This is a genomic window from Epilithonimonas hispanica, assembly GCF_003385395.1.
Taxonomy (GTDB): domain Bacteria; phylum Bacteroidota; class Bacteroidia; order Flavobacteriales; family Weeksellaceae; genus Epilithonimonas; species Epilithonimonas hispanica.
In genome coordinates, this window is the sequence record NZ_QNUG01000025.1 from 1 (window position 1) to 54,882 (window position 54,882).

38 protein-coding genes and 1 pseudogene are annotated in these 54,882 nt (G+C 34.2%); 22 read left to right on the top strand and 17 right to left on the bottom strand.

Going from position 1 to position 54,882, the window contains the following annotated elements:
- Positions 1-1,273: 1,273 nt before the first annotated feature.
- The 4 genes from DRF58_RS11830 to DRF58_RS11845 are packed head-to-tail and all read left to right on the top strand — an operon-like array spanning position 1,274 to position 11,023.
- Positions 1,274-2,611 carry a tetratricopeptide repeat protein gene (locus tag DRF58_RS11830; protein WP_116035689.1) on the top strand — a complete coding sequence of 446 codons (1,338 nt, stop codon included), beginning with the start codon at positions 1,274-1,276 and terminating at the stop codon, positions 2,609-2,611.
- Positions 2,608-3,771 carry a lamin tail domain-containing protein gene (locus DRF58_RS11835; protein ID WP_116035691.1) on the top strand — a complete coding sequence of 388 codons (1,164 nt, stop codon included), beginning with the start codon at positions 2,608-2,610 and terminating at the stop codon, positions 3,769-3,771. The genes DRF58_RS11830 and DRF58_RS11835 overlap by 4 nt, the downstream gene beginning before the upstream one ends.
- Positions 3,772-3,776: 5 nt before the next feature.
- On the top strand, positions 3,777-10,514 hold the full coding sequence (locus tag DRF58_RS11840) for a polymorphic toxin type 23 domain-containing protein (protein ID WP_162300305.1): 6,738 nt from the start codon (positions 3,777-3,779) through the stop codon (positions 10,512-10,514).
- On the top strand, positions 10,508-11,023 hold the full coding sequence (locus DRF58_RS11845) for a hypothetical protein (protein WP_116035695.1): 516 nt from the start codon (positions 10,508-10,510) through the stop codon (positions 11,021-11,023). Before DRF58_RS11840 ends, DRF58_RS11845 begins: the two co-directional genes overlap by 7 nt.
- Positions 11,024-11,162: 139 nt before the next feature.
- Here DRF58_RS11845 and DRF58_RS11850 read toward each other — a convergent pair whose 3' ends face one another.
- The gene (locus DRF58_RS11850) at positions 11,163-12,371 is read right to left on the bottom strand and encodes a site-specific integrase (RefSeq protein ID WP_116035697.1); all 1,209 of its coding nucleotides are present in this window, start codon (positions 12,369-12,371) and stop codon (positions 11,163-11,165) included.
- A 373-nt stretch (positions 12,372-12,744) separates the two neighbouring features.
- Positions 12,745-13,458, bottom strand: a complete 714-nt coding sequence (locus DRF58_RS11855) for a 3-ketoacyl-ACP reductase (RefSeq protein WP_116035700.1) — start codon at positions 13,456-13,458, stop codon at positions 12,745-12,747.
- A 320-nt stretch (positions 13,459-13,778) separates the two neighbouring features.
- Here DRF58_RS11855 and ligA point away from each other — a divergent pair, with 320 nt between their 5' ends.
- Complete coding sequence (gene ligA / locus DRF58_RS11860; protein ID WP_116035702.1) at positions 13,779-15,782, top strand: NAD-dependent DNA ligase LigA; 2,004 nt, start codon at positions 13,779-13,781, stop codon at positions 15,780-15,782.
- Positions 15,783-16,317: 535 nt separating this feature from the next.
- Here ligA and DRF58_RS11865 read toward each other — a convergent pair.
- Both DRF58_RS11865 and DRF58_RS11870 read right to left on the bottom strand, forming a co-directional pair.
- Complete coding sequence (locus DRF58_RS11865) at positions 16,318-16,878, bottom strand: sugar O-acetyltransferase (protein ID WP_116035703.1); 561 nt, start codon at positions 16,876-16,878, stop codon at positions 16,318-16,320.
- Between the two features lie 127 nt (positions 16,879-17,005).
- Positions 17,006-18,127 (bottom strand): 5-methyltetrahydropteroyltriglutamate--homocysteine S-methyltransferase, encoded by a 1,122-nt coding sequence (locus DRF58_RS11870; RefSeq protein ID WP_116035706.1) that lies wholly within the window; start codon positions 18,125-18,127, stop codon positions 17,006-17,008.
- A gap of 165 nt (positions 18,128-18,292) precedes the next feature.
- Between DRF58_RS11870 and DRF58_RS11875 the strand changes: the two genes are divergently transcribed.
- Positions 18,293-18,748: an Lrp/AsnC family transcriptional regulator gene (locus DRF58_RS11875; RefSeq protein WP_116035708.1), complete on the top strand. Its 456-nt coding sequence runs from the start codon at positions 18,293-18,295 to the stop codon at positions 18,746-18,748.
- 166 nt (positions 18,749-18,914) lie between these two features.
- Here DRF58_RS11875 and DRF58_RS11880 read toward each other — a convergent pair whose 3' ends face one another.
- The 7 genes from DRF58_RS11880 to DRF58_RS11910 all read right to left on the bottom strand — a co-directional run bounded on the left by DRF58_RS11880 (position 18,915) and on the right by DRF58_RS11910 (position 27,044).
- Positions 18,915-19,718, bottom strand: a complete 804-nt coding sequence (locus DRF58_RS11880; protein ID WP_116035710.1) for a family 1 encapsulin nanocompartment shell protein — start codon at positions 19,716-19,718, stop codon at positions 18,915-18,917.
- A gap of 94 nt (positions 19,719-19,812) precedes the next feature.
- Entirely contained in the window at positions 19,813-20,832 is a 1,020-nt protein-coding gene (locus DRF58_RS11885; protein WP_116035712.1) for a Dyp-type peroxidase, read from the bottom strand.
- 148 nt (positions 20,833-20,980) lie between these two features.
- Positions 20,981-22,561 carry a DHA2 family efflux MFS transporter permease subunit gene (locus DRF58_RS11890; protein ID WP_116035715.1) on the bottom strand — a complete coding sequence of 527 codons (1,581 nt, stop codon included), beginning with the start codon at positions 22,559-22,561 and terminating at the stop codon, positions 20,981-20,983.
- A 79-nt stretch (positions 22,562-22,640) separates the two neighbouring features.
- A complete protein-coding gene (locus tag DRF58_RS11895) occupies positions 22,641-23,756 on the bottom strand; it encodes an HlyD family secretion protein (protein ID WP_116035717.1) in 1,116 nt (371 codons plus the stop codon).
- 21 nt (positions 23,757-23,777) lie between these two features.
- Positions 23,778-25,079, bottom strand: a complete 1,302-nt coding sequence (locus tag DRF58_RS11900) for a TolC family protein (RefSeq protein ID WP_245955423.1) — start codon at positions 25,077-25,079, stop codon at positions 23,778-23,780.
- Positions 25,080-25,111: 32 nt separating this feature from the next.
- On the bottom strand, positions 25,112-25,744 hold the full coding sequence (locus DRF58_RS11905) for a TetR/AcrR family transcriptional regulator (protein WP_116035720.1): 633 nt from the start codon (positions 25,742-25,744) through the stop codon (positions 25,112-25,114).
- A 193-nt stretch (positions 25,745-25,937) separates the two neighbouring features.
- Complete coding sequence (locus tag DRF58_RS11910; protein WP_116035721.1) at positions 25,938-27,044, bottom strand: DNA polymerase III subunit; 1,107 nt, start codon at positions 27,042-27,044, stop codon at positions 25,938-25,940.
- 302 nt (positions 27,045-27,346) lie between these two features.
- Here DRF58_RS11910 and DRF58_RS11915 point away from each other — a divergent pair, with 302 nt between their 5' ends.
- Genes DRF58_RS11915 through DRF58_RS11925 form a run of 3 tightly spaced genes read left to right on the top strand, consistent with a single transcriptional unit; the run spans position 27,347 to position 30,299 of the window.
- On the top strand, positions 27,347-28,624 hold the full coding sequence (locus tag DRF58_RS11915; protein ID WP_116035723.1) for a porin family protein: 1,278 nt from the start codon (positions 27,347-27,349) through the stop codon (positions 28,622-28,624).
- Between the two features lie 22 nt (positions 28,625-28,646).
- Complete coding sequence (gene lptC, locus DRF58_RS11920) at positions 28,647-29,240, top strand: LPS export ABC transporter periplasmic protein LptC (RefSeq protein ID WP_116035725.1); 594 nt, start codon at positions 28,647-28,649, stop codon at positions 29,238-29,240.
- Entirely contained in the window at positions 29,241-30,299 is a 1,059-nt protein-coding gene (locus DRF58_RS11925; protein WP_116035727.1) for an anhydro-N-acetylmuramic acid kinase, read from the top strand.
- On the opposite strand, the gene DRF58_RS11930 is transcribed toward DRF58_RS11925, so the two are convergent.
- Positions 30,296-30,682 carry an SRPBCC domain-containing protein gene (locus DRF58_RS11930; RefSeq protein WP_116035729.1) on the bottom strand — a complete coding sequence of 129 codons (387 nt, stop codon included), beginning with the start codon at positions 30,680-30,682 and terminating at the stop codon, positions 30,296-30,298. The two genes, DRF58_RS11925 and DRF58_RS11930, sit on opposite strands and share 4 nt — an antisense overlap.
- A 37-nt stretch (positions 30,683-30,719) precedes the next feature.
- On the opposite strand from DRF58_RS11930, the gene DRF58_RS11935 reads away from it, so the two are divergent.
- The gene (locus tag DRF58_RS11935) at positions 30,720-31,334 is read left to right on the top strand and encodes an NUDIX hydrolase (RefSeq protein ID WP_116035730.1); all 615 of its coding nucleotides are present in this window, start codon (positions 30,720-30,722) and stop codon (positions 31,332-31,334) included.
- A 19-nt stretch (positions 31,335-31,353) separates the two neighbouring features.
- Here the strand turns inward: DRF58_RS11935 and DRF58_RS11940 are convergent, their stop codons facing one another.
- Entirely contained in the window at positions 31,354-32,625 is a 1,272-nt protein-coding gene (locus DRF58_RS11940) for a UDP-N-acetylmuramoyl-tripeptide--D-alanyl-D-alanine ligase (protein WP_116035732.1), read from the bottom strand.
- Positions 32,626-32,709: 84 nt separating this feature from the next.
- Positions 32,710-34,317 carry a gliding motility lipoprotein GldJ gene (gene gldJ, locus DRF58_RS11945; protein WP_116035734.1) on the bottom strand — a complete coding sequence of 536 codons (1,608 nt, stop codon included), beginning with the start codon at positions 34,315-34,317 and terminating at the stop codon, positions 32,710-32,712.
- A 160-nt stretch (positions 34,318-34,477) separates the two neighbouring features.
- On the opposite strand from gldJ, the gene porU reads away from it, so the two are divergent.
- The 3 genes from porU (at position 34,478) to DRF58_RS11960 (ending at position 41,941) form a co-directional block, all read left to right on the top strand.
- On the top strand, positions 34,478-38,440 hold the full coding sequence (porU, locus tag DRF58_RS11950) for a type IX secretion system sortase PorU (protein ID WP_116035735.1): 3,963 nt from the start codon (positions 34,478-34,480) through the stop codon (positions 38,438-38,440).
- A gap of 45 nt (positions 38,441-38,485) precedes the next feature.
- The gene (gene porV, locus DRF58_RS11955) at positions 38,486-39,613 is read left to right on the top strand and encodes a type IX secretion system outer membrane channel protein PorV (protein ID WP_116035737.1); all 1,128 of its coding nucleotides are present in this window, start codon (positions 38,486-38,488) and stop codon (positions 39,611-39,613) included.
- A gap of 72 nt (positions 39,614-39,685) precedes the next feature.
- Positions 39,686-41,941, top strand: coding sequence for an FUSC family protein (locus DRF58_RS11960; protein ID WP_116035739.1), 2,256 nt, complete (start codon positions 39,686-39,688; stop codon positions 41,939-41,941).
- Here DRF58_RS11960 and DRF58_RS11965 read toward each other — a convergent pair.
- Positions 41,917-42,528 (bottom strand): 4'-phosphopantetheinyl transferase family protein, encoded by a 612-nt coding sequence (locus DRF58_RS11965; protein WP_116035741.1) that lies wholly within the window; start codon positions 42,526-42,528, stop codon positions 41,917-41,919. The genes DRF58_RS11960 and DRF58_RS11965 overlap by 25 nt on opposite strands.
- Positions 42,529-42,673: 145 nt before the next feature.
- Here DRF58_RS11965 and DRF58_RS11970 point away from each other — a divergent pair, with 145 nt between their 5' ends.
- The 4 genes and pseudogenes from DRF58_RS11970 to DRF58_RS11985 all read left to right on the top strand — a co-directional run bounded on the left by DRF58_RS11970 (position 42,674) and on the right by DRF58_RS11985 (position 48,988).
- Positions 42,674-43,051, top strand: a complete 378-nt coding sequence (locus tag DRF58_RS11970) for a hypothetical protein (RefSeq protein WP_116035742.1) — start codon at positions 42,674-42,676, stop codon at positions 43,049-43,051.
- Positions 43,052-43,275: 224 nt separating this feature from the next.
- The gene (locus DRF58_RS11975; RefSeq protein WP_116035744.1) at positions 43,276-44,358 is read left to right on the top strand and encodes an efflux RND transporter periplasmic adaptor subunit; all 1,083 of its coding nucleotides are present in this window, start codon (positions 43,276-43,278) and stop codon (positions 44,356-44,358) included.
- Between the two features lie 22 nt (positions 44,359-44,380).
- On the top strand, positions 44,381-47,566 hold the full coding sequence (locus tag DRF58_RS11980) for an efflux RND transporter permease subunit (RefSeq protein WP_116035745.1): 3,186 nt from the start codon (positions 44,381-44,383) through the stop codon (positions 47,564-47,566).
- A pseudogene (locus tag DRF58_RS11985) lies at positions 47,544-48,988 on the top strand (TolC family protein). Before DRF58_RS11980 ends, DRF58_RS11985 begins: the two are co-directional and overlap by 23 nt.
- Before the next feature lie 168 nt (positions 48,989-49,156).
- On the opposite strand, the gene DRF58_RS11990 reads toward DRF58_RS11985, so the two are convergent.
- Entirely contained in the window at positions 49,157-50,437 is a 1,281-nt protein-coding gene (locus tag DRF58_RS11990; protein ID WP_116035747.1) for an alkaline phosphatase family protein, read from the bottom strand.
- 141 nt (positions 50,438-50,578) lie between these two features.
- Positions 50,579-51,781 (bottom strand): hypothetical protein, encoded by a 1,203-nt coding sequence (locus tag DRF58_RS11995; RefSeq protein ID WP_116035749.1) that lies wholly within the window; start codon positions 51,779-51,781, stop codon positions 50,579-50,581.
- A 335-nt stretch (positions 51,782-52,116) separates the two neighbouring features.
- On the opposite strand from DRF58_RS11995, the gene DRF58_RS12000 reads away from it, so the two are divergent.
- From DRF58_RS12000 to DRF58_RS12020, 5 genes are all read left to right on the top strand, one after another.
- Complete coding sequence (locus DRF58_RS12000; protein ID WP_116035750.1) at positions 52,117-52,716, top strand: hypothetical protein; 600 nt, start codon at positions 52,117-52,119, stop codon at positions 52,714-52,716.
- Positions 52,716-53,219 (top strand): hypothetical protein, encoded by a 504-nt coding sequence (locus tag DRF58_RS12005; RefSeq protein WP_116035752.1) that lies wholly within the window; start codon positions 52,716-52,718, stop codon positions 53,217-53,219. The genes DRF58_RS12000 and DRF58_RS12005 overlap by 1 nt, the downstream gene beginning before the upstream one ends.
- On the top strand, positions 53,179-53,934 hold the full coding sequence (locus DRF58_RS12010) for a hypothetical protein (protein ID WP_116035753.1): 756 nt from the start codon (positions 53,179-53,181) through the stop codon (positions 53,932-53,934). The genes DRF58_RS12005 and DRF58_RS12010 overlap by 41 nt, the downstream gene beginning before the upstream one ends.
- A 3-nt stretch (positions 53,935-53,937) precedes the next feature.
- Positions 53,938-54,138: a peptidase gene (locus DRF58_RS12015; RefSeq protein ID WP_116035755.1), complete on the top strand. Its 201-nt coding sequence runs from the start codon at positions 53,938-53,940 to the stop codon at positions 54,136-54,138.
- A 91-nt stretch (positions 54,139-54,229) separates the two neighbouring features.
- Complete coding sequence (locus tag DRF58_RS12020; RefSeq protein WP_116035757.1) at positions 54,230-54,808, top strand: hypothetical protein; 579 nt, start codon at positions 54,230-54,232, stop codon at positions 54,806-54,808.
- Positions 54,809-54,882: the final 74 nt, after the last annotated feature.

Genomic DNA, 54,882 nt, shown 5'->3' on the forward strand with positions numbered 1-54,882 from the left:
GGTTTTAAATGTTGGATCATAGATTTTTCTCTCTCGTTTCATAGGTTAAAAATAAGGTTTTATGCTTAACTTTAACTGGACGCTAAATTACTACATCCACCAATTCGAACGTAAAAATCATATAGTTGAAGTGTTATTCATGCTTACAAATAAATAAACATTCTCCTTTTAATTCATAGTAGGGTTCGGTCTATGATAAAAAATGTAAAATATTAAATTAGTTATATTTATAGACCGAACCTTTAAAAGTTTGTTCCATTCTGTTTTTTATTGCTAAATTATATAGTATCTATTTTATTACTCTTCAAGGGGGATTCGAACTATATAAAGTTGGCTTTGTATCTATGTTTTCATATATTTTTTAATAAAAAAATATATAATTGATTTTTAAAAAAATTCTATAAAAACTATTCTTTTTAGTTATGAAATGCCAGTCCCAATAAAGGTTTTATAAAAATGAACATAAAAAAACACCTCATATAGTTCCCTATGAGATGTTTTTTATGGGACAAGCGGAAGCATTTTCGAACCAAATGATATTTTCAAACGATAAATTTGAAATACTTTTTAGAGTTTTAATGGCTCAAAGTATATACATCAATGCACTCCGAAAAATAAGTGAACACATAAGAAAAGGCGCAACTCGTTTGTAATAGTTTCTAATATTTTGTGCACACAGATTATAAGTAAATTCGTAGTAAGTATCGCAGAGAAATTGACTATTTTATTTCAATTTAAAAGTACATATTATTCAATATTTTCTATTTTTCAAAATAAGTTTTTTAAGAGCTTGTTTAAATTTTATTCAATAAGTTTTTTATAGCTTTTTCTTAATTTTCTAAATTAAAATAAACTTTGTTTGTTCTTAAATTTAACATTAAGAATTTCAGTGAGTTAAGTTGATTCTGATTAAAGAATCAATAAATTGATTTTTATTAAGTTTTTTAAGCTAAATGGTCTTAATTTTCTTACTGTTAAAAATAAATTATAAATTTAAGCAGGCTCTAAGATTATACAATGTATAAAATACTTGAAGGTCTTTTATGAAATGGTGTCATTAAAAAAGGAAAATGATTTATAAGACTAGTGTATTACAGTGTATATTGTCTTCTAATTTAACATAATTTATTTTTTTTAACTTTTTGTTTGGATTTTAAAAAATATTTATATATTTGTGGTGTAAGGGGAAGTTGAATATTTGATTTACAACTTTTACAGTCTAATGATACCGGCCGAATCCGCTCTTCCCCTTTTTTTCTAAAAAACACAAACTATGATTACACGAAAAAGATTTCTTTTGATGGGATCGTTGGGTATTCTATCTGTTTTAACTCCCAGTTTTCTTTTTTCCAATACTATTTCCAACTCAAATCCTGATACTTTTGCTTTGTTAAAAAAAGCCAGAAGATACAGAAAGCAAGGAAAATTAAACTTAGCCAAAAGTACTTATCAAGAAGTTCTTACAATAGATCCTACAGAAATAAGAGCATATAATGGAATACGCAGAATTCTTCTAAATAAAAAGAATAAAGAATTTGAAGTTATACAGTTATATCAACAGGCATTAACACATATCCCAAATAATCTAAGAATAAAACGCAGTCTTTACAATGAATATTCCAAAGCTGCGTTAGGAAACAGAAAAGTTTTACAACAAATCAATATTCCGGGAAGGATGTTGCTTCATGTTAAAAGTAAATATGAAGAAATGATCGCAAATTATCCTGAGAAGAAAAATCTACAAAAGCAGCTGGAAAAAATTGAAAAATATATTCAGCTGAACGTAGACACACAAAATCCGCACGAAAATATCCCTTTAAAAGCATATCGCAAACAGCAAAAGAAAAATCACAAAAAAAGATTTGACGGATTACCAGCACAAAGAACAACTTTAATGCTTGCTGAACTCGAGGCAAAGCCAGTTTCTGATGACAGGGCACAACACATCCGTGAAATGTCAAAAGTAAATATAAAGGCTTTAAGAACGGAGAAAAGATATTCGGAGGCATTAGATGCTTCGGAAGTATTCTTGAATACAAAAAGCGCTACGGATCCCCTCTTTATCAAACAGTTTAGAGATTTAGCCAAACAATTGCATCAGCATGATAGATTATTGTCTTTTGAAACAAAAAATCATGCTACAAAAAATACTTTTTGGTCTGCAGTATCTCTATTTGATGCATATTATAGAAAAGCAGAAAAACAAAATCAGCCTGCTCCTGTAGTAATGGATTCTTTGATACAATTCATGATTGAAAAATCTGAAAATCCATATCAACAATTTGAGGTAGAAACACGAAAAATTAAAATAGAATTATTAAACAATAATTTATTAAAGGCAAAAGATAAAATAATTGATCAATGCATGAAGATGAGAGGAATTTCCAGCCCTCATTCAATCGATAGAATGAATGTAATTATTGCCAATTTTTGTCAAAAAAACGGAGACGATGACACTAAAAATTCAATTATAAATATTGCGATTGAGCCGAAATCATTTTTAGAAAGCAATGATGAAATTAAAAAGTCAATCGCTCTTATGAATATAGGACGTTCTTATGAAAATCCAATCCATATTCAAAATTTACAAAGAAAACTAGCCAGCTTATGAAATTAAAATTTATTTTTTGTATATCTCTATTTTTCTGCGTATTCGGTAATCTGTTTTCTCAAATTGCCATTACAGAGGTCTATTATGACACACCCTACAATGAAAAATTAAGATTTGGCACTCAAGCCAATGGTTATGTGGATGCCATAAAACATCACAGAGGAGAATTTGTAGAAATTTATAACTACAGTGATAAAGATATCAATTTAAAGAATTGGTATTTAGGTGATAAGGTTGGGATGTATTGGTTTCCTGAAAAAATAATTAAATCAGGACAGTTTATGGTATTGGCTTATAGCACATTGCCTTCCAATACAACTGAATTTACCGATTTTTTCTCCACTACTACAGGAAAGCAAGATCAGATTATTCTCCAAAATGCAATTATGCTAAGGAATCAAAGGGAAGAATTGTATTTAGGATATACATTAAATAATTCACATATACTTAATAAAAGCTCTGTTAAATGGAGTTATCAAGGACCACAAGGTCCGATGCCTACAAATTTTATTCATAATATTTGGCAAACGCCTAATTTATTTTACTCTATAAATTCCTTACAACTAAATTCAAGCAATGATTATAGTAATGGAACACCAAATCCGTTAGATGCAACTTATAAACCGCCGATACAAAGTTATGACGCTTTAGTAAAAAATGATTATCAAAACTATTATTCTTTTTTAGATTGGAGTGAAAATGTAAAGAATATAGTAGATAAAATATGTGCGATTAGTATCGAAAAAGTAGAACAAATTCCAAATGGGACATACAATAACGGAGGAAAGTGCTTCACTTATGACACCGCAGGAAATAGAACTATTGCAACGGATTGTTCAGCAACAAATCCTGGTACATCAACCTATGGGTACACTTCAGACGAATTAGAAGCAATTAAAAACAACATTTTTGTTTATCCGAACCCTGCTACATCCAATAGTAGTTATGTTGTAAATATTTCATGGAATGGACCAGCTATTAATAAAATTAATAATTTGCAAGTCTACACTTCAGGTGGAGGATTAGTTTATGGATTTATCCCAACTAATGGGGTTAATTCTACAACCTTTTCTTTGCAAGGTCAACTTCCGGGAGTATTTGTTACAAACTTTACATTAAATACAGGACAGGTGATCTCCAAGAATATCTTAAAATGGTAAAAACTATGAAATTAAAACTTTACTCTTTATATACTTTTTTATTTGCTTTTTCAATAGTAACCGCTCAGGAAGACATTGAAATTCCTTTAGAATATTCTACATCTGGTTATCAGACAAGTTCTGCTTTAAAAACTACGACCGATAATACTCTAGTTCCAACGGTAAATGCTGAGATGAATGTTAATGAAGCAGGAGCTCTGACTTATATTCTACCTGTTGAAATATTGAAAGGATTAAATAACTTTCAACCTAATATTGCACTAGCATATAACAGCCAAAGTGGAAATGGTCAAGCTGGTTGGGGATGGAATATTGTAGGGCTTTCAGTCATAACGAGAGGTGGTAAAAGTAAAGATATAGATGGTCTTACTATTGGGCCTCAGTTTAACGATGGAGATCCTTTTTATTTGGATGGACAACGTTTAATTAAGAACTCAGATAATACCTACTCAACTGAAAAATTTTCTAAAATAAAAATAAGGAAACCTCTAACAGGAGAATTTTCATTTATTATACAATATACAGATGGTAGAATTGCAAAGTTTAAAGAGCTTACCACTGGACAACATTATATTTCAATATTTATTGATTCCTTCAATAATGAAATTCATTATACCTATTTAGTTGAGAATAATACGCCTAGAATTACAAGAGTATCTTACGGGGGAACAAGCTCCTCTAATGATAAATTTTATATTGATTTTGTTTATAAAACAAGAAAAAAAAATATACAGATATACAGAAATGGGATTGCATATATTAATTCAAAAGTACTATCTGAAATAAACACAGGTTCAACTTATGGTTCTTTATATAGAAAATATGCTCTTACTCATGATTTTGTGGAAGATAATAGTATAGAACGAATTAGGACAATCACGGTAAACAATGAGAGTGGGGAAAGTTTAAAACCACTCAACTTTAATTATAACAATTCTCTACAAGGAGCTGTTAAGATTTCTTCGGAAGGAGTAGGAAGTTTAGGATATGCAACAGGACTGGGAAGTGTTACCGTAGGAGACTTTACAAATTCTGTGAGGAAGATCCAGCCTATTTATCAATATAGAAATCCAAACGGTTACTATTTAAGCAGTAACTCAAATTTATCCATTACTACTAATAATGCTGAAACCCAGCTTTTTTCTGGAAAAGTATTGGATTTGAACAATCATATAACAGAGAAAGACCAGTTAATATCAGTAAATGAGAGCTATTTAGGTACAGAAGATCAGGTAAATCCAAATAATCCTGTCAATTTTTCATTAAAAGATGAAATAAACTTTGAAATATCTGATTTGGTTAGAGGTACAAAAAGAAAAGTTACCGTTCTTGTAAAAGGGGGCTTACAAGAAACAAGTAATTATGTATCATCTGATGATCCTTATGTGCCTAATGATGGACATTATGAATATTCTTATACGAGAGATCAAACCAAGAGGGAATTAGTTCAAGGTGATTTCAATAATGATGGTTTAACTGATTTTTTAATACTCGAATATTCAAATCTTAATAGAGGTGAAAAAATTTATTTTTTTGAACTAGGCAAACAGAATTCAAGTTCTAATGTTAATGTAAATCCAATAATTATAAGTGAAAAGTTTATCGGTAAGGAAATTTATCCAATAGAATTTGACGGTGATGGTCTTTCTGAACTAATGGTAGTTAATAAATATTCTGCAAAATATTCAATCTACAAAATTAATTTTGTTACTAATACTTTGGACACAATCCTATTAGATCAACCATTGTCAAATATGGGAACTAACACCCCGATATTTTTTGGTGATTTTAATGGAGATGGACTGACGGATTTTTTAACACCACAAAAAGTGTATGAGATTCCAGAAGATGATAATTCTGGAAGAAAAATGGGAGAAACCTATCGTTTGATGCAGACGGAAAATTTGTTATGGTGGAAGTACACCAGCAATGGTAAAGAGTTTAATAAAAATCAGGAAGATTACACTTCACAAAAAATTGCCTATTTAAAGCCATCACAAAGCAACTATATTAAAAGATCCACTTTTTGGCAAAAATTCTGGAATGGAAAACCTGATGAATATGCCTATACTAGATATTCTACACATAATATAATTGTTACAGATTTTAATAATGATGGACGATCAGACATTATAACACTAAATAAAATTGGAACAGCAAAATATAATGTAAATGGAAATTTAAGTGGTGTGCCTATTGATAATTTAAGCAATACCTTGATGAATCCTTCAGGTTATTTTCCTGTTAATTTTTATTCTTCAATTACGAATAGGGTAAATTTTTACGAGAACAAAAATTTGCAAGGAGGAACGTTTAGTCAGCTTAAAACTTATCCTATAGAAAACATCAAAATATCTCCTTTATCACTTATACTTTCATCCACAGAATTTGATTTTCTAAATGTCTCCAAAGCAGGAGTATATATTTTTGACCCTCTTGTAGGAAGGTGTACAACTATTGCTATTGACAACAGTAATTTTTTGGAAAAGCAAATACAAGAAGTCGATAATGGCTCAACAGTATTACAAAGGGTAGATTATAGAAATATGATTCCAAGTACACAAAGTGATGAAGCCACTTATTTATATAAGCCAGTAAATGAGTTGAAGTATCCGTATTATGTTCATAAAACGAATTCTGCACTGTACTTAGTGAATAAAATACATACCATATTTGATGGTAAGATTCTTTCTAAAGAATACCGATATGAAAACGGAATCCAACATTTGGATGGTAAAGGCTTTTTAGGGTTTCAAAAAACATACAACAGTGATGCCTACGAATCTGAATTAAAAAACGGAAAATATGTAAATAAAAATCCTGTAAAAGCTGTTTTCTGGAACATCCAAACTAGAGATCCTCAAATGGAAAATGCCATAGTAAAATCCACCTATGGAGGAATAAATAGATTTTTCACGGAAAATACAACGATAAATAAAAAATTCGATAAAGGAAACCATCAATATTTAATTTTATCTACAGATGAAATTTCTCAAGATAATCTAAAAAAAATTACTATTAGTAAAAAATATGATTATGACCTTGCTGATGATCTTAAACTAAAAACGGCATATACTGATTACAACGGCGTTGGTTCAGCAATATCAAAATATACTTATCAACCTGAATTTTCAAATGCAGACCATCATTTCTATGGGAAAATTGCAACCATTGAAAATACTGTATACAAAGATGGGTTATCTTTCACTACGAAAGAAGAATCAACTTATTTTCCTAATGGAGCAATTAAGGAGAATAAAAAATATGGGAATAATGCCAATGCACCACCTATTATTACTTCTTATACTTATGATACCATTGGTAATCTAAAAACTCAAACTCTTTCAACAGCTGGGGTTTCTTCCCAAACGACAACTTATGATTATGATACAACAAATAGATATGTTAACAAAACCACAACACCAGACGGATTATCATCCACTTCTGTTGTCAATTTTTTAGGAAGAGTTTCTTCAGAAATATCACCACTAGGACTTTCAACTAACTACACTTATGATGTGTGGGGGAATATTACAGAAATTACTGATTATCTTGGTAAGAAAACTACTATTTCCAAATCTATAGCAGATGCTTCCACAGGAGGTATTTACAATCTTCATAAAAAACGCGAAGGTGGCACGGAAACTATTGTGACTTTTGATAAATTTAATAGAGAAATTATATCTAAAACCCAATCTATTAATAATAAATGGCTTGTTTCCAAAGCAGAATATGATATTTTTGGACGAAAAACTAGATTTTCCGAATCATTCTTTGAAGGGGAAATCCCTAAATGGAATTCCGTAGAATATGATGAGCTAAGCCGTCCGATAAAAAACATTGCTTTTACTGGAAAAACAATTACCACTTGTTATGAAGGCATGAAAGTAACTGTGGACGACGGTTTCAAAAAAACCTCCAAAACATTGGATGCAATGGGACATATCATTAGGCATCAGGATCATGGCGGAGTGATTGCTTATTATTATTTTCCGAATGGAGCATTACGTGAAACCAATTATGAAGGAATAAAAACTACCTTTGAAATTGATGGTTGGGGAAATAAAACAAAAATTACCGATCCTTCTGCAGGTGTTTTCACTTATGAATATGATAACCTAAGTCGAATTACTAAAGAAGAAAATCCAAAAGGAACTACCGTTTATACTTACGATACATTAGGAAGACCTCTTACAGAGACAATAACGGGAAAAACAACGGCCGAAAATACTAACATCAGTAAGACTTATAGTTATAATGCAAACACCAAGCTTCCTGAAACTATTACAGGAACAAGCAATGGGAAAACATATACGTATACCACACAATATGACAATTATTTCCGTATAAAAGGTAAAATAGAGAAAACGCCTGATTTTACCTATTTTTCTTCAACCACATTTGACAGTTTTGGTCGCACAGATGAAGTTTCTATTTCTACCGTGCTCATAAATCCATCCTACACCTCTTCCTCAAAAATTAAAAATATATATGATGCTAATGGTATCCTTGTTCAACAGAATGATGTAGATAGCGGAAAAATGGTTTGGCATATTTCTGATATAAATTCAAAAGGTCAAACCACCGAAATGGAGTACGGCAATGGCTATAAGATAAATAATACCTATAGTACAACCAATTTCAGTTTAAAACAAATTAGCCATAATCATCAGACTTCAGGAGTTAATGTTCTTGATATATCTTATGACTATAATGTTGATAAAGGTGTTCTAAACTCAAGAAACAACGCTACATTTAGCAAAAATGAACAATTTACATATGATAAGCTCAACCGTCTACTTACCGAGACCGTTAATAATGTTCTGGTAAATGAATATACCTTTGACAAAAGAGGAAGAATAACCTCTAACACAGAGCTTGGGAAATATAACTATAACGAATCAGATTATAAGCTACAAAACATAGCATTTAATACCAACGGACAAAATGTAAATGCACAAAGAGGATTTGCCGATGTAAAATACAATGCCTTCAAAAGTCCTTTGCAGATTACTTTAGCAGGCAAAGAAAATCTTTCTTTTGAATACAATATCCTGAAGACAAGATACGCTATGGTATCTTCTGTTACAGGGAAGCAAAAATATTACTCTTCTGATTTCGCAATAGAAATCACCAAAGACAATACAGGAAAAACACAAATTGTAACCTACATTACTGGTGATCCGTATTCTGCCAATTATATTAAAAAAGAAGTGCTTTCTGGAACTACCGTTACAGAAAAAGCCAATTACTTCCTTCATAGGGATAATATCGGTAGTATTGTAGCGATTACGAAAGCAGACAATATAGGTACAGTAGTAGAAAAACGCTTCTTTGATGCATGGGGGAATCTGAAAGCATTAGTAAATTCAGCAGGACAAACCATAACTGATGCTCAACAGTTGATAAATTATAATTATTTTATAGACAGAGGCTACACAGGACACGAGCATCTTTGGAAAGCAGGGCTCATCAATATGAATGCCCGTATTTATGATCCTATTATTAGAAAATTTTTATCACCAGATAATTTAGTTTCCGACATTTTTAATACACAGACTTTTGATAGGTATTCCTATGTCTTAAACAATCCTTTGTTATATATTGATATTGACGGAAATGAACCTATTACTTTTGGTGTGGCTGTATTAATTGCTGTAGGTGTTGCTATTGTTAGCAAAGCTATTGCTAACATGATACAGGGCATTCCTTTTTGGTATGGGCTTGGTAAAGCTGCTACAATGGGAGCGATAAGTGGAGCAATTAGTTTTGGAATTGGCAGTGTTGCATCTTCCTTTACTTCTTTAGCCCCGGTGGCAACAAGTACGCAGGAAGCAATATTAAGTGGGCTAGGTCAAATTATTGGAATGTTTTTACCAAGTTGGGAGGTGCAAATAGGAGACTGGACTTTTAGCTTAAACATTTCTTTGTATTTGGGTAAGAGTGTTGGTGTTGGATTAAGCGGAAGTATATCATATTCTGATGGACATTTTAGTGCCAGTTATGGAGTCTCACTTACTGGTTTTGGTAAACATTATGGGACAGGAAAATCTGGATGGGAAATGAGGAACTCTTTTATGCTACAATACGGTAGTAAGGAATTTAGCCTTTTTGTAGGAACTAATCTTTGGAGCGGGAATACAGTAGATAAAAGCCAACAGACAGGAATAGCTGGAATACAAAGTGGGGATGTAAGAATTGCTTATGAAAATGATGGTTCTCCATTTGGCAAAGGAATTGGTAGGGCACTAGCTGATAATGAAGACCGGTTTAGAACTAATGCAGTAAGGGTTGCTATAGGAAAATACAGTATGGGTATCAACCTCTTTACTGGCGAAAGAAATCAAGATAGTTATGCAGAGAATGGAGGACAGGATGAAGCAACTATGGCGGGCAAAACGTATCCAACAGGAGACGGCTTTTTTTCTAATCTGGCAGCAATGGGAAAACGATTCCTTCAAGCGGTTACAGGTGGTTTTGACCAAAAGGAAGATGGCGGATATGGATCTGCACATCCGTTAGGTGGTGTTTTAGAGAATGGAACGCCTTATAGATTAGGTGCATTTTACATTGGATATGGAAACTACAGAATAGGAATAGATTCTGACCGATATGTAAGACACGTTTTTCAAGATATTTTTGCACATTATATAGTATCTCCGCAACCAGGTTTCAATGTCCTAAGTCCAGGATTGTCTCCATATTTCCAATATCAAACAAATAATCCTTTTACAGCATGGTAAAAAAAGTATTTAGTCTAGTAGTTTTGTTTTTTATATTTGGTTGTGGCCAAAGATATACAAAAACTGGAGATGGTAGGTTAAAAGCACCGAGACCAGATTATAAATTTAAGAATGCAGATAAATTTAATGCTAGTATCTACAAGCAAATTGATACAAATGCTTATTATGAGATGATTGATGTTTTTTGGTCTAACGGTAAATATGAAAAATTAGGAAGCCACACCTATCCTCCAAGCGCATTGCAATTTTATAATAATGGGTATCTAAGACGTGTTGATATTACTAAAATAAATACTGATTATAATTATTCTGGACATAGAGGAGTGATATACTTGGATAAAAATGGAAATCTGAAAATTGATCTATTTCAAGGGATATCGCAAGATGGATCAGTGGGGATCGTAACTTATAGCGTCAAAATAGAAGGGGACAAAATTTATATGCTTAGTCCTAGACATAATTTTTTCAATGGTAATGATAGAGTATGTTATGTGTATGAAAAAAGATAAATTTAGGTATGTATAACTCACGATACCTAATATTCAACCTCCCTTGTTTTCGTTCGAAAATACGAAAGGAGATATAAAAATTTAACCACGCTTTTTGGGCGTGGTTTTTTTGAAGATGTTTATAATACAATTTGGATTCCTAAAAATCAATCACCTTTTCCAAAGCATCATCCACATCCTTGTGAATAAAATTGGATTGATAATTTACAGTTGTTGTAATTGAAGAATGTCGATACAATTTTTGAAGCATTTGGGTGGGTATTTTATCGCCTGATATATTCCCGAAGGTATGTCTTGCGATGTGCATGCTCAAAGGTTTGTTGATTTCTGCTTTTTCGGCAATCCGTTTTAGATAAAAATTCAAAGAAACTCCGGCTGTTTTAACAGCTCGTATCACTTCTTTTATATTTTTCTCATCTACATTTTTCAGTTCTGGAAAAACATAACCGTTGTTTTGGTATCTCTGAGATTCGTAATGTGAGATAATTTGGAGAATTTTTTCGGGGGTTTTCAGAGAAATAATTTTTTTGTTCTTACCCATTCGGTAAGTAAAACGATTATTGTTAAAGTCAGACCATTTTGTTTTCAAAACATCGGCAACACGAATTCCAGCCAAATAAAAACTAAACAACCAAATGTTTCTTGTATGCCATTCTTTAGATCCTTCTTTCAGATTCAAATCCTCAATTGAGCGAACTTCCTCCTGACTTAAACCTTGTTTTATAGATTCAGGAATCTTAATTCTAATACTTTCCCTTCCAAAAGGATAATTTTTGTTATTCACAATTCCTTCTTTAATGGCGATATTGTAGATGGTTCGTATGGTAATAAGATGATTGGCAATGGTTCTATCTGAAACTTTTCTTTCCACTTTTAAATAAGCCTGATATTCATTGAGAAGTCGAACATCAATTTGCTCTATCGGAAAAGTTTTACAATTGAGAAACTCTTTAAAGTGGGCAATTTTTGGTTTTTCAGAATATAAAGCATTATATTTTTCCAAACGTTCTATATTCTTTAGATACTCTTCTGCAACAACAAAGAAATCCGAACCTTTGTTGATGATCTTTTTTCGGATGGCTTTAAGTGAAACATTTTTATCCGATGCATCTGCTTCGATGAGTTTTCCTCCAGCTTCACTTATTCTTTTTGCAATAAGATTGTTGAGACGGGAAGAATTGGGATGAGATTTCCGTACTTTCTTGTTTTTCTCATCCCATTGTTCTATTTCAATATAATATCCGAGAGCAATAAAAGAAGATTTCCTATCTTTTGTGATTCGGATATAAATGGGATACTGACCCTGTTTGTTGGGCTTCTTTCGTAAAATAGCGGTAATGGAAGACATAATTCAAGATTTTAAATTTGAGCCTTTCCTGCAAGAAAAATGGTTTTTTTTGGAAAAAAAGGAATAATATGAAATTCCAAAATGGTATCTTTGGCTTAAAGGAGGTGTTCTTTTCTGGATGAAAAGGCAAGTCTAAGATAAATAGAATATAATGGACACGCAAGTTATTGCCCGAAAAAACAGATATATTCCCCCAAATATGGGTACAACATAGGTACAACAAATGGCGATTTAAGTTGATATATCTTGGTTTTTGATGGAAGTTGAAATACGCTAAAACGCCCTATTATACGCCAAAACACACCAACTTAAACCAATACTGGTAGAATTTGAAACTCTGAAAGGGTTGATATGTAGAATTGCTTTATTCTAACTAAGGATTAGTCGAGAAAATAGAACCGTTCGCAATCAATGCGCGTCTATTCATCTTCAGGATGTCTCTCACCCATTCTGCAAAATCTTCCGGCTGAAGAACTTTGTCCGGATTACCGTCTGTCAAACCGCCATTAATACTCATTTCTGAAGCTATAGTGCTTGGAGTCAATGTAATCACACGGATATTCTGCTTTCTCCATTCTGCCATCATCGATTGCGAAAGTGAAACCACTGCAGCTTTGGAAGCTGCATAAGCAGACATATTAGGTCCACCTTTCAATCCTGCTGTGGAAGCAACGTTTACGATGTCACCCTGTCCCTTTTCTTTCAAAAACGGATAAACGGCTTTGGCTGTGTAATAAACACCAAAAAGATTGGTTTTGATAACTTGTTCCCAAGTCTCAGACGGCATCTCCTCAATAGAACCAAAATCACCAACTCCTGCATTATTAACCAGAATGTCGATTCCACCTAACGTATTTGCAAGCGATTCAATTCCGGCTTTTACTTCCAGTTCGTTATCGACGTTGAAAACGGCGTAAGCGACTTTTACACCAGTTTCTTTCAGTTCGTTGGCTGCTATTTTAAGATAATTTTCGTTTCTTCCTGTGATCCCTATATTAACGCCTTCATTCGCTAATGCCTGAGCAACAGCTCTTCCAAGACCTCTTCCACCACCTGTGATGATAGCGTTTTTACCTTTTAAATTCATAATATAATGTATAAAATTCGAAGATGCAAATCTACCGAACACACGTTTAAAAATAGAATAATGTCTTATGATTTAATAAAATTTTATGATTGAGGAATTCAATTGTCTTTACAACATATTATTTTGGAAGAAAAGCACACGAATTTCTTTTTTATTAACAAACTGCATCAAAGCTTCACAAGGCGTAAAACTTAGCAAAGCACAAAGAATTTCAAATCAATGAGACTATCTGGTTTTATTTTTATGAAGAACCAAATTACTCATTTTATTTTTAGTCGTTCTACTTGTTTTGGTTATTTTTGCGTTAAATATTTCCCACAATGTCCGAAAACATTCAGCAAAAGATAGAATCTCTGAGAGAAGAACTTCATCAGCATAATTACAATTATTATGTTCTTGATAATAATACAATTTCTGATTTTGAATTTGATGAGAAATTGAAAGAACTTCAGGATTTGGAGGCAGCGCATCCGGAATTTTTTGATGCCAATTCTCCGACTTTGCGTGTTGGAGGTGGAATCACGAAGAATTTTCCAACCGTTCAACATCAATACAGGATGTATTCTTTGGACAATTCTTATGATTTTGATGACCTTGAAGATTGGGAAAAACGAATCATCAAAACCATTGATGAACCTGTGGAATTTGTTGCTGAATTAAAATATGACGGTGCTTCGATTTCCATTCTGTATGAAAATGGAAAATTATCTCAGGCTGTAACACGTGGCGATGGTTTTCAGGGCGATGAAATCACTAATAATGTGAGAACAATTTCCGATATCCCTTTGACTTTGAAAGGCGATTTTCCTAATCGATTTTTTATCCGAGGCGAAATTTATCTAACAAGAAAAAACTTCGATAAAATCAATAAAATTCGTGAGGAAGAAGGTTTGGATTTGTTTATGAATCCTAGAAATACAGCCAGCGGAAGTTTGAAAATGCAAGATTCGGGAGAAGTTAGAAAACGCGGACTTTCGGCAGTTTTGTATCAATATATTTCGGATGAATTTCCTGCAGAAACGCATTGGGAAATCTTAGCAAAAGCCAAAAATTGGGGTTTCCGAGTTTCAGAAGACCAAGCGAAGTTATGTAAAACGTTGGATGAAGTAAAAGAATTCATCACTTTTTGGGACACGGAAAGACATAAATTACCTTTTGAAATTGACGGAATTGTTTTGAAAGTTAATTCATTGAAACAACAAAGACAATTAGGTTACACAGCGAAATCGCCACGTTGGGCAATGGCTTACAAATTCAAGGCAGAAAAAGTGGAGACGGAGCTTTTAAGTGTTTCTTATCAAGTCGGAAGAACTGGAGCGATAACGCCTGTTGCCAATCTGAAACCAGTTTTGTTGGCCGGCACAATCGTAAAAAGAGCTTCTCTTCACAACGAAGATATTATCAAAAAACTGGATTTGCACGACCACGATTTTGTTTATGTAGAAAAAGGTGGCGAGATTATTCCGAAGATTGTTGGCGTGAACACAGAGAAACGAACGCTTCTCCAAAAGCCAATCGAATACATCAAAAATTGTCCTGAATGTGGAACCGAATTGGTAAAAATTGAAGACCAAGCGATTCATTTTTGTCCAAATGAATTGCATTGTCCGCCACAAGTTGTGGGAAGGATGATTCATTATGTTTCCAGAAAAGCCTTGAATATCGAGAATCTTGGTGGAGAAACTATCGAACAACTTTACAGGGAAAAATTGATTGAAAACCCTGCTGATTTTTACACCCTGACAAAAGAACAGCTTCTTCCACTCGAGAGAATGGCGGAAAAATCTGCTCAGAATATTCTGGACGGCATTGAAAAATCCAAAAATATTCCGTTTGAAAAAGTGCTTTACGGAATCGGAATCAAACACGTTGGAGAAACGGTTGCAAAGAAATTAGTCAAGAATTTCAATACAATTGATGAATTGAAAAATGCAACCTTGGAAGAACTTTGTCAGGTTGAAGATATCGGAATGAAAATCGCGGTCAGCATCACAGACTTTTTTCAGAATCCCGAAAATATTCTGATGATTGAACGTTTGAAATCTTACGGCGTTCAATTGGAAAAAGGAGAAAACACTAATGAAGTTTTGTCCAATGTTTTGGAAGGTAAAACTTTCCTTTTCACTGGAAAATTGTCGCTTTTCACAAGAGAACAAGCGGAAGAAATGGTGGAAAAACACAACGGAAAAAACATTTCTGCCGTTTCGAAAAATCTCAACTATTTGGTTGTTGGCGAAAAAGCCGGAAGCAAGCTGAAAAAAGCGCAAGATATCGGAACTATTACGATTCTGGATGAACAGCAGTTTTTGGATTTGATTGGATGAGTTGAGTTGGAGAGTTTTAGAATTTGAAAGTTTGAGTACTTAAAATCTATACACAAAAGACACCAAAGGAAACAATTAAGAACTTGTTTAAATTTGTTTCGAAAACCACAAAAGTCACAAAAGTTTTAATTTTCCTTAAGTCTATCAAAAGTTCAAATAAGGATAATGGTTTCATAAGTTAGCTTTTTTGCTCTTTGAAAGATTTTCTTTTTTTAATTTTTCTTTTGTGACTTTGTGGATTAATATTTTTTATAACTTGTTGTGCATTTAGAGTTTTCGATTTAAAAGTGGTTTTTAAATAATTAACATAACACTTCGACAAGCTCAGTGTGACAAATCAATTGCTACAATCCTAATTAAGTGCGGTGTCAGTCTGAGCTGGTCGAAGACTTTTTTTTGTAACGATTTGATTTTAAAATCATTAAAAAATTACTTCAAAATATAAAACAGGTTTTTTATATTTTTTTAAACAGACTCTTAAAATCTTCGATTTTATTTTGATGTAAAAACTTTTGTGACTTTTTCGGTTGATTCTCTATATTTCTTTAATAACCTTACAAGGATTTCCGATTGCTAAAACATTGGCGGGAATGTCTTTTGTAACAACACTTCCGGCTCCAATGACTGCATTATCACCAATCGTAACGCCCGGAAGAATTGTGCAATTTCCGCCAATCCAAACGTTATTTCCGATTGTGATTGGTTTGGCATCTTCCAAACCTTTGTTTCTGGTTTCGGCGTCCAAAGGATGTCCGGCTGTATAAAATCCGCAATTGGGCGCAATGAAAACATTATCTCCAAAAGTCACTTTTGCACAATCCAAAATCACAACATTGTGATTGGTATAAAAGTTTTCGCCAATCTCGATATTGTAACCGTAATCGCAATAAAAAGGTTGCTCTATATGAAACATTTTTTCTGTCTTTCCGAAAAGCCTTTTGATGAGAGCTTTTCTTTCTTTAAGCTTTGAAGGTGGAATATGATTGTATTCGAAACAGAGGTCTTTGCATTTTTGTCTTTCCTTTACCAAAGTCGCATCGCCTGCATCATACATCTCGCCGGAAAGCATTTTTTGTTTTTCGTTCAGATTATTCATTGTATTTTTACATTAATAACTAAGCAAAAGTAAAGGCTTTGTTGTGTTTACACAATATCTTTCCCGATTTTAGTTTCCAATAAAAAAAGCATCCAAAATTGGATGCTTTGATGATGATTAGAATATTTTACTTCCAGACTTCGTCTGCGATTTCTTTTACCAATTTTATCTTGTTCCATTGGTCTTCTTCGGTTAAGATATTACCTTCTTCGGTGGATGCAAAGCCACATTGCGGACTGAGACTTAATCTGTCAAGACTTACAAATTGGCTGGCTTCTTTGATTCTTGCAATGATAATTTCTTTCTGTTCCAAAGTTGGATTTTTACTCGTAATCAAACCTAAAACTACATTTTTATTTTCCGGAACAAATCTTAATGGTGCAAAGCCTCCAGAACGGTCGTCATCAAATTCTAAATAAAAATTGCCTACATTTTCTTTGGCAAAAAGCGTGTCTGCAACCGGCTCGTAACCTCCCGAAGTTGCCCAAGTAGAATGATAATTTCCTCTGCAAACGTGAGTCGAAATCCTTAAATCTGCTGGCAAATCCTGCAAAGCATCGTTATTGAGTTTCAAGTAGGTTTCTTTTAGCAAATCCGGATTGTAGTTTTCACCTGCCATTGTTTTCCAAAAATTGGCATCGCATAACATTCCCCAAGTGCAGTCATCAATTTTCAAATCTCTGCAACCTAACTCGTAAAAAGCTAAAATGGCGTTGCGGTAAGCTTTGGACAAGTCACTTAGAAATTCTTCTCTGTCTGGATAAAATTCTGCTACTTTATCCGCATTAGATTCTCTTAGCAATTCTGCATAAAGCTGTGCTGGTGCAGGAATACTTTGTCTTGCAATATGATTTTCGCCCGCCAAACTTTTTAGAAATGCAAAATATCCTAAGAATGGATGATTCTTTGCAAATCTGATTTTGCCAGTCAATCTTGCAGAATCGTTACGAGTTTCTTCTCCTTGAAATTGATAACCGCGCGGCATAAAATTGTGTTCAACACCTTCGAATCCCCAGAAAAAATCGAGATGCCAGTAGCTTTGGCGGAACTCGCCATCGGTAATCACTTCTAATCCTAACTCTTTTTGCTTCTCAACTAATTTGATGATTTCCTGGTTTTCGATTTCGGTGAGTTGTTCTTTTGATATTTCTCCGTTAGAAAATTGTTCTCTTGCTTTTTTTAGAACTTCTGGTCTTAAGAAGCTTCCAACGGTGTCTAATTTTGGTGTTCTTACTTTTGTTTCACACATATCTTATTATTTAGATTAATATTTTGTGTAAAATTATATTTAAAGTTTTTTATTTTTTATTAAACGAAATTTTTAAGCAAATAAAACTCACAAACAATAATTAAAAAGATAAATATTCTATAATTTTACAATTCATTAAATCGAAACCAAAATATATTCTGAATTATGCTCGACGATACTGACATCAAACTCTTAAAAATCCTTCAAAAAAATTCTAAATTCACGGTAAAAGAGTTAGCACAGCAAGTGAATCTCTCCGCATCGCCTGTTTTTGAGCGTGTAAAAAAGCTGGAACAAGATGGCTTTATTAAGAATTACATTGCCGTTCTGGATTCAGAAAAGTTGAATAAAGGTTTTATTGTCTTTTGTAATGTCAAACTGAAACAGCACGATAAAAATATCGGAAATCAGTTCGTCACCGATATCCTTTCCATCGATGAAGTTGTGGAATGTTATAATATCTCCGGTGATTTTGATTTTCTCTTGAAAGTTCAGGTTCAGGATATGAAGCATTATCAGGATTTTGTTTTTAACAAATTGGGTTCTTTGGAAAGTATTGGAAGTACACACAGTTCTTTTGTGATGTCGGAAATTAAAAATAGTTATGGGATAACGATTTGAGTTTATATGGGTTTTTAATTGTTGCGCGGCTTCGAGAGCCTCAGCCTGACAGACTAAACGTTCTAGCGCAAAAAGATATAGCGGAAAGCAGGTTTCCGGCTCCTAAAAATAAAAAACCCAGAACTGCTACAATCCTGAGTTTTCTATCAATTGATTTATTAAAAAGTTACTCTGCAGGATCCAGCACAACGACAGCCTCCGAAGTATAAAACTGGAAGGTAAAACTCTCCTGAAGATAGAGCTTCACCGAAGTATCAGTATGGCTTAGATAACCGATGGAAATGTCCTGGCCAAGAGTGAGCTTAAAATCACCACCACGGGTAGAGATTACAAAACCACCTTTGATTGCCGGTGCCCAGATAATTTCGCCATCAATCAGTTCCTGCAGGTGGTGCAGCATTGGATAACCTTCATCGCTCCCGCCACTGGCCGCCGGATAAGCATCAGCTCCCAGAACCAAGACATAAGGGCCGTTGACTCCGGCAAAACGCAGTTCACTTAATGCACAGGCAATTGTATCGGGATAATTTTTGATGCTTGCCGGCAGTTTGAGTGTACGATTGCTGCTGCCTTCACGAATCCCCTGAATGCCTGCCGCGGCATAACCTTCAAAAATGGCGCGGTCCTCTGCAAAAGCTATTTTCTCTGCAGCGTCTTTTAACGGCTGCCAGTCTGAGTCTTCGGAACCGCGTTCGACATCATCAATCGCCTCTCGTGTCAGTTCAAAAGGAACCCGGAACTCAACCACTGGGTTTACTTTGCGCACAGCCGCCTGCACCCCTTCGCCCGGTGACTCAACTGGCTGAATATGCCCGGTGCCTACGGCAGAAAGATCAAAACCATTAGGGCCGTCAACATCTACCACTTTTCTTGCGGCAAGATATCTTTTGAGTGTGCGTACCGCTTCTTCTTCGATTTGCGCCCACGCTCCTTCGGAAATGGGAGCCAACTTACGGTGTAAATTATTCATATCGTTTAGTTTTTTATATAATGTGTAAAATTTGATCAATATAAAGGCATCGTTACTCTGATGTTTCTATCGTTTTAACTTTGCCAAAGCTTACTTATTTTAAAGAGCCAATTCCCAAAGAGCCGTCATTTTTTGGCAGTACGGTATCCACGGCTTTCGGATGATTTTCAGTTGATGTCGTTTCTTCAACTCCAGAGGAAAAGTCATCCAGCATATCCATCGTTGGAACAAAAAACAGACTGCCGGTTTTTGCGGTGCTAAAATCCAGCAAACGGTCATAATTGCCTGGAGGATTGCCAATAAACATATTGTTAAGCATCAGTTTCACCGTATTGAAAGTACTTGCATAAGCAATAAAGTATGTTCCCATCTCGTTGGTTGACATATTACCAAACGGAAGATTATCGCGGATAATTTTAAAATCATCACCCACATTGGCCAACGCTGAATGTGAATTTTGAGGTTTGATGTCATCCGTCATTTCTACATCGCTGTCTTTGTAGCGGCCAAAAACTTTTTCCTGTTCTTCAACTGTAAGTGCTTTAAATGCCGCCAAATCGTGAATATACTTCTGGACAAAAAGATAACTGCCTCCTTTGTAAACCTCATCCTCGTCACCTATTAAACCAAAATATTCGCGCAAATTGCTTTCAGGATTTTCGGTTCCGTCTACAAAACCGAGAATGGAACGGCCATCCCAATACCTAAACCCATGCACCTCTTCCACGCAATCGGCCACCGGAGAAAGTACTTTGGCAATATCTGCCGCCATATCATAACAGATGCTTGAATTGGATCCTTTCAGGTGAAAATGCAAATCGCCTTTGGTAGAAACGGCAGTATAACGGCTTCCAACAATGGGTTCAAATTCCTCCAGCTCTTTCGGTAATGGTTTGGGCAAATCCAGCAAATGCCATGCATTGTAACCAATTCCCATGACACAACTGGCGTTATCATCCGGAAAACGGACATAAGCAGAATGGTTAAGGTTGATTACCAAAGCACAAATGCGCTGAAAAGCTTCTTTGATTGGTACACCTTCCTTAAAATTCCAAACCGTAAAAATGGTGTTTGTTCCGTGATTGCCGAGTACATCCTGTGGTCCCTGTCTCATGTGTATGTTTTGATTCGGTTATTAACAGTGGCTAATTTAATGATATAAAGGGAAAAAATCAAAGAATATTGCCTGTTTATAATTTTAAAATAAAAAACTCAGGGCCACTGACGATCCTGAGTTTTTTAACAAACAACTTTAAAATATATTAATGCGCCGAACTAAGGTCTATTTTTTCACCTTTGTTTTTTCGTTCTCTTACAAATAATACAAACGGGATGCATATTAAAAACATAAGCCCCAAATAAAGGAAAACGTCCATATAAGAAAGCACCGTAGCCTGCTTGGTTACAGAATAATCCAGCATTTGGTAAGCCGCTTGCAAGGCTTTATCCGGTGACATGCCTTTGGCTATAAAGCTCCCTTTGAGCGCGGCCACTCTCTGCTGAACATCAAAATCATTAACGTCAAGATGCGAAACAAGATTGCTCCTGTAAAGTTCACTTTTGTTAGCAATAAAAGTGGTAATTGCAGCAATACCAAATGACCCACCCAACTGACGCATCATACCCGTAAAAGCAGCACCCTGACCAATTTCCGGCCCTTTCAGTGTACTGAGCGATAACGATGTGATCGGAATAAACAATAATCCTAATCCCATACCTCTCACAATAAGCATCCAGAAGAATGCATCTTTTCCTGTATCCGGTGTCAGGATCTTATAACCCCAGAAACTGTAAACAAAGAATATAAACAGGCCTAAGGCAACCAACACCTGCTGCTTAGCGCCTTTGGTAAGTAATTTCCCAATAATCGGCATCATAAATGCAGTCGTCAGCGCAGCCGGGATCATCAGTGCTCCTGACTGTAAAGCGGTCCAACCTAAAATACTCTGTGTATAAAGAGGAACGATAAATGTTGAACCATACAAACCAAAGCCTAAAATAAAGGACATTACCGTACCAATTCTCAGGTTACCGTTTTTGAGAACTCGGAGTTCTACAATCGGATATTTGAAGGTAAGTTCTCGCCAGATGAATAAGATGAATCCTACAACTGCAGTAATCGTCAATACAACAATGGCTTTGCTTTCAAACCAATCGTCCTCGTGTCCTCTTTCCAAAATATATTGTAAAGAACCTACAAACGCTGCCAACAATCCAATCCCAATCCAATCGACATCCGAAGCTGAACGTTTTTCTGAATATCTTGGGCTTTTTACGAATTGTAATGTCAATAACGTTGCGATAATTCCCAACGGAATATTGATATAAAAGATATAAGGCCAACTGTAATTGTCAACAATATAACCTCCCAGAGGCGGACCAAGTGTTGGTCCGATAATAACTCCCAATCCATAGATTGCCTGAGCCATACTTCTTTTCTCGATAGGGTAAGATTCGGTGATGATGGTTTGGGAAGTTACCAAAAGTGCTCCTCCACCAATACCTTGCATCAAACGGAAAAATACCAGCTCCCAAATATTGGTCGCATTACCACAGAGAAAAGAGAAAATCGTGAATATGATAATGGATACCGCAAAGTAATTTCTACGCCCAAACTGTTGAGACAACCAGCTAGTCATCGGAACGATAATCACGTTACCGATAGCATAAGCGGTAATTACCCAGCCTACTTCGGAAAGTGTTGCCCCAAGATTACCTTTCATCTCGTTAAGTGCTACGTTCACGATTGTGGAATCCACAATCTCAAGAAGCGCACACATAATCGCTGTAATGGTAATAATTACTCTGCGAAATCCGTATTCTACTAATGAATCGTCTTGCATAATTTTTGTGTTGGAAGACAGAAGATGGAAGATCGTTGCTTTAAAACTTCGCGCTTCCCTCTTCCAGCTTCTTTATTTTTTATTTTAATGAAACCACAGTTTGAACGTTCATTCCAACACGTAGTTTTTTCATAATATCTTCGTTAAGGTTGTCGAAAGTGATTTTAACAGGAAGTCTCTGAACCACTTTTACGAAGTTTCCACTTGCGTTATCCGGAGGAAGCAATGCAAATGCAGAACCTGTTGCCGGAGAAAATGAACTGATAGTTCCTTCGAATTTCTGACCTGGATAAGCATCGATTTCGATTTCCACTTTCTGCCCTTCCACCATTTTTTCAACCTGAGTTTCTTTGTAGTTTGCCACAACCCATTTTTGATTACTCAAAACAACGCTGAACAATTGTGAACCTGCCTGAATAAACTGTCCAACCTGAACAGGAATTTTAGAAACATACCCACTTTCTTTAGCTGTGATTACGGTATAAGAAAGATTCAGTTTTGCATTTTCCACATCTACTTGTCTTTGTTTCAATTGAGAATTCGCAATTCCGATATTCTGATAAGTAGCGTTAGATTGTGAAGTGACAACACCTGTCTGAACACTTGCTTGATTTTTTTGGTCAATCAAAACCTGAAGTTGTTTCTGAGCGGTTTGATAAGCTGCAGAAGCCTGTTCATATTGCTGTTGCGTAATTGTGTGGTCTTTTACCAATTCAGAATATCTTTTCATATCCTGTTCTGTTCTCCAAACATTCACTTTAGCAGCTTCTATTTGTGCATTAGCAGTTTGTACGGCAGCTCTAGAATTACCAATTCCGGATTTTGCAGCTTCTGAACCTGCGTGAGCAGAAGTTACATTACTCTGAGCTGTTCCAAGCGCCGCCTCAGCCTGAGCCAAAGTCATTTTCTGGTCTCTGTTATCAAGTACGATTAATGTATCTCCTTTTTTAACGAATTGGTTATCTTTTACTTTAACCTCAGTAATGTAACCAGAGATTTTTGAAATCACAGGACTGATATCTGCTGCGATTTGCGCATCATCAGTTTCCTCGTGAACCTGACTGTACTGATATTCTCTAACTCCGAAAAATATTGCTGCCAAAACTGCAACGCTTATCAGGATGTAGAAAACCGGGCTTTTTTTCTTTTTTACAGGAACTTCTCCCTGCTCGAATTTTATATTATCTTGTGCCATTTTATTTATAGTTTATTGTAATTAGTTATTGATAGTTCCTGTAGTTTGTAATAATTTTTTATGTGCCAAAGCTGCATCTGCTTTCGAAGTGATGACATTCACGTTGGCAGTGATTTTCGCCGTATCAGCATCCAAAAGATTGGTGATGGTTTCTAAACCGTTGTTATATTTATTAAGTGTAATTCTGTAATTTTCCTCTGCCTGCTCAAGCGTTTTTTGATAAACATCGATTTTCTTGTGAGCATACAAATCATTCTGATAATCACGTTTCACTTCCAGCGTTACATTATCATTTAACAATTCGTTGTTAGCTAATAATTCCTGTTCCCTAGCTTTTGACTGCATCAGACTTGAATTCTTTTTCCAAATGTTAGAAAGATTATACTGAATCCCAACTCCTACATTCACAGCGTTTGTCAAGGTAAAAAATTTCGGAATGTCAGCTGCAACATAACCACCGGTGAAAGCTATTGAAGGAAGATTTTCCGCTTTAGCAGCTTTAGTTCCAAGCGCTGCTGCTTTTCTTTGATAATCCAAAGCCTGAATGTCTTTTCTATTTTCTCTTGCAAGATTCAAGTAATAATCATCAGGTTTTCCAAGGTCATCTGCTCCGATATAATTAGAATCAACCTCGATTTCTGTATTATCAGGAAGACCAAGAAGCAAATCCATATTGATGTTGGCAATATTATAGTTGTTCTCTGCTTCCATCAATTGCAATTCGATATTTGAAGTTTGAAGCTGAGCTTTCAATCTATCATTTTTCGCAATCACACCATTGTTTTCAAGCTTAATAAAAGACTGGTCTCTTTTTTGAGAAGAAGCCAAATTTTCTTTCAACAATTTCACAACTTCCGATGATTTGAAAAGATTGTTATAAGCCTGAGAAATATTGTACGCCACTGCGTTTTTATCATTTTCTGTACTTAGTTTCGAAGCTTCTACAAGATATTCTGCTGATTTGATTCCGTATTTGATTCTTCCTCCAGAATAGATTGGCATTGATAAGTTTGCAGTTCCATACATTGCCTGATGAACATCTGGACCTCCTGAACCTGAAACTCCACCAATTTTCATATCAATATTTGGTTTGATTGGGAGATACAGGTAACTTCCTGAGACTTTAAGTTCCGGCAATTGTCTGTTTTTCGCCTCCAGAAGATTCGCAGTGGATTCTTCTATTTTAGCTTGATCTATTTTTAGATTTTTGCTGTTTTCTATTCCTAATTTCACAGCTTCTTCAAGACTCAATAATCGTTTTTCCTGAGCGGAAACCGAGTAGAAAGTCCCAACAATTAGAGCTGTTGTTAAAAATTTATTCACTGTTATTATTTATTGTTAAGGTTTGAGTAATGTTATTGTCCTTTGTAGCCGACCATTGCTCTCACAATGGACTTTACGTGATCTCTGACTTCTTGGAAATATTGATTTTCGTAATGTTTTTCATCAAAATCACGATTGTGTTTTTTTAGATATTCTTTGTACATCTTCATTCCGTGCATCGCATTGAATATCGTTCCAGAAATTGTGCATTGTAAAAGATGATAAGAAGGTCTGATTGTAAAAATCCCTTTTTCCAATCCTTGTTCTACAATCTTTTGATTGATTTCTATATAATTGACTTTATAATCTTTCAAGAAATTCTGAATACTTTTATTTTGAGCAATCACTTGTTGTGTATGAACCAATAAAAAAAAGTCTCTCAGTCTTTGGACTCTGTTTACAAAATTATCAATGAAACCTTCTATTTTTTCGATCTCACTCAATTCATTATTTTCCAAAGTGTTTTTTGCAAAGTTGAGCCCTTCTTCCATTCTCCATTTGAAAAGTTCTTCCAAAAGGTTTTCTTTGGACCCGAAATAATAAGAAATCATAGAAACATTCACTTTCGCTTTGGTTGCAATGTCTCTTACAGAAGTCCCATTATAACCATTAGCCGCGAAGAGTTTCTCTGCAACCATCATAATATGTTCTTCTTTAGTTGGCATATTTTTTTTTTTTAGCGCAGCAAAGTTAAATCAAAAATCACATTCAATCAAACATTTGTTTGATTAATTTTTTATTAAGAATTTATCTAATTTATCTATAATTCTAAAACATTGATTAATAGAAGATTTTTAAATTTTTATCAAGTAAATAAAACTCCTTTTCAATAAAAAATAAATTGAAATAATTAAAAAATCAAGAAGCAGATTTATGAATATAACGTGTTAACTTAATCCCCATATCTGTAAGCACAATCTTGGAATTAGCATTTCTCGAAATATGATAAGATGCGTCCGTAATTTCCTCAACAATTGACACAATATTAGCTCCGTGAATGAATTTGGAAAACGATTGCCAATTGAAATTACCTTCAGAAAGTTTTTTGTAAACTAAATTATCATTTCCATAATTCTGAAGCATCGCCAATCGGAAAATCTCAATGCAATAATTAAGGAATTTCATTTGTTTTTCACGATTCCATTCGGAGATTTGGCGCGCCCATTTTACGATTTCGCGAAGAACTTCGGGTTTTTTCTTAGCCTGAAAAGCGTTTCGAACCCATTGTATAAATAATGTTTCAAACTCCGAAGTTGTAACATTGCTCTCAGACAATGACTTGGCAAGATTCCAATCACCTTGAGCTTGATAAGCAATTTCTTTTGCAGAATTATGATTTTGAAGTCTATCTAAAATATCTTCATCATTAATTCTTGGGATATTGACGATCTGACATCTTGAAAGAATCGTTGGTAAAATATCATTGGTACTAGGTGCACAAAGAATAATGAATGTATTTTTCGGTGGTTCTTCTAGGAACTTTAGGATTTTGTTGGCAGCAGCATCATTCATTTTATCAGCTCTCCAAACAATCAAAATTTTGCTTCCACCTTCAAAACTTTTCAGATTAAATCTTTGTCCAATGTCTTCTGCTTCGTCTGCAGAAATGAAGAACTGTTTATTCTCTGATTCTAAAAAACTTGTCCAATCATCAAAAGACGAATAGGGATTTTCCAAAACCATCTCTCTGAAATTATCAAAAAAACGTTTACTCAATGAAACATTTTTTTCAGAAAAAACCGGAAAACTGAAATGCAAATCAAGATGATTAAGATTCTCAACTTTATGAACAGAAGCTGGATTTTCTTTTTCAAAAATCTCCTGAGCCATCGCCAAAGCTAAAGGCAAAACACCAAAACCTTCTTCTCCTACAAAAAGCTGAGCGTGTCCAACTCTGGAATCGTGGATACTATCTCGTAAAAGATTCTTGACTGATTGTTGACCGATAATCTGTTCCCATTTCATACGTAATTATCATTTTTTTTTAAAAGGTCATATGCAATCGCCCAAATAAAATGAGTCAACTTTAACAAAATTGTAATTCGGCGATTTCATACGAGCAAAGATAAATATTAGTTTTTACTTGTCGGTTATTAGTTGGCAATTTTCGGATTACGTAATAGCACGACATTGTCAACAATCTAATAATATATGTCATCAATCGACAAAGATGCCTTAACTGTCGCAATTACTTAACAAACTTTAACCCAAATATATTTTTGCAATTCATTATTAATTAAGATATTTGCGAATTGAAATTTTAAAGGATGAAGAGAATTTTTGTTTTATCATCATTGGTGGCAGGATATTTCCTAAACGCTCAAAGTATTGGTAATTCGCCGTACGGAGCTTATGGAATTGGAGATGTAAAATATGATAATACACTTGACATAAATGCAATGGGAGGTATTTCTACCGCTTATGTATGGGATTTTAACAACAGTTTTAACTTCAAAAACCCTGCGGCTAATACCAACTTGGAACTTACGTCGCTCAAGGTAGAAGGAACCAATGAAAACAATTATTACAAATCAGATTTTAATAATCTAAAAAGTACCAAACACTCTACCTATCTTTCCAATATAAGTATTGCTTTTCCTATTTCCAGAAAAGTAAAATTTGGGATGGGTTTCAAGCCTTATAGCTCCAAAAGTTATGATATCGTAACTAGCCAAACTTTGGCAGACAGCGACGTTACAAAAGTGACCAATTTCCATGGAGAAGGTTCTATCAACACTGTTCAGGCAGCACTTTCTTACCAGATTAGCCCTCAGTTTGCATTAGGTCTTAGATCTAATTTTTTCTTCGGAAAGTTATATGATATAGAAGAAAACGCTTTCTCGGGCGCTGAGTTAATTAGTGGTTTCTCTAACAGTTACAGAGTAAAGGCCTTCAACTTTACATTAGGAACTACCTACCAGAAAAAAATGGCGAACGAACACAAATTGACCGTTGGTGCAACTTATACCATTGGCAATAGTGGAAATCTGAAAAATAATTACACCGCCAGCACCTACTATTATCTCGTGGGAGAAACCAAAGCCTACGAAACGATAATTGAGGAACAAAACAATTTTGATAAAAAATTCCTACCACAAGAAGCATCTTTAGGTTTGGGTTATGGTAAAGACACCAAATGGTTTTTAGGGACTCAGGTAGATTATAAGAAGGGAGAAAGTATCAATTTCCTAGGACGCCCTTTTAACTATCAAGATTCTTACAGATATGCCATTGGAGGTTGGTACTTACCAAACTTCAACAACTTCCGTTCTTATTTTTCTAGAATCATCTATAGATATGGAGCTTATTATGAAAAGGGAAGTATTCAAATCAATGGAAACAACATCGATAAATATGCTATTACAGCAGGTGTTACCTTGCCTTTCCAAAAAAGTACAATCAACCGTATGAGCAGTTTGGATCTTGGGATAGAAATTGGAAAAAGAGGAACACTTGAAAATAATATGATTCGTCAAAATTTTGTAAACTTAAGAATTGGCGTTAACTTTGCAAGCAAGTGGTTTGAGAAGAGATATTATAACTAATGAGCTTCTTCTCAAATAATCTATGAAAGATTATTATTTTAAAATACATCATATAAAAACATCACAACTTTTTTTGTTGCTGATGTTTTTTCTTATTCAGTCTTGTGAGGAAGATCTTACAAAGATCAACCAAAACAAAAAAACCAACTTTGCCTCTACCGTTATCCACAACGGAACCATTATCCAAAGAGATTCTGGCATTGTAAAAGTAAGATTCAAAGCACCGTTGATAGAACAATACGAGTTGATAGACTCTCCTTACATAGAAGCTAAAAAAGGAATCTATCTGGAGTTTTTTGATAAAAAGAATCCAAAAGTTCCTGGAAAAATCTGGGCAAAATACGCGAAAAACAACTTGAAAAAAGATTTTTATTTTGCTAAAGGTCGAGTAAAAATCATTACAACAGAAGGGCAAACCTTTGTAACAGAAACCATCAATTGGGACAAAAAGAAGCAAAAAATGTACACCAAAGACACCGTTTTTGTTTCTGATAAAGACGGAAACATCCTAGTAGGCGCTCACGGAATGGTTGCAAAAGACGATTTTTCTGAGTATACATTTTTCAACAACTCCGGCAGCTTCAGCTCTGCTAATTTACCTGCAACAAGCAAGTAAATGGAAAAGCAAACTTTTTTCGCAATAGGTTTGATGTCCGGAACAAGTCTAGATGGTTTGGATATTTGCTATTCAAAATTTATCAAAAATGATTCTATTTGGACTTTCGAAATTCTAAAATGCAAAACACTTCCCTACTCTACGGATTGGGAAAACCGTCTTAAAAATGCCATCAATCTTTCCAGCGAAAAATTATTAGAACTTAATTCAGAATACGGATTTTATCTTGGTGAGAAAACTAAAGAATTTATTTCAAACAATAAGATTACTGAACTTAATCTGATTTCATCTCACGGTCACACCATTTTTCATCAGCCAAAAAACAAGTTCACGTTACAGATTGGCGATGGACGAGCGATTAAAATTAAGACCAATAAAACCACTATTTATGACTTCCGAAGTCAAGATGTTTTGCTTGGCGGAAATGGAGCGCCATTAGTTCCGATTGGTGATGAAATATTATTCTCGGAGTATGATGCGTGTCTTAATCTTGGTGGGTTTTCTAATATCTCTTTGAAGCGAAACGAAAAAAGAATAGCTTTTGACATTTGCCCAGTTAATATTATTCTGAATAATTTGGCTAATAAACTTGGAAAGAAATACGACAAAAATGGAGACTTTGCAAGAAATGGAACTATTGACTTCCATCTTTTAGATCAATTAAATCAATTAAATTTCTATCAAGAAAAAGCGCCGAAATCTTTGGGAATCGAATGGATCAATGAAAATGTTTATCCATTAATTCAGGATCAAAAACCCGAAGATCTTTTAGCAACCTTCACAGAACATGCTGCGATTCAGATTGCAAAAGTCTTTAATGATTACGATATTAAAAATGTATTAATAACCGGTGGTGGAACTTACAACAGCTTTCTAATTGAAAAAATAAAAGCAAAGACCAAAACCGAAATCAATATTCCTGAAAAAGAAATTATCGAATATAAAGAAGCTTTGATTTTTGCTTTTATGGGTGTTTTGAGATTATTTAACCTCAATAATGTTTTATCATCTGCAACCGGAAGTTCGGTAGATCACTCATCCGGATTGATTGCTAATTAAAGTTGCTCGATTTTATCTGTCAAAGAATTGATGAAATTCTGAAGCGGTTTTTCTACCATCATTTTGATAAATGGATTGAATTTTCCTTCGAACAATAACTGAACTTCGGTTTGATTCTCATTCAAAGCGTTCATGGATCCAGTCAAAGCGAAGTCTAGACTTGAACTTGCAGATTTCAGAACTACTTCTTTATCAGATACATTATCAATCTTCAAAGCAATTTCTGGCATACCTTTCAATCCAAATTTGAAACCGTCTTCTCTAGCTTCAAAACTTTGAAGACCTTCTGGCATCAAGTCTTTGTAATCTTGAGGATTTTTCAGCATTCCAGCTAATTCTGATGAAGATTTATTTACTATAATTTTTCGTCCTTCTAAATTCATTTTTATATTTTTGTAGTTATACTAAAAAGCCTTACAAATGTATAAAGTTTTTATCAATGAAAAAAAAATAGTTTTGAGTTCTGAGCCTCAAAACAGCCCAAAAACATTGAACTATGATGGAACGCATAGCTTTGAATTTGCGATTGATCTACTTACAAATACGCCATCGCAAGGCTTGAATATTTATCATAATGACATTGACCAACTTTGGGCAGAGTTCAAAGCATTTTTCAGAAATATAGAAGCTGCTGGAGGTATTGTCCTGAATCCCGAGAACAAGATTCTGTTCATCCATCGTTTGGGAAAATGGGACCTTCCTAAAGGTAAAATAGAAAAAGGTGAATCTAGAGAACTTGCCGCAGTGAGAGAAGTGGAAGAAGAATGCGGAATTTTTGATCTGGAGCTGAAAGATTTCATCAATTCTACATATCATATCTACACCGAAAGAAACGGCGAAAAAATCCTTAAAACAACTTATTGGTTTGAGATGTTTTACAAAGGAAATGAAACGCCAAAACCGCAAATAGAAGAAGGCATAAGTGAAGTGGGATGGAAAACCAAAGAAGAAGTGGAAAGCGAAATTCTACCTTCAACATTCCAAAATATCAAGTTGATTCTAAATGATTTTCAAAATAAAAATCCTCAATCATAATTGAGGATTTTTTTATTAATTATAGGAATTCAATAATTTTTTCAAGGGCAATTCCGCGCGATGCTTTGAGAAGAATATTATCTGTATTAATAGGATTTGATTTCAATTTTTCTATTAATTCTGTTGTATTTTCAAAAGCATTTTCAGATTGATAAACAGATTTGAAATGCGGTCCAACTGTGATAATCTCATCAAAGTTACAAGAGTTGGCAAAATCAATAATAGTTTGATGTTCTTTCAAACTCTCCTCACCAAGCTCCAACATATCGCCAATGATAATGGTTTTACTTCCTTCAAAAGTTTTGAAGTTTTCAAGAGAAACCTGCATACTGCTGGGATTGGCGTTGTAAGTATCCAAAACCAAAGTTTTACCTTCTTTTTGCTGAATCTGAGAACGCATGTTAGAAGGCACATAATTCTCTATTGCAGTTTTAATTTGTTTAATATCAAGTCCAAAATGCAATCCTAAAGCCACAGCAGCTGAGATATTATCGTAGTTGTATTGACCTGTTAGGTTAGACAAAATTTCGGTCTCATTAAATTTTAATCCAACAAAATGATCATTAAAAATAGGTTGAAATTGATAATCGGACTCGGGAGTTCCAAAAGTTATTTTTGAAGTGTAACTTTCAGTTTTTTCTTTTTGAATGGAGTCATTTTCATTAACCAAAATCGTTTGATTATTATTAATTAAATAATTGTACAGTTCTGATTTACCTTTGATAACGCCTTCATAGCCACCAAAGCCTTCGAGATGAGCTTTTCCAAAATTGGTAATGTAACCTATATTTGGTTTTGCAATTTCGCTCAACATTTCGATTTCTTTCTGATGATTGGCTCCCATTTCTATAACAGCAATCTGATGTTCTTCTCTTATAGAAAGCAATGTAAGAGGAACACCAATATGATTATTAAGATTACCAAATGTATATTGAACTTTGAATTTTTCCGCAAGCACGCTGCTGATTAATTCTTTGGTAGTTGTTTTACCATTACTACCTGTCAACCCAATAAATGGAATCTTTAATTGGCTCCTATGAAATATTGCTAAGTTTTGTAAAAACTCCAAAGTTGAAGAAACAAAAAAGATATTCTTTTCTTGATCCGCATATTTTTCATCTTCAACAACCACTGCCAAAGCTCCTTTTTCAATAGCTTCCGGAGCTTTTTCTGCGGCATTGTAATTATCGCCAGAAAAAGCGAAGAAAACACTTCCTTTTTCTATTTTTCTGCTATCAATTACAACATTTTTACTTTGTAAGTATACGGGATAAAACTCGCTAATATTCATAAATCAAAAATAAACAAATGAGATGATTTTAAATAAAAAAAACAGCAGAAAATTCTGCTGTTTTGATATTATAATGATAATTAATTATCTTTTGGTACGCCCAGTTTTGCTGTTCTTTGCATCTTGTGCTACACGGAACCCAACCCAACCATAACCTTTTGTTTGGTTTTTGAATCTTCTGTGTCCCGGGTCCAACCAATAAGCTGAGTCTAACCAAGAACCTCCCTTCACTACTCTACTGTAATCATTGATTTGAGAAGTCGCTTTGTTCTTATCTTTTTGTAGAACTACATTTCCATTTTTGTTGACAATGAAAGTTGGTTTTACAGAGTTATACATATTAAACTCGGCACTATCACTTGGAGCAGTTCCACCAGCATCTAATGAAGATTGATAATCCCCATCTCTATAGTTTCTGTTATCTTCTACAACTTTTCTTTCAAACTCTCCAGGCAATCCTCTGTAAACCAAACGACCATCCGCAAGTGTATCATATTTGATTTCTGTATCGCTTACTTTTTTGTAAGATCCATCTTCATTCTTAACAGCTTGCACTACAACATTACCTCTGAAGTAGTTAAAATCACTGAACTCTTCATCAATCATTGGTCTATAGATATCCGCTACCCATTCTGCAACGTTTCCATACATCCCATAGATACCAAGATCGTTAGACGGATATTGCTTTACATCCGCAGTTGTAGGTGATCCATCATTTTTCCAGCCAGCAACACCAGAGTAATCTCCTCTACCCATCTTGAAGTTTTCAAGATACATTCCTCGGTTTCTTCCTTTGGTACCTTTTATTTTATCTAATTGAGTGTTCTTACCTAAATAGTTGTTGTACTCTCTTTGTTTCTGAAGACCAAGTGCCGCAAATTCCCATTCAACCTCTGTTGGAAGTCTGAATTTTTCTACAATACCAGAAGATGCATTTCTATTAGCTGCAACAATTTTTTCATTAGCAGTCTTGATACCACTTCTCTTCTTAAGCTTGTCTTTATCAATATAAGAATCCATCTCCGCATCGTTGGATTTGAACTTATCCATATTGAAAGTAGCACCTGCCGTAGCCGCTTTGTCCGCAGAATAAACATCTTTGGCTATTACACCTTGTCTCATCAAGGCTTTTTCATTAGCTCTATCTGTTAACCAGTCACAGTATTTTGTAGCTTGCAACCAAGAAACTCCAACTACTGGATAATAGTCATATTCTGGAGAACGGAAATATGTCTCTGCATAGTCATTTCTTGATAGTTTGTTATTCCAAACCAAAGTATCTGGCAAAGATCCTGAATAGATGTGTTTGAAACTTGGATCTGAAGAAGGGAAAACAAACTTAAGCCAAGTTGTATACTCTCTATATTCAGAATTTGTAATTTCTGTATCTCCGATGAAGAAAGAGCTTACCTGCATTCTTCTTGGTGTATTGTTCCAATCGCGCATTACATTATCCTCTACCAATCCCATGGTAAAAGTCCCACCTTCTACATAGACCATTCCTGGCCAAGCTTTTGGTTTTTGCTGCTTTGCAGAGAAGAACCACCCGTCTTTTTCGTTTGGCTTCCATCCAGTTTTGCTCACAAAACCTTTTGTACCGCCTCCTTTCTTCGAGTTCCCTCCGCCTCCACAACTTACTAGAAGTAGTGTAGCGCTAAAAGTAATGATCGAAAACAACCTAGTTTTTTTCATAATGTGGTATAGAAATTTTCAAAGTACAAAGAAAAAGTAAATTCTTTGATTAATCAAATATTGTTTGTCTTTTTTTGATTAAACGCATTTAAATTAATTTTATTATATACCATTTTTTTAAAAAAATCGTTTATTTTGTATTCTAATTAAAATATCATTGATGAAATTCAAATTTTATATTCTATTTTTTTTGGTAATTTCTGTCCTTGGGAAGGCTCAAAAGATTAGTCTTGCTTGGGAAGGCTACAAAGAGATGGACAACGGAATAGAAAAACAAGTTTATCCTTTTTTCACTAATTATAGTTTTCAAGTAGATTCTAAAACTATTTTTGTTAATCTTAATATCAAGACTAAAAACCAAGTAAAATTAGAACAATTTGAATGGCAAGAGTTGGCCAATAAAGATATTAAAGATCTCCAAGCCAATCCACTTTCAGAATTCCCTAAAAATCACATCAATTACTTTTTCGACGAATTTGCAAATGAGGAAAGTGCTAATATTAATGTAGCAGCAATAAAATATGAGAATAATAAATTCTACAAACTGATTTCATTTAATATAGTACAAACTAATCAAAGTCCTTCTAAGCTGAACAAAAACAGTAACAAATATGGCAACTCTGATAATCCTTTAAAATCTGGGAATTTTTATAAAATAAAAGTTGATAAGTCTGGTGTTTTTAAAATAACAAAACAATTTTTACAACAGAATGGCATCAATGTCTCTAATATTAATCCAAAAAATTTCAGGATCTATGGCAATGGAGGACTAATGCTCCCGGAAGACAACAGAGATAGTCGTTTTGATGCTTTACAAGAAGATGCTATACAAGTGATTGGTGAAGAAGATGGCGTATGGAACGATGATGATTATGCTTTGTTCTACGCACAGGGACCGAATGGTTACAATCTTTTTGATAAATCTAATGGAAATGGAAATAAACGAACAGATTATAGAAGGCTTGACGATCCAAATAACGTTGTAAACATTTATGAAGATTATGCTTATTATTTCATCAATTTTGATATCGGTCCTGGCAAAAGAGTTGAAACTATTGACATCAGCTTACCTCAAGATTTAGCAACACGGTATGATGATTACCAAGTCATCAATGAAGAGAAATTCAACCTACTGAAAGTTGGAAGATTATGGACAGGAGATGCAATTGCTAATACTAAAGAAGTTGTTTTCACCACCAAAAGTCCTATAAGAGCTAACGACCCGATAAAATTCAGAAGCAGTGTGATTGGTTTCAATGCTCAAAATGCTCAAATTACAACCAGTTTTAATAATGGCATCCCCACAACTAGTACTGTAAATAATAATACCTACTTACAAATTGCAAAGGGAGCAACAGTATCCAATCAAAGTGGTAATACTTTAAAATTTAATTTCACAACCAACATGAGCGCCAACCCCAATGGAGCTTTTTATTTTGATTATGCAGAAGTCCAATATAAAGAGGACTTGAACTTCAACAACTCCCAAATGAATTTCAGAGATTTTGGCATCAAAGAAGGTACCGGGGAAACATTTGGTTTTTCTATCTCCAACGCATCTGGAATAGATCAAGTTTGGGATGTGTCCGACGTTACCAATGCTAAACGAATGACTAATAAAAATACCCAAAATACATTATTCAATTTTGGATATATTGCTAATAGTCCTTTTTTCAATAATGAGTTTACTGCTTTTAAAAACTCGGCTGCTTTTGAACCTAGTTTTGTAGGTAAAATTGAAAACCAAGATCTCGCATCTCTTACTAATGTAGATTATCTAATCATTACTCAACCCTCGTTTTTCTCGCAAGCACAGAGACTAGCAAATTATCATCAATCAATCAATGGTTATAATGTTCAGATTGTAGATGTTAATAAAATATATAACGAGTTCAGTAGTGGGAGCAAAGATGTAACAGCAATTAGAGACTTCGTGACTAAGTTGAACACAGCTCCTAATACTCTCAAGTATGTTTTTATCTTAGGAGATACTTCTTACGATTATAAAAACAGAATCTCTAACAATACAGATATCATTCCTAGCTATCAAAGTGAAATGAGTTCAAATTATGCAGATTCTTATGTTACGGATGATTATTTTGTGATGACAAAGTCTCAGTCTGTCAACAATCTAAGTCAAGTTCCAGACATACCTATTGGAAGATTACCAGCAGCCAATGTTCAAGAAGCAAAAACATTGATTGACAAAACCTTGGCTTATTATAATGCTTTACCAGGACAATCTAACCCATTTGGAGAATGGAGAATGAAGCTCGACTTTGTTGCTGATGACGATCATGACGGAGATGGTCCTATGCAACCCAATGGTACTAATACTCCTGGACCATTTCATTACTTAGTAGATTATGCAATCAATCAAAGTTTTACAGATACAGAAAAACCAGAGTATAATATTAGAAAATTATATCTAGATGCTTTTCCTGCTATCACAAGTGCAGGTGGACAAAGGTTTCCACAAGTCAACCAAGCCATTACAAATGATGTAGGTAATAGTTTGTTTTTGTTTTATTTTGGCCATGGAGGGATCAATGGATGGGCTCAGGAAAGAGTTTTAACATCAACAGAAGTTCAAGGCTTCAACAATTTCACGTCTGTTTATAGTCGCTTTCCTTTTGTATCTACAATCACTTGCGAATTCACATTATGGGATGATCCTAGCACCAACTCTGTAGGAGAACAATTTATAAAACTAAGTACAGGAGGAACTACGACTATGATTACTTCTAGTCGCGCTATTTATGTAAATTATGGCAGACAATTCACGGCAATTTTTACAAAAAATCTATTCTCATTATCTTCAGATGAGTTTACTTCACTAGGGAATGCACATCTTAATGCCCGAAGAGAATATTACTCTCGTTATAATTCTTCTTTTGATCCTTTGAAAGTTAACTTTTTGGGAGATCCTGCTATGAAAATGAGCAGACCGCAAAGATTGCTTAAAATAGACAATATAGAACAACCAGATCCAGATAAAATAAGAGCATTAGATTTCATCAAAATAACTGGACATGTTGTAAAAGCTGATGGCGCAACATTAGACGAAACTTTTAATGGCCGTGTTGCTGTGAATATTTTTGATAAAAAAATCAAAAAAACAACATTGAACAATGACAATATTCCAATAAGTACAGCTCCAATGGTTTTTGAATTCACAGAAGAACCTAGTGCTATTGTGAAAGCTTCGGGCAAAGTTGAAAAAGGTGTTTATACAGTAGAATTTTATGTTCCAAAAGACATTAATTATGAAATTGGAAATGGTAGAATCTTAGCTTACGCAGAAAATTTTACAGATGCAAAATCAACAGGAAAGATAGCACATGATGTTTTCACAAACCAAGTACAAAAAGTTGGATCTATAAACCCTGATGGAATCAATGATAATGAAGCTCCAGGCATCAATCTTTACATGAACAATACCAACTTTGCCAATGGTGGTATTACAGATCAAAACCCAATGCTACTAGCTTGTGTAAAAGATAATATGGGTATCAACTCCACTGGTGCAGGTATTGGTCATGATATCACTTTCGTATTAGACGGTGATGTTATTAATACAACATCTGTTAATGATTATTTCTCATCAGGAGATGGTAATGGCTGCAATTTCACAGATCTGAAAGACTATCAAAAAGGGTCTGTAACATTTCCTCTTAAAAGTTTGACACCAGGAGAACATCAACTCGTTTTTAAAGTTTGGGACATTAACAATAATTCTTCTTCTTCCACGTTAAACTTTGTAGTAAAAGATGAAGCAGATCAAAAATTAATTGTAAACAGACTTCTAAACTGGCCCAATCCTTTTACAAACAAAACCTATGTTCAATTTGAGCATAATTGTGATGATATACTGGATGTGAATGTTCAGATATACACTATTACTGGAAAAATAGTGAGAACACTCTCAACAAGTGTCACAGCAGAGCCATTTTTACAAGGTTTCCGAACCCCAAGACAAGCAATAGAATGGGACGGAAAAGATGATTTTGGAGATACGGTAGCAAAAGGTACATATATTTTTAAGATATTTGCAAGAAGCCAAAATCAAGAAAAATGTTCCGGAAGCGCAACTGCTGTTGAAAAAATGGTTTTATTAAAATAATAAGCACATACTATATCGGTAAAATTTTACCTTAAAAGAACAAAAATGAATTTAACAAAAAGATTATTTTTAGGATTAGGAATTGGCGCAAGTGCCTTTGCTTTTTCTCAAAACATTCAACCGGTACTTACCGGGGCACCATTTCTAAGAATTTCTCCAGACGCAAGAGCTGGTGGTATGGGAGACCAAGGTGTTGTGACATCTACAGATGTATTTTCTCAATTTTGGAATGCTGCGAAATATCCATTCGCCAAGGTTTCTTCAGGATTTGGGGTCAATTACACACCTTATATGGGTAAAATTACAAATGACGTATTTTTACTTTATGGGTCTTATTACACTTTTTTAGGTGATGATGAGCGTTCTACTTTAAGTGCCAGTATCTATTACTTCAATATGGGAGAAGTAGATCTTACAAGCCTTGTTGGGAACGATGTTGTTCAAGGAGGTACTACAAAACCAAATGAATTCTCAATTGATATTGCTTATGGTTTGAAATTAACAGACAACTACTCTATGGCTGTAACAGGTAGGTTCATCCGATCTGATCTTGGAGGCAATTTCGGTGGAGATGGGACACTTAAGCCTGCTAATACTTTTGCAGTAGATGTTTCTGGATACTACATGTCTCCCAAACACGAGAGTATTAGTGGATATGAAGGCCGTGTAAAAGCAGGTTGGGCAGTTCAAAACTTAGGACCAAAATTAGATTATACCGGTGATGAGGAATCTAGATCTTACCTTCCTACAATAGCAAGATTAGGTTTAGGTTATGACTTGTTAATTGATGATCAAAACCGTTTTAGTTTAAGTGGTGAGGCTTCAAAACTTTTGGTTCCTGGTGTAGATGACACAGGTAACGTTCCAAACGTTGGTGTAATGGAAGGCATCGGAAAGTCATTTAGCAACAAAAAAAGTATTATGTTCAGTGGAGCTGCAGAGTACTCTTATGATGAGACTTTTGCGCTAAGAGCTGGATATTTTTCAGAAGCTCCAGAACAAGGTGCTAGACAATATGCAACTGTGGGTGTAGGTTTCAAATATGCTTCTTTTGGACTAGATCTTTCTTACCTTATCAATACTTCAAAACTAAATTCAGCTTTGGATAATACCCTAAGATTTGGTTTAACTTGGAACATCGGTAGCGAGACATACAATGCTCAAGATTATTAATATTGCAAAATATTAAACATAAAATAGATGCCTCTACTTTTTAGAGGCATTTTTATTTTCTAAATTTGTAATATGAACTACAGGTCCGAACTCAAAAAATTTTTAACCAGCCAATACATCTACTCCGGAGCAAGGATTGCTTTGGCAATTGTGATTCCTAGTATCATATTGGCGCAGTTCGGGCTATTGAAAGAGTATTTCCTATTTCCACTCGGGACTAGTTTTGTGGGATTAACAGATCAGCAAGGCCCTTTCATTAGAAGACGAAACACATTGTTGCTCTCTGTTTTTTCTTTTTTCCTGATTGCACTTTTCGCAAGCTTGGTCAAAGAGTTTCCTATTGCCGTTTATTTAGAAATTCTCGTATTCGGTTTTTTCTTTTCCATGATTGGAGTTTATGGATTACGATTGGCAACCTTTGGATCATTAGCTTTGGTTGTTCTCAGCATCTTTATTGATGGGCATCTTACGGGCGATGATATTTTCAAAAGCTCTTTTATATTTTTTCTCGGATGTCTTTGGTTTTTCATAGTATTTATGATTGTTTCTACTTTACAACCTTACAAATTAGCTAGCCAGGTTGTTGGTGAAAATTATCTCGAATTAGCAGATTACCTCAGAATCAAAGCTCAATATTATACAAAAAAACCAGACTTTGATTCATTACTAAATCAATTGATTTCTCAGCAAGTTAAGATTAAAAACCTTCAAGAAGACACCAGAGAAATAGTTTTCAAAACCAGAAAAATTGTCAACGAATCTACGACACAAAGTAGAATCCTAATGTTGATGTTTCTTAATTCTGTTGATCTTTATGATAAATTGTTGACATCAGAAAACGATTATAAAAAAATGAATGAAGTTTTTGGAGAAACAAGGCTTCTTCAAAGCATTCATAATTATCTGATGCTGATGGCAAACGAGATTACCAATCTAGGGATTTCTCTGCAAAGTGGTTTATCATACAAACAGATCACCAATTTTGACGAAGAACTCAAAAAGATTTATGACGACTTTTTTGAGCATCGTTCACAAAAATTCTCATCAGAAACCCTAGAAGACTTTATGATGTTGCGCCAAGTTTTGATGAGAATCACAGAAATCACAGACGAAGTCAATACTATTTTAAAAGTTAACTCTCAAGATGTAAAACTGGCAAAAAGCTTATCAACAGGATTAGATTATTCTAAGTTTTTACCAAAAGAAGAACAACTTAATCATAAAGTTTTCTTGTCCAATTTTTCCCTAAAATCTGGACATTTTCGTCACGCAATCCGAGTTACAGTCGCATTGCTGATTGGTTACATTGTTTCAAGGTTTGAGATTCTTGGAATTGGGCATTCTTACTGGATTCTCATCACCATTATTGCGATTCTAAAACCTGCTTATTCTACAACCAAACATCGGAATCTCCTTCGTTTCTTTGGCACTTTGGCAGGAGCAATCATTGCTTATATTATTTTATACTTTGTAGATGAGCCATCTGTTCTTTTGGCAATACTTCTTGTAAGTATGATTATCTGTTTCAGTCTGTTAAAATCAAATTATTTCTGGGCAGTGTTGTTTATGACGATTTATATTTTTCTGTCATTCAATTTTCTTAGACCAGGAAATGTCAACCTCATTTTCAAAGACCGCCTACTAGATACGTTGATTGGAGGTGTTATAACATTTTTAGTCGCTTATTTTATATTACCAGTTTGGGAACATACTCAGAATTTGGCTTTAATGAAAAAATCCTCCAAAAGTAATTTGGATTATTTCCGTCTTGTGATGGATCAGTTTCTAAAAAAAGATATTAATGATGAAGATTTTCGTCTTAAAAGAAAAAATGCAATCATTGATTTGGCGAATCTTTCCGACAACTTTCAGAGAATGATCTCTGACCCAAAAAACCAGCAGAGAAAATTGGAAACGGTTCATCAATTTGTAACGACAACCCATCTGATTACAGCTTACATTGCATCCTTGTCACAATATGCAAAAACAGGGCACAACTTTCCAGAAATTGATTTGGAGAATTGGAAAATCAAGATTTCTGCAGAATTATTAAGAACCTCATCTCTACTGTTTCAAAAAGAACTGGACGAGAAAACCAGAGCAGAAAGCCACATAAAACCAGAAGATCAGGTTGTAGATTTATTAGAAAAAAGAAAAACCGAATTAGAGAGTCAAGTGATTTCCGATGAACGAAAATTTGGAGTAAGCCATTTAACAGAAATTAAAAACATCAAAGAATTATTAGAACTAATCAATGATGTTGCAAAAGATCAAAGAAAAATTATTGAGGAATATTTGATTTATCAATCAACAATTGCCAAACAATAATTGTCAAAGAAAGAAATCTTAGCTTTGAAAAAATCTTCATTTTCTAGATCATAAACTCTACTTTTTACAGTAAACTCTTCCTGCAATTCAAAAGGTAAAACATCGTAATGCTTTTTCAGAGACCAATGTTTGCTGTGATGGATTTTGTAAAGTGCTTCTTTCACACACCAGATGGCTGTTAAAAAATCGACTTCTTCCCTGTTATCAATATAAATATCCTCGTGAAGAATGAACTTGTGCCTAATATTTTTGATTTTTTCTTTTCTTTTTTCGAGATCAATTCCAACCTTTTTTTTAGAAACTGCCAAAGCTGCCAAAGGATAAGAATGACTGATAGAAATGTGATGATTTTGAGGGAAAAGATATGGTTCACCGTTTTCTCTGTAAAGAATTTTGTGCTCTGGAAGAACTGTTTTTAGCATTTTTCTTACCATCAGAACCTCAGCAATTTTGTTAGGATGATAACCCAAAATCTTGTTCTGATTTTCTGACTCCAAAAGTATATCTGGATTAAGTTCTTCATTTTCATCATACTTCCAAATCAGAACAGTGGCAATATCATCAGAAAAATCTTTATAAAGAGGCATCAATTATTTTTTTGAATGGTTAAAATTACTAAAAAAAACACGATTCCTAAAATTACTCTACTGATTATCAGAACTTAAAAATGCCTTAAAAATGAAACATTAAGATTATTTTAACAATTATCCGATATAAATTTGCAATATCAAAATGAAAAAAGCAATTTTATATAGTCTAATGTTTATCTTTCTACTATTCACGGCAGAGAACAAACAGACGCTTGATTTCCATCCAGATTTTGGAACTCATAATATATCTTTGCGCCTGCTTTCTTTTGCAAAAAAACACCACCTGAACCACTCTTTAGAAAAAGCATCTCTGCAACAGATTAACGATTCTTTGGATTCTCCCGAGGAAAGCAATCTTAATTTTTCTAATACGCTTAACTTTGTTGCCGTTATAGTTACTTTCGGCTTTGGTTATCTAATAAGCTTATATTTCAGACACAGAAAACAAGATTTCCACGAGCCGGAACTTATTCTTTCTTCGGTCAAAAGATTTATTCTACTGCGTACAATCCGCATTTAAACTTCGATATTTCAAAAACCAAATTACCCTTATCCCAAAGTGGTAACAATCTCTGTTGTTTTTGAAAAACTCCCTATTCAACTTTGCGTGTAATCATTGGTTGTGATTTTAATTCTAAAAATCTAATATCCAAAGGATTATTTGCTCAACATTCAGTTAAAAAAAATAAAATCTATTTAAAATGGATCCGCAAGGTTCATTAATTTCTTTAAAAAAATAAAATTATGAAAAGAGTCTCTATCACTCTTATTTTCAGCACACTATTAATGATATTAAGTTGCAAAGATAAGAAAGAAGAAAAAGAGGAAACGGCTATTTATCCAGTAACCTCTCCTTTAAAAATGGATACAATGATTGATAAAGAATTTGTGTCTCAAATTGCTTCAGAAAAAAACATAGAAATCCGCGCTATGGAAAAAGGGTTTCTAGAAAAAACATATGTTGATGAAGGCCAGTACGTAAAAGCAGGGCAAGTATTATTCAAAATAATGCCTCAGATATATCAGGCTGATGTTCTAAAATCAAAAGCTCAGGTAGCACAGGCAGAAATAGATTTGAAAAATGCAGTTACGTTAGCAAGCGGCAACGTTGTTTCCATCAATGAAAAAAGAATGGCAAAAGCTAAATTAGATGCTGCAAAAGCAGATTTAAATCTTGCTCAAACCCACTTATCTTTTACCACTATAAAAGCGCCTTTCTCGGGAATCATCAACAAACTTCCGCTTAAAGTAGGAAGCCTGGTTGATGAAGGCGATCTGTTAACTAGTCTTTCTGACAATAGCGAAATCCATGTTTATTTCAATGTATCAGAACCCGAGTATATTAATTATCAAACACATTCTGCAGAAAGAGGCAACAATTTAGTTTCGCTGATACTAGCCAACGGAGAAACTTTTCCTGAAAAAGGCATCATACAAACAATGGACGGTGAGTTTGATAACAAGACAGGAAATATTGCTTTCCGAGCCAAATTTGCAAATCCAAATCAATTACTTAGAAATGGACAAACGGGAAAAATCCGAATGACTTTACCATTAAAAAATGCTTTAATTATCCCACAAAAAGCAACTTACGAAATTCAAGACCAGACATATGTTTTTGTTGTAGATAAAAATGGGGTAGTCAAATCAAAAAACATAAAAATCGCATACGCTCTTCCAGATGTATATGTAGTTTCCGAAGGATTAAGTTCTAATGACAAATTCTTACTAGAAGGTGTTCAAAAGGTGAAAGACGATCAAAAAGTTGAAACCAAATTTCAAGATCCAAAAAAAGTTGTGAACTCATTAAAATTACAAGCCAACTAATTCCATTTAAAAACGAAAAATTATGTTTAAGAAATTCATTCGCAGACCTGTTCTGTCGATTGTGATCTCTATGATCATCGTCTTTTTAGGAATCTTATCTTTGGTAAAACTTCCTATAACGCAATTCCCGGCTATTTCTCCTCCAAAAGTAAATATTACAGCGGAATATCCCGGAGCTAATAACGAATTACTGATTAAATCTGTAGTAATTCCTTTGGAACGCGGATTAAACGGTGTTCCAGGAATGAAATATATGACTTCCGATGCTGGAAACGATGGAGAATGCTCCATCCAAATCGTTTTCGACTTAGGAACTGACCCGAATGTTGCTGCTGTCAACGTTCAAAACCGTGTATCATCTGTTGTTAATAAACTTCCGCCATTAGTAGTTCGTGAAGGTGTGAAAATCACGCGTGAAGAGCCGAATATGCTGATGTATATCAACCTTTACAGTGATGACCCGAAAGCCGACCAAAAATTCCTTTTCAACTATGCGGACATCAACGTAATGTCAGAATTGAGAAGGGTTAGCGGAGTTGGTTTTGCTGATATCTTAGGTACTCGTGAATATGCAATGCGTATTTGGCTGAAACCCGATAGAATGACGGCTTACAATATCTCTTCCGATGAAGTAATGGATGCCTTAAATAGCCAAAGTATAGAAGCTTCTCCCGGAAAAACCGGTGAAAGCTCTGGAAAACGTTCTCAGTCATTCGAATATATTCTGAAATATCCTGGTCGTTTCAATAATGAAAAAGATTATGGAAATATAATTCTAAAAGCTAAAACTGATGGCGAATTTGTAAGACTGAAAGATGTTGCTGATGTAGAATTCGGTTCTTCAATGTATGACATCTACTCTACTTTGAATGGAAAACCGTCTGCAGCGATTACATTGAAACAATCTTATGGTTCTAATGCAAGTGATGTCATCAAGAATGTGAAAACCCTAATGGAAACACTTCAAAAAACAACGTTTCCAAAAGGAATGCATTACGAAATAAGCTACGACGTTTCCAGATTCTTGGATGCATCTATTGAGAAAGTAGTTCATACACTGTTTGAAGCGTTTATATTAGTAGCAATTGTAGTTTTTTTATTCTTAGGAGACTGGCGTTCTACATTAATTCCTACAATCGCAGTTCCGGTTTCATTAATAGGAACATTTGCCATAATGTCCGCCTTTGGAATTACATTGAACTTGATTTCACTCTTTGCTTTGGTAATGGCAATTGGTATTGTCGTCGATGATGCGATTGTCGTGATAGAAGCCGTCCACGCCAAGATGGAAGAGAAGCATCTGTCGCCACTCAAGGCAACAGAAGAAGCAATGCACGAAATAAGCGGGGCAATTATCGCAATCACTTTGGTAATGGCTTCGGTTTTCATTCCGGTAGCATTTATGTCGGGACCGGTTGGGGTTTTCTATCGTCAGTTTTCCATTACGATGGTTTCATCAATCATTTTGTCTGGAGTTGTAGCTTTAACATTGACACCTGCTTTATGTGCTATCATTCTAAAAAACAACCACGGAAAAGAGAAAAAGAAAACACCAATCACAAGATTTTTGGATGGTTTCAATACCTTGTTTACAATTGGAGCCGGGAAATACCACAACTTATTAACTAAAGTTGTTACAAGAAAAATGGTAACACTTCCGTTATTGGTTCTTTTCTGTATCGGAACTTTTTTCTTGAGTAACAAACTACCTTCAGGATTTATTCCAAGTGAAGACCAAGGGATGATTTATGCGATTATTCAAACGCCGCCAGGTTCAACATTGGAAAGAACGAATCAAATTGCATTACAGCTTCAAAAAGCATCTGAAGATATTGATGGTGTTTCATCTGTTTCCTCTTTGGCAGGTTATGAGATTTTGACCGAAGGAACGGGCTCTAACTCTGGGACTTGTTTGATTAATTTGAAAAACTGGGACGAAAGAAAAGAATCGGCTACGGAAATCATCGAACAACTGGAACAAAAAGCCAAAGAAATTCCTGGAGCGAATATCGAATTCTTCCAACCACCATCAATTCCTGGTTATGGTGCCGCAGGAGGTTTTGAATTAAGACTTTTGGACAAAGCCGGAAGTGGTGATTATCACAAAATGGAACAAGTCAGCAGTGATTTTGTAAAAGAATTGAAAAAACGTCCGGAACTGGGTTCTGCTTTCACATTCTATTCTGCGAGTTTCCCTCAATATATGTTGAAAGTAGATAATGATTTAGCAGAACAAAAAGGGGTGACAATAGAAAAAGCAATGGACAACCTTTCTACTTTGATTGGTTCCAATTACGAAACCAGTTTCATCCGATTCGACAGACCTTATAAAGTGATTGTTCAGGCCGGTCCACAATATCGAGCTTTGCCAAGTGATTTATTAAAATTGTATGTCAAAAATGATAAAGACCAAATGGTTCCTTATTCAGATTTTATGCATCTTGAAAAAGTGTATGGATTGTCGGAAATCACCAGACATAATATGTACAACTCTTCTGAAGTGAGTGGAACGCCAGCTCCTGGATATAGTTCCGGAGATGCAATCAAAGCCATTCAGGAAGTTGCTGATAAAACATTGCCAAGAGGTTTCGGAATCGATTGGGCGGGAATTTCTAAAGACGAAGTTTCCAGAGGTAATGAAGCAATTTATATTTTCTTGGTTTGTCTCGGATTTGTTTATATGATTCTTTCTGCTCAATACGAAAGTTTCATTTTACCATTGCCTATTATTTTGTCTTTACCAACGGGGATTTTTGGAGCGTTTTTATGTCTTTCACTTTTCGGATTAGAGAACAACATCTATGCACAAGTGGCAATGGTAATGCTCATCGGATTACTCGGAAAGAACGCCGTTTTGATTGTCGAATTTGCAGTGCAGAAAAAAGCGGAGGAAGGAATTTCTACAAAAGAAGCGGCATTACAAGGAGCATCTTTGAGATTCCGTCCCATTTTGATGACTTCTTTTGCTTTCATTGCAGGATTGATCCCTTTGGCTTTAGCAACAGGTCCTGGAGCGATAGGCAACAGAACAATTGGAACTGCAGCTGCAGGCGGAATGCTGATTGGAACAATCTTCGGATTGATGATTATCCCAGGATTGTATTACATTTTTGGCAGTTTTGCTTCCAAGTCCAAAATGACTTATTATGAAGAAGAAAATCCTTTAACAGAACCCTACCAACACGATGGAAAATTTGAAGATAAATAAAAATATAATAACTGCAACATTCATTTCATTAGCATTGATTGGATGTAAAGCACCAATGGCGACTAAAATTCAGGATAGAATAAAAGAAACAATTCCTCAGAATTTTGAAAATCAAAATGTTTCAGAAAACAATTCTGGCATCACACCTTGTAAAGAGTTTTTCACAGATCCTAATCTTGTCAGTCTTATTGATGAAGCTTTGAAGAATAATCAAGATTTATTAATTACTCTTCAACAGATAGAAATTGCTAAAAGTGATGTGATGTACAAAAATGGAAAACTAAGTCCAACTGTTGTAGGCACAATGGGAGCTAGCGTTATGAAAGCTGTTAGATAAACTGCAGATGGTGCAGGGAACGCTACAACAGACATCAAACCTGGTAAGCCAACCCCAACTCCTTTGCCCAACTTCGAAGGCGGATTAACATTAAACTGGGAAATAGACATCTGGAAAAAACTGAAAACAGAAAAACAAGCAGCTGTTGCTCATTATTTGTCTACAGTTGAAGGAAAGAATTTTGTTTTATCTAGTTTGATTGCAGAAGTTGCTGATAATTATTACGAATTACTATCTCTTGATAACCAACTGGACATCATCCACCAATATATTGGTTTACAACAAAAAGCTCTAGAAATAGCAAAAATCCAAAAACAGGCAATGGCAGCAACGGAATTAGCTGTTAAAAAATTCGAAGCAGAATTAGCAAAATCTAATGCAACTGAATATTATCTGAAACAGCAAATCATTGAAAAAGAAAATCAAATCAATGCATTGCTAGGACGTTATCCTCAACCGATTATAAGAACTAAAGAAAGTTTTATGACAATAGTTCCACAAACGGTATATACAGGAACCCATCTCAGTTATTAGCAAATCGACCAGATATAAAGCAAGCAGAATTAGAATTGCAATCTGCAAAGTTAAATGTAGAAGCTGCCAGAAAAGAGTTCTACCCTAGTCTAGATATCAATGCTACATTAGGTTTAGCAGCTTTTAATCCCACATATTTAGTTAATATTCCAAAATCAATCGCATATAATCTAGCAGGTGAATTGGCTGGTCCATTGATTAATAAAAGTGCAATCCAAGCGCAGTTCAAGACTACAGATGCGCTACAAATCCAAGCTTTGTACGAGTATGATAAAACTATTCTTACAGCTTACCTGGATGTTTGTAATCAAATATCTGCAATTAAAAATCTGGATCAATACTATCAATTGAAAGCTCAAGAATCAAAATCTTTGGATGAAGGAATTGATATTGCCAATCAATTATTCAGAAATATGAGAGCGGATTATCTGGAAGTTTTAATGAATCAACGTGATGCATTGGACGCCAAATTGGAACTCATTGATGCTAAAAAAAGACAGCTAAATACAGTTGTGAACATCTATAAAAGCCTAGGTGGCGGTTGGAAATAAACATTCATTATTCTCTCTATACGTGATGCTCTCGAAATTTTTTTCGGGAGCATTTTTTATACGAACACATTATTCAACATATACATACAGCTTTAGTTCCACTTATAATAGCCGTATTCATAAGGCTTGTAGAAGAATACTTTTTTGAAATAATAGAAAACTAAAGTTTTATTTCTTTTTCAAAATTGGTTTTAATTTTTTTAGCTTACCATCAATTTTTTCATCAATTTTCAAACCCAAAATCTCCGCAACTAAAGGATAAACAGTGACATTTTCAAACTCATCAATCACAAGATTATTTTTAAAATCGCTTCCCCAAGCAAAGAATGTAGCTTTCATTTCTGGGACTATTCTTGGATTATAGCCGTGTTTTCCAGTAGATGTTTTTCTCCCTTGTTCTAAGAAAATTTTTGGCGCTTTTGGAATTAATAAAATCTGTCCTATTCTGTTATACTTATCATCTCTTGTAGCGAAATGAAGATATTTTGGAAGTTTTTTATCGAGATATACTTCGTAATCATCTGTTTTATTGGCTTTCAATTCCTTGTAAACTTTCTTAACCTCATGAGGATTTTTAACATAAACTCTGAGCAAAGTTTGGGAATTATAATAATCGAATCTATTTTTATCGAATAACATTTCAGGAATCTCAAGAGGATTTCCGCCGTCAACTTTTATCATTCCGTGGTCTGAAACAAAAACAAAGTTGACATTCTTCAATCCCAAATCATTGACTTTTTGAACTAACTCTCCAATCGCATCATCAACCAAATGAACAGCCGACTCTGTCTCTTTCGCTTCTGGACCGTAATGATGTCCGGCACCATCCACTTCAGGAAAATATAGAGAGATAAAATGCGGACGTATCTCTTCCGGAAGCTTCAACCAATTAATCACTTTATTGACTTTTTCTGAAGGCGAAAATTTTTCGTGATAAGGATAATAGTATGTCGGTCTAATGCCGCCTGCATCACTAGCAGAACCTACCCATTGCAAAGAAGCACTAACCATATTTTGTTTTTCTGCCAAACTCCACAATGGAATTCCGCCGTACCAACTTCCATCTTCCGCATTATCTTTTTTGCTCATCGCATAAGATTCTTTTCTTGCATAATCGTAGAAAAAGTTGTCTATCAAACCGTGATGAGAAGGATATAATCCGGTAATCAAACTCCAGTGATTTGGGAATGTAATACTAGGATAACTCGGAATCATAGCTTTTGCCTGAACGCCTTGGTTTGAATATTTCAGAAGATTCTCCGCATTATATTTCTTAGCATAATCATATCGGAAACCATCTGTGGAAATCATTATCACATAAGGTTTCTGTATTGCTTCAGCATTATTCAAACGATTCGGAATTATGACTTGTGCGGTGTCTGTGATTGCCGTTTGAGCATTGATGATGACTGATAAAGTGAGAAGGAAAATGGCGAAGGATTTCTTCATTAGTAAGATTTTGGCAAAGGTAAACGCTGTGACTTTTAATTAAAAGGATAGCGCATTAATAAAACATTAATCCTAGATCTCAAACAAAAAAATCCCGTCTCGTAATAAAACGAAACGGGATCTATATTTTAAGAAAAAATCTTAAGCTTGTACGTTGTTACCTCCAACTACGAAAGGCTCCAATTCTTTTGAAAACTCCATTAAAAAATTCTGATAATAGCTGAAATAAGTTTCACCAATCAAGATCTTTAATTTGGAAATACATTCTATTTTCTGCTCTAACTGAGCCGAATGAAAATAGACACAATAGTACAACAGTGAATAATATTTTTCCCAACCGGTTCCCAAATTCTTCAGATTAATTTGGTTCAAAAAACGCTCCGTATTTTTCCTGTCGCCAATTTTCTGATAAGCTACAGCGCAAAGAATTTTCCAAACCTCATCGTGTGTTTCTTTTCTTTTTGAAGGAATGTAATCTTCATCATTACTTGATTGAAAGATGTTATTTTCAATCAAAAACTTCATCTCTTTGGTACGGTTTGTAAAAATCAGGGATTCCAGAACCGTAGATTCAAAACTGCAAACCGATTTTTCTGACGCTTTCCGATAACGAACTCTTGTTTTTTTCATTTCGGCAAAATACTTTTTGAAAAGATTATCGTTTCCCGTGAAATCGGCATAAAGAAGTTGCACGCCGTATTTCAAACCAGCAGGAATGACGTGGACTTCATCCGAAAGTTCGGTTTCTTTAACTTTTTTGTAATACAATTCCATCAACTCAGTATTCTGCAGAAGAAAACTACTTTGAAAAAGAAAACCGTAAGCAAAGATTTTAGCTTCGTTGCTCATGTTGTATTTTAGATAAGCCGAAAAATACTGGGCGTAAACCGAACCTAATAGATCACGAAGCGGGTGATTTTCCATAAAATATTTTCTCGCCATGGGAAAAGACATCAATCGATGATGTGTGCTTATCAAAAGCTCGGGCGACTTAATAATCTGCTTACACAATTGCTCACTTCTGTCCCAATAATTATGATTTGTATGTTCTGAATTTCCAAAAAACAGTTCGAGTTCCTGGTCGTTGCAAGCATTTCTGAACGCTTTAAAATCGCTAAATCCGCAAAATTGACTCAGCAGATCCAAAGTAAAATGACTGGATCCAGAGTTGGTTTTTATCAAACCAAAAAACCGACGAAGTGTTTGAGAACTGATGTTTGTTTTACAATCTCGAATGATCACACTTACCAGATTATCACAATCTGTAGCTGTTTTTATGTCTTTCCCAAATTGTTTTGCGATGGTTTTCCGCAATTGGTTCAAAACATTTGTTTCCCGGTTCATAGTTTTAAAAATGGAATCCAAATATAGTTATAAACCTATCATTATTGTACAGAATTGTACAGAAAAATGACAGGAAATTAATATAAATTGTCACTCGAAATACAAATGATGAAAAATTATTCTCAAGAAGCTAAAGGACGTGGTTTGTCTGAGTGAGGTTTTAAGTTTGCGGAAAATTAAATAGACGTTTACGGAAACCCGTAAAATTTTTGTTAAGCTTTGGTTTAGCTTAGCGAAGAATTAAAAAGTATTTTTTTACTTGGACGTGGTTTGTCTGGGTGTGGGAGTAGATTTGTAGAAAAAAGATATATATAAATAATATAAAAAATATAATTATGCTGCCAATTTTAATACCTATTGCTGTTCTATTAAGCTTTTTATTTCGAAAAAAAATAAGGAATTTTCTAAAAGATGGTAAAAGTTTAGGAATTATTGGAATGCAACAATCTGGAAAAACTAGATTTTTAGCTCATTTAAGAAATGTACCATTTATTGACAAGCAAACAAATCAGGATGATTATCCTGAATTTATCTATACAACTAAGTCAGGAAGTAAGATAAAAATTAATTCCGGAAAAGACTATGGAGGTTTAGAAATGTATCGTAAGAATTATAGTGATATCATTAAAAAGAGTGATGTAATTACTTATTTTTTCGATATTAATAAGTATTTTAATGATATGGAATACAGACGTGAGTGCAATAGTCGTTTTCTGTACCTACATGGGTCTTTTGATAAAACAGAAAATAAATTATTAGTTCTATTTGCTACACATACTGATCTTTGTAATAATATGCAGAATAAACAAATCAAAAAAGATTTTGAAAATCTAATTAAGGATAAAAAATATAAAGAGTTAATTAAAGAAACTATTTATGTAAATACAACTAATGAAGATGAACTAAAAGAATTGAACGAAATACTATTTAAATAATGGAAAGAATACTTATATCTCAAATTGAAGATAATGACAGAACTCAATATGTTGTAGTCGATGGCTTATTATTAGAAGACAAATCAGATTATAGAGAATATACAGACATTGTGATCAATGCTGGTGATTATAAAACTATTTATAAAGATAGTTCAATTTCTATCAAACAAAGAAAACAAGAACTTATTATATATTCACACTACTTAGAAAAAGACAGCGTAGGAAGATCAATTATGTACATTTATTACATTGATAAAAACACAAATGACTTTGATAATATAATTCAGTCACTACTTGAAGACTCAAAAGTTATTAATAGAAATATTAACAAATACCAGTTACAACAAGTAATTGAAAAACTAATAAGTAAAAGAAGAATACTAAATAACAATGTATTTAAAATAGCCATAATTGCTATTCTGGCTGGAGTATTAATTTATACAATTTTCAACAACAAAAAACATGAGAAACAAACAACCACAAGTGATTCTATTTCAAGATGATGAAATCGCATTAGGCTATGAATATGATCAAGTTCCTGTAAAATTGAGTAAAGACATAATTATTAAATCAATTGATTATGATTATGACAAATTGAAAGAAGAAGGGGTATCTTTTGTGGGTACAACCGAACCATCAAATAATAGTGTATACTTTAAACACCCTTACAAAAAAGATACATATGTTCAAGATACTAAAAATGAAGATTATTATTTGAAAGAGAAAGTAGAAATTTTCAAAAAAATTGGTCAGCAATTAGGTGCTAAAAAAATATTGACAAAAGTTTTAAGCTTACAATCTGAAAAAATAACTACTGAAATTAATGCTGACGGCAGTGTTAAAGTAGTGAAAGCTGAGGTTGGTGTCACAACAATAGAACAAAAAAAAAATGAATCAAGTTATGAAATAGAAGACACATATGAGTTACTTAGCAATTTTGATTTAGATAAAAATATTGAAGATGTGAGGTTATTGATTAACGATTGTAATCTTAATCATGAAAGTGAACTTATATCTTTAATTGATGCTAGAGACTCAAAGAATAGTGGGACAACTTTAAAAACAAGAAAAGTTAAATCAGAATTAACTTCTGAATACAACCATCTCTTGGATATTTCGTTGTCATTAAGTCATCCTGTCTTTAATATTAGCTCTAGTTTTAAAAAAAATATTGAAAAAATCCAAACTCTTAAAATTGAAATTGAATATACGTTCTAAACCATGTCCACCCACCTATACATTGCAACTGCAAAAAAACAATACGGCAAACTTGCCAAAGGAATGTTTGTAGAAATTACAATAAGAAATGCCAGCAGACCGCCTACACAAAAAGAAGTTTTGGAAGCCATTAACGAAAAATATGGCGATAAAACTGCCGTAAATGGATTAAGCCTTTCCAATTTTGATATTGCAAAACAATAAATAATATAATAAACCGACAGGTTGTAAACTTTTTCCAAAATCTAACAGGTTTTAAAAACACGTTAGGTTTGTTTTTAACATAAATAAAAAAATGTCACACCTTACCTACAAACCTCATATCGGCAAAAACTACGGCAATTCTGAGCTTGGAAAATTACTAATCATTGGAGATTCTCACTATTTCAATAATGGTTTACCTAATAATTTGTCGGAGTTTACGGTTGAAAAAATAAAAGAACTGAGAATCATCTCAGCCAATTTTTATGATAAAGTTGATGCTGTATTAAACCAAGGTGGGAAACACGACATTTGGGATAAAATTGCATTTGCCAATGCGATACAAAAACCATTTGCATCGGCTGACCAAAAACCAACTAAAGAAGATTTGGATGTTGCCAAACTCGCTTTTCGGGAGTATTTGGATATGACGAAGCCAGAAAAAGTGATTGTTTTTTCGAGTCGTATTTGGGAACATTGTTTTAATAAATCAGGATGGGGAAAACATCTTGATAAGATAGATGACCGATGGAATATCCGAGAATTAGAATATATTGGCGGAACTTGCAAAGCAATTGGACTACATCATCCCTCAACTCCAGGTTTTGATAAGTCAAAATTTAAAAATATTGTGGCGCAATTCTTAAATAGTCTCTCCTTAAACCACCTATAATTTACTGATTATTAGTATTTTGGGTTTAAAATAGCTTGTTTTTTATTGCAAGAATTTGTATCTTAGAGCTTTAA

Excerpts from the sequence above, each read along its gene's own strand:
- DRF58_RS11880 (WP_116035710.1), bottom strand. The coding sequence starts at position 19,718 with ATGAATAATTTACACCGTAAGTTGGCTCCCATTTCCGAAGGAGCGTGG.
- lptC (WP_116035725.1), top strand. The coding sequence starts at position 28,647 with ATGAAAGATTATTATTTTAAAATACATCATATAAAAACATCACAACTT.
- DRF58_RS11960 (WP_116035739.1), top strand. The coding sequence starts at position 39,686 with ATGAACTACAGGTCCGAACTCAAAAAATTTTTAACCAGCCAATACATC.
- DRF58_RS11975 (WP_116035744.1), top strand. The coding sequence starts at position 43,276 with ATGAAAAGAGTCTCTATCACTCTTATTTTCAGCACACTATTAATGATA.
- DRF58_RS11840 (WP_162300305.1), top strand. The coding sequence starts at position 3,777 with ATGAAATTAAAACTTTACTCTTTATATACTTTTTTATTTGCTTTTTCA.
- porU (WP_116035735.1), top strand. The coding sequence starts at position 34,478 with ATGAAATTCAAATTTTATATTCTATTTTTTTTGGTAATTTCTGTCCTT.
- DRF58_RS11885 (WP_116035712.1), bottom strand. The coding sequence starts at position 20,832 with ATGAGACAGGGACCACAGGATGTACTCGGCAATCACGGAACAAACACC.
- DRF58_RS12020 (WP_116035757.1), top strand. The coding sequence starts at position 54,230 with ATGTCACACCTTACCTACAAACCTCATATCGGCAAAAACTACGGCAAT.
- DRF58_RS12000 (WP_116035750.1), top strand. The coding sequence starts at position 52,117 with ATGCTGCCAATTTTAATACCTATTGCTGTTCTATTAAGCTTTTTATTT.
- DRF58_RS11965 (WP_116035741.1), bottom strand. The coding sequence starts at position 42,528 with ATGCCTCTTTATAAAGATTTTTCTGATGATATTGCCACTGTTCTGATT.
- DRF58_RS11995 (WP_116035749.1), bottom strand. The coding sequence starts at position 51,781 with ATGAACCGGGAAACAAATGTTTTGAACCAATTGCGGAAAACCATCGCA.
- DRF58_RS12015 (WP_116035755.1), top strand. The coding sequence starts at position 53,938 with ATGTCCACCCACCTATACATTGCAACTGCAAAAAAACAATACGGCAAA.
- DRF58_RS11830 (WP_116035689.1), top strand. The coding sequence starts at position 1,274 with ATGATTACACGAAAAAGATTTCTTTTGATGGGATCGTTGGGTATTCTA.
- DRF58_RS11890 (WP_116035715.1), bottom strand. The coding sequence starts at position 22,561 with ATGCAAGACGATTCATTAGTAGAATACGGATTTCGCAGAGTAATTATT.
- DRF58_RS11845 (WP_116035695.1), top strand. The coding sequence starts at position 10,508 with ATGGTAAAAAAAGTATTTAGTCTAGTAGTTTTGTTTTTTATATTTGGT.
- DRF58_RS11835 (WP_116035691.1), top strand. The coding sequence starts at position 2,608 with ATGAAATTAAAATTTATTTTTTGTATATCTCTATTTTTCTGCGTATTC.
- DRF58_RS11855 (WP_116035700.1), bottom strand. The coding sequence starts at position 13,458 with ATGAATTTAAAAGGTAAAAACGCTATCATCACAGGTGGTGGAAGAGGT.
- gldJ (WP_116035734.1), bottom strand. The coding sequence starts at position 34,317 with ATGAAAAAAACTAGGTTGTTTTCGATCATTACTTTTAGCGCTACACTA.
- DRF58_RS11895 (WP_116035717.1), bottom strand. The coding sequence starts at position 23,756 with ATGGCACAAGATAATATAAAATTCGAGCAGGGAGAAGTTCCTGTAAAA.
- DRF58_RS11910 (WP_116035721.1), bottom strand. The coding sequence starts at position 27,044 with ATGAAATGGGAACAGATTATCGGTCAACAATCAGTCAAGAATCTTTTA.
- DRF58_RS11875 (WP_116035708.1), top strand. The coding sequence starts at position 18,293 with ATGCTCGACGATACTGACATCAAACTCTTAAAAATCCTTCAAAAAAAT.
- DRF58_RS11935 (WP_116035730.1), top strand. The coding sequence starts at position 30,720 with ATGTATAAAGTTTTTATCAATGAAAAAAAAATAGTTTTGAGTTCTGAG.
- DRF58_RS11850 (WP_116035697.1), bottom strand. The coding sequence starts at position 12,371 with ATGTCTTCCATTACCGCTATTTTACGAAAGAAGCCCAACAAACAGGGT.
- DRF58_RS11940 (WP_116035732.1), bottom strand. The coding sequence starts at position 32,625 with ATGAATATTAGCGAGTTTTATCCCGTATACTTACAAAGTAAAAATGTT.
- DRF58_RS11865 (WP_116035703.1), bottom strand. The coding sequence starts at position 16,878 with ATGAATAATCTGAACGAAAAACAAAAAATGCTTTCCGGCGAGATGTAT.
- DRF58_RS12005 (WP_116035752.1), top strand. The coding sequence starts at position 52,716 with ATGGAAAGAATACTTATATCTCAAATTGAAGATAATGACAGAACTCAA.
- DRF58_RS11990 (WP_116035747.1), bottom strand. The coding sequence starts at position 50,437 with ATGAAGAAATCCTTCGCCATTTTCCTTCTCACTTTATCAGTCATCATC.
- DRF58_RS11925 (WP_116035727.1), top strand. The coding sequence starts at position 29,241 with ATGGAAAAGCAAACTTTTTTCGCAATAGGTTTGATGTCCGGAACAAGT.
- DRF58_RS11980 (WP_116035745.1), top strand. The coding sequence starts at position 44,381 with ATGTTTAAGAAATTCATTCGCAGACCTGTTCTGTCGATTGTGATCTCT.
- ligA (WP_116035702.1), top strand. The coding sequence starts at position 13,779 with ATGTCCGAAAACATTCAGCAAAAGATAGAATCTCTGAGAGAAGAACTT.
- DRF58_RS12010 (WP_116035753.1), top strand. The coding sequence starts at position 53,179 with ATGAGAAACAAACAACCACAAGTGATTCTATTTCAAGATGATGAAATC.
- DRF58_RS11930 (WP_116035729.1), bottom strand. The coding sequence starts at position 30,682 with ATGAATTTAGAAGGACGAAAAATTATAGTAAATAAATCTTCATCAGAA.
- DRF58_RS11870 (WP_116035706.1), bottom strand. The coding sequence starts at position 18,127 with ATGTGTGAAACAAAAGTAAGAACACCAAAATTAGACACCGTTGGAAGC.
- DRF58_RS11915 (WP_116035723.1), top strand. The coding sequence starts at position 27,347 with ATGAAGAGAATTTTTGTTTTATCATCATTGGTGGCAGGATATTTCCTA.
- DRF58_RS11970 (WP_116035742.1), top strand. The coding sequence starts at position 42,674 with ATGAAAAAAGCAATTTTATATAGTCTAATGTTTATCTTTCTACTATTC.
- porV (WP_116035737.1), top strand. The coding sequence starts at position 38,486 with ATGAATTTAACAAAAAGATTATTTTTAGGATTAGGAATTGGCGCAAGT.
- DRF58_RS11905 (WP_116035720.1), bottom strand. The coding sequence starts at position 25,744 with ATGCCAACTAAAGAAGAACATATTATGATGGTTGCAGAGAAACTCTTC.